Raw genomic sequence first — 55637 nt, 5'->3', positions numbered from 1 at the left:
CTCCCTTGAGCATGCCGTCTTCGAGTTCCTGGGTAAATAGCCCCTTATCGCCAATTTTCGAGAGGGCCACATCCAGCACCTTATCCCCTTGGGTTTCCATGGTTTGGACTTCAAAGGTAATCTCTGGGTAAGCCTTTTGGAGCTCATCCCGTACCCAATAGGTTTGGACTAAAGCAAGTTGGCTTTTGCGGGAGCCAATCCGCACAGTGCGTTTTGAAGGGGTCTCAGCGGTCATATCAATTCGGATTTATAAAAATGATCTTAAAATTTTGACTCAAACTAGGGTATCGCGTTGTCCGTCCCTAATCGCAGAATTTTTTCTGAGAACAGCCGGAAATGTTACAACTGTTCACGAAATCTCCAAAAATCAGAGTCCCAATCCTAGGGCACGAGGCGGACAAATTTCTTTTTCCCCACCCGGAGCACCTTATCTACTAATTGCTCCGGCTTCTCAAAGGCGAGATTCATGTCCGTGATCCGCTCATCATCGAGGCGAACTGCGCCCCCTTTAATTTGGCGACGACCATCCCCACTGCTGGAACACAGGCCAGAAGCCCCCAAAATATAAAACAGAGGCGAGGGGAATTCCACTGCGCCCAGGGAAAATTCGGGAATATTGGCAGCGGCAACATCCTGTACAGCTTTCTCCGCATCTACCGCCGCTTCAGACCCATGGAACTGGGTAACAATGTCCCGGGCCAGGAGTTTTTGTTGGTCACGGGGATTTGTCGGCAAGGTTTGCAGGTCTTGGTTAGTGAGCAGTTCAAAATAGTCCTTCAGCAAGCTATCGGGGGTATTCTGCAACTTTTGGTACATGGTGTGGTGATTGTCCTTGAGGCCCACATAGTTATTGAGACTTTTGGACATTTTTTCTTTGCCATCGGTACCGATCAAGATAGGCAGCAATAGGCCGAATTGGGGCTTTTTCCCAAAGTGTCGCTGGAGATCCCGCCCCACGGCAATATTAAATTTTTGGTCAGTGCCCCCAAGTTCTACATCCGCATCCACGGCCACCGAGTCATAGCCCTGCATTAGGGGATAGAGAAACTCATGGATATAAATCGGGTTTTCGCTTTGGTAACGTTTGGCAAAGCCTTCTTTAGCGAGCATTTGCTGCACCGTCATTGTCGCCAGCAGTGCTTGGATTTTGGCTAAATCTAAATCCTTGAGCCATTCGGAGTTATAGCGAATTTCGAGGCGGCCTGGGGTCTCAAAATCGAGGATTGGTCGCAGTTGCTCTAGATAAGTTTCGGCATTTTGTTGCACGTCGGCGGCACTGAGCTGTTTGCGCACTTCTGATTTGCCGGTGGGGTCGCCAATCTGGGCGGTAAAGTCGCCAATAATCACCACTGCGGTGTGGCCAGCGTCTTGGAATGCACGCAGTTTACGGAACGGAATACTATGGCCGAGGTGGAGATCTGAACCCGTCGGATCAATGCCTAATTTGACCCTCAAGGGGCGATCGCCTGTCTGGAGAACCTGGGCTAAATTTTCTTCAGGATTATCCGGAAAAATTTCGCTAGTGCCACGGGTTAGCCACTCAAGATTCGCAGACATATTCACAGGGGATTTTGTTAACTCAATTGTGGAAATTTAAACCTGCCTATTGTGCCATATTCTGCCGAGATTATTGAATGCAGCCAAGCGATAAGCTGCCTATTCTGGGGTTGCGGTTGTGGCTTCAGGATTTTCGGCCTTTTCCTTCAATTCAAAATAAGCAGCCATCACATCGCGCACCATCGGCCCAGCCACAGAACCACCACCACCACCGGAATGTTCTGCAAAGGCGACGACAACGATCTCTGCCTCGTCATAGGGAGCAAAGGCACCGAACCAAGCATGGTTTTCCCGGGGGGGAGCTTCAGCCGTGCCACTTTTTCCCGCTGCCGTCGGAATCCCAGGAATATTGAGCACTGTACCAGTACCGTTAGTGACCACGGCCCGCAAGCCTTGGCGAATAGTTTCTAGGGTACTGGGGGCCATGTTGAGGGACGTTTTCACCGGAGTATCGGTTTGGACGAGATGGGGTTGCACTAAATAGCCGCCATTCGCTGTCACCGCAAACATCTGGGCCACCTGTAGAGGGGTTGCCAACGTTAAGCCTTGACCGATGGACATATTTACAGTGTCTCCCACATTCCAGGGGCGATCGAGGCGCTCTTGGGTCCAATCATCATCCGGAATTAGACCGCTAGTTTCTTCGTTGAGTTCAATGCCAGTGGGTGAACCAAAGCCAAAGCGGCGCGACCAATCAATTAGGGTTTCACCGCCAACACCCCGCCCCACCTGGCCAAAAAAGGTGTTACTGCTCCAGGCCATTGCTTTCACGTAGCCAGCGGCCCCAAAACCAGCCCGGTTCCACTCATAGAAACGAACCCCGGCAGCGGCGAGGTAAGGACTGGTGCTCAACACTGTGTTGGCTGGATATTTGCCGGATTCCATCCCGGCGGCGGCGGTCACAACTTTAAAAGTCGATGCTGGCGGAAACCCACGAATGGCACGGTTAATAAAGGGATCGCCCTGGGCAGTGACCGCGGCCCATTTTTCGGGGGAAATACGATCGGAGAAGATATTCGGATCAAAGTTAGGGTAACTCGCCATCGCCAAGACATCGCCATTGCGCGGATCGAGAGCAACGATCGCCCCTTTGCGTCGTCCCAAAACCCTCTGGGCAACCTTTTGAAGTTCAGCATCTAGGGTAAGACGCAGATCTTCCCCGGCCTGGGCTGGTTTTTCTCCCAGGATTTTCACAAACCGACCATCGCGGTCCACTTGAATTTCTTGGCCGCCCCATTCCCCACGCAGACGGGATTCTAGGGACGCTTCTAGACCTAATTTACCGATGTAATCCTGGAGGCGATAGCCTTCTGCTTGGCGGGTCTCAAATTCTTCGGGGGTTAATTCTCTCGTGTAACCGAGGACATGGGAGGCCGTATCTCCTTCGGGATAATAACGCACCGGTTCGATAATCACCTCTACTCCGGCAAGGGTCTGGTGATGTTCTTCGATGGCGGTAACTTGGGCAAGGGTCAAATTGCGGGCGATCGCCAAGGGTTCAGTGGCATAAATATCTTGGGATTCTAGGCGCTTTTCAATTTCGGCGGGGGCGATGCCTACCAACTGGGAGAGCAATTGTTTCGTTTTTGGCCAATCGGGTCTCGTGCGGGCTACGGGCCACACATAGACGGCATGGGCAAGTTTTGTGGTGGCCAGCACCTTGCCATGGCGGTCAAACATATTGCCCCGGATCGGTGGTTTGGGGGCAATGCGGACGCTATTATTCCGGGCCGTTTGTCGCAGTTCATCTCCCTTAACGAGTTGCAAAAAAGCCAAACGGGAACCAATGCCGCCCAGGAGTGCCAAGCTAACGGCAAACATAATTCCCCAGGGACGAACACCCCGGCCAACGGTGCGACCCGATTCTTTGCGTGAGGCTTTTGCAAGGGGAGAAATGAGGGTCATGGGTGCCTAGGAAAAAAGGAAAATTGATTCTAATTTTAGCGTGCGCATTTGGCTTTTTAGGTCAAGATGAAACTGAGCAGGACTAAGCCCAGGTTGATCAGATAAAAAGCACCAACAATCTGGGTTTCAGGCCAGCCACTGAGTTCTAGGTGATGATGAATCGGGGCCATTTTGAGGAGTCGTTTCCCTTGACCGGTTTCGTCTTTGGTGGCTTTGTAATAACTGACCTGGGCAATGACAGAGACGGCTTCAATACAAAAAATGCCACTGATAATCAGCAGGCCCCAAATGTTGCCGCTCAAAATTCCCGCTGCGGCCAAACCTCCCCCCAGGGCGAGGGAACCGGTATCCCCCATGAAAACTTTTGCGGGATTGCGGTTGTGGTAAATAAAACCGAGACAAGCCCCACTCAAGCAAGCGCAGAGTAAGCTCAGGCCAGGATGTGCGGGTAAAGCGAGGGCACCCACACCAAGGAAGGCGATCGCCCCTGTGCCCCCGGCCAGCCCATCGACACCATCGGTGAGGTTCGTGGCATTACTTTCGGCGACCATGGCAAAGCCAGCCAAGGCCCAAAAGAAAACACCGAGGGGTAAACTCAGTCCCGCAAAAAAGGTAATTGTCGTCAGTTCCGGGGCGGTGAGGGCAAGCCAAATACAAAACACCACGGCGATCGCAATTTGCAGGATCAGTTTCATCCGGGGAGAAATGCCTTTATTGGACTTGAGACGCAGCACTTGCCAATCGTCTACCCAACCGATGACACCGTAGGCGAGGGTCACGAGGGCCACGGCGATCGCCTCTGGATCGAACCCCGCAAAGATCACCCCAGCAATTAGACCAACAGGCAGAAAAATGAGGCCACCCATGGTGGGAGTTCCCGCTTTTTTGAGGTGAGCCTGGGGGCCTTCTTCGCGAATAATTTGACCCGTTTTCAGCCGCCGCAATAGGGGCACGATCCACACCCCAAAGATCCCAGTCACAATCGCCGAGACCAAAACCGGAATCCACAGGGGCAAAATATTGCTAGGGTTCAGTTGGGGCTGATGGCTAATCAACACAGCGAGGCCCACGAGCAGGGCGCTCAAGAGACCTAACAGTTGGGTGCCAGAGGGTTTCTGAAAAAAGAGGGGCAGTGACGATTTGCTTTCCACGGGGTTATTTGGCGTTGATCAAACTCCCCAAAAAGATAGCATCTCCCTGGCTCTATCTCGCTCTACTTAGGGGACTTTGTTTTGGTCGAGGAGTATGCCACAGTGAAAATTTCATCTAACTGTTATGGGGGCTAATCAAACCATGGCGATCGCCACAGAAAAAATTACCGTCGGTAACCTCACTTGGTTCTACCGCGAGACCGAAAAACAAGACAATGGCCGCCTGCCGATCCTCTTTCTCCATGGACTGCCCGCCCACAGTTACGGTTGGCGCGGTGTGCTGGAACGTTTAGGGGCCGCAAATTTTCACTGTATTGCCCCGGATTGGCCTGGATCTGGTTTTTCGAGCTACCCCAGCAGTCGGGAGTTTTCCTACCGAGCCGAGGCGTTTCAAGGGGCGTTAAAGGACTTCCTTAATGCTTTAAAAATTGAGCGTTGCCACATTGTCACCCAGGGATTTCTCGGCCATGTGGGGGTTTTATTTGCCCTCAACGAACCAGAAATTTGCGATCGCCTGGTAATTCTCAATAGCCCAATCCTGCCGGGGAGTAAACTGCCCTGGGTGATGCAGCAGTGGGGGCTACCTCTCGCTGGGGAGATGCTCACCCAGGATCCACTGTTGGTAGACCGCACCCTCGAAAAAGGCAGTGGCTTCGTGATTGGTGATAGCGACCTCGCCACCTACCGCAAACCCTACAAAACCAGTTCTGCTGTGGGTCGTGCCCTGATGACGACGGTGCGTCGCTTTGAGTTAGCCAAAGTTTTGCCGGACTTGGGCGATCGCCTCAAAAATCGGCCTGCGCCGACCCTATTTCTTTGGGGGACTCAGGATCCTTGGTTAGACAATGGCCAGATTGAAAACTGGGTCAAAACAGAAACCGCCCACCGATGGGAAGCCTTGCCCGAAGCGAAACATTATCCCCAGGAGCATTTTCCGGAGGCGATCGCCCCTGTATTGAGTGAATTTCTTGCTTAGAAAACTAGGGGGGCCATAAAAAAATATGAATGGCACCAGCAGAAAACCTAATCTCAGTCCTAGTTTGTGAGATGATGTTGGCAATTGAAAACCTGATAACGTCATTAAGCTTTAATACATAACCATGATGCTACGTTTGCGGTCAGTTTTGTCCTTGCTGTTGGTGGTCATCACCACTTTTCTCGTCAGTTGCTCTAGCCCTGCGGTCAAAGTACCTGATACCTACACCCCCGACCGGATTTCCCAAATCCAAACCTATATGGTGCCTGTTAGCGAAGCCCGCGAAGGCATGGAGACCCTTGGGGAATTTGTTCAAGCCGATAACTGGGTAGATACACGCACCTATATTCACGGGCCTTTCGGGTTCCTACGTCGTGATCTGACCTATCTTGCGAATACCCTGCTGCCGAATGACCAAAAAGCAGCTAAGGATCTCATCGATGAAATCTTTGCTCATTTAGAACGTCTAGATGTTGCGGCCCAAGCCCGGAACGCAACTGCGACCACAACGGAATATAGAAATGCCCTTGCGGATTTTGATGCTTTCTTACAGTTGATCCCAGGTGATGCTGAAGCAAGCTAATTAAAATTTATTGGTTTAAAAAATTCCTTGTAAAAGTGATGAGGCGGTCAGGCGATCGCCTTTTTTTATTACCTACTTTTTTTCAATAAATTAACCTGTTGTCTCACAAGAACTGGCGGAAACTGTGCCTGAAATATCACCAACATAAATCCCTTTACGAATCACGCCAATCCCATTGGAAATAATTAAACAACGTTGGTATTGAGACTGGGTATCCGCCAGGACAATAGTGCGCAGCGGACTGGTGTTACCTCGGTAATTAAAGTTAATCGCTTGGCTATTGGCATTGTTATATTTGATCACAACATTCTCAAGCACCACATCTTCCGTTACCCGACAGTCAGAGGACACTTTTGCATTTTCACTATTGTTAGTGGGCAAAATTACCCGACAAGTGCGACTTTGGCGAATGGCTTCCTGTTGAGTCCGTTGTAACAAACCCTGCAAAGCCGTAAAGTCTTGTCTTGCGCCTGCCCGTGCCAAAAAACCGAGGAGTGCAGGTGTTGCAATTCCTGCCATAATACCGACTAATAGCAGCACTCCTAACATTTCAAAGAGAGTGAAACCTTGGGTTTTAAGAGAAATTTCAACTTTGGGTAGTCCAAACAGCATGACACATGTAAATTTTATGGAACATCACTCACTGTGGAATTGTTCGACATACAGTATTACTTTCTAGGCTCATATCCAGTGGGTTAGTGCTTGTTGTCGTTCTTTTGGCCTGAACCTGAAAACAATAAGTATCTCCTTTTTTGACTCCATTTTTGCTTACTTTCCCACTTGTGCTTATAAAGTTAGACTGATCAAGAGTTGTCGAACAATTAGATCCCTTACAAGAGTAAATGTCGTAGGCGGTGCCCCCAGCCACTGCATTCCAAAAAACTGTAAAGTCATAATTGTTACCATTAGGGTTCGCAAATGTAACTGATGTGATGCTAGGCATTGATAAACCATTTTGTGTTCCGCAAACTTGGTTACTCGCAGGACTAACGATTGAGTTTTTAGTCGCTTTAACCGCAAAACACCATTGATTACCACCACTAGGATCACTACTCGGTGTAAACAAAAGATTGGTGGGATTGGTGAGATTCGTTGTACTTCCTGATAATGGATCACAACTTAACCCTTGACAGCTAAACACCCGATAACCTGTTGCTCCAGTCACAGCTGGCCAGTTAATCGTTGGCTTAATGTCAGAAGGGGTGTTTGTCCGGCTAATTACAGGTGCCGCTAGACTGGTTTCGAGGGTTGTACAGGTTTGACGACTGGTGGTTTGGGTACCGTCAGTCACGTCAATGGCGTAACAAATGTTAGTTCCTTCAGCAATGCCAGAAACACTATCAGTGAAACTACCGCTACCCGTACTTTGTGTCGGTTTGGTGTCTACCTCTGTGGTGGGTGTACAGTTTTCTCCAGTACAACGTTTCAGAGAAAGATTGTAGGTTGGTGATGCCGTACTTCCCCCTGTAATCGAACTCCAAGCAATATTAGCCGCCGCCGCACTCGGATCGATGGTAACAACGAGGCCACTCAGCAGCAGGGGATCAATTTTTGTTGCACATACTGTTTCTGTTTGGTCTGTTGCGCCGTCCGCATCACTGACTTGAACTGCGTAACAAACATTCCGACCTCTAGCAATGCCACTGACACTATTTGCATGTACCGAAGTAATATCAGAAGTCAGCAAGCTGGGCGTGCAGCTACTGTTGGTTGTATCGCACCGATAGAGATTGTAAGTATAGCCTGGAGTACCGCCTGTCGCATTAGGCCAGGTGATGTCCATCTCGGCACTACTAACATCAAGGGCCACTGTTAGAGAATCCGGCGCGGTAAGGGGCGCATCTTTAACTAGACATTCTGTTGCGCCAATCTTGGTGCCGCCACTGCTGTCTGTCACTTGCACGGCGTAGCAGATTTTACTACCACTGGTAACCGCTGCAATATTATCTCCAGAGAAACTTTTATCTTGGGTCGCTAAATTGAGAGGTGTGGTCGGAGTACAGTCTGGAAGATTAATAATACCAAGTATAGACGGGCTGACACAGCGCAATAGATCGTAAGTATAGGGATAGTCACCACCAGAGGCACTCAACCAAGTTAAATCAACGGTATTATCTGCTTGTTCCGTAATGGTTTTAATCGGTGGTGCAGAGAGGGGTTGCCCCTTGATGATGCATTTCGGGTCACTCTGGGCTTCGCCACCTGCTTGATCTTTGACAACGACGGCATAGCAAATTTTTTGACCATCGCTGATCCCCGTCACAATATCAGGGAAGTAGAAAGTATCTGCAAGTTCTGGATCGCGCACCAATGTTGTGGGGTCACAATCGTCTGCATTTCCTGCAACGTCGCAACGATATAGACCATAGACATAGTTGGGATCACCACCAGAAGCGGCTCGCCATTCAAGGCCCACTTCTCCTTGGGATTCCCAAATATCTTCAATTTGCGGCGGGATCAGTTCGTCAACAATTTCAACACAAACAGGATTACTCGTGCCAATGTCTCCTTCTGCATCCGTGACTTTGACAGCATAACAAACGGTATTTCCCTGGGATAAGCTGGAAATATTATCGGTGTAGGTTGTGGTTGTTAAGCTACTCGCAACAGTATCGGAAGTGGCAATATCAATGGCGCAGGTGTCTGGCCCTTCGCTACAACGATAAAGGGTATAGGAATAGGGTTGTGTCCCTCCGAGGGCTTCACTCCAGTTAACGGTTGCGGTCGTCAAATCACTACTTAAGGTCACTGAAGTAATGGAAGGATTTTTCAGAAAGCCTCCTTCTGGACTGAGACTCCGGGCAAAAGCAGCACTATTAACACTCAAAACTTCAGATGTATTATTGCTACCATCAAAGTCATTCACTTCACCGTAGAGTGCTAGATCGACTTTAAAAACATCATTGCCCGTTGCGGATGTACCTACTTCTAAGCACGCTCGGAAACCAGCATTGCCAATCGCAGTTCCAGAGGCGCAATCAATGGTAAGACTCGTGTTTTCAGAAATAGCATCAACGAGAACTGTCCAGTTACTAGGGTCATCACCTGTTCTATAATCTCGTCGCCGCAGCACCATCGGCCCGACCCAAGGGGAATTCGCATCTTTTTCTGCGATCGAATATTCAATGGTTCGCGAACTAGCATTATCCCCTGTGGTTGGAAAATATTCTAAAACCAGGGTGTCATTGGGGGTGTCGTCATCTGTGGTGGCAACGGAAAGAAAACGCGATCGCCGGACGTCTTCTGTGATGTAATCAATGGCGCGGTTAAGTTGAGAACGGCGCTGGGTCCGGGCTTCGGTGCGATTGCTGGCATTGAGAGTAGCAACCAGGGCAGTGCCAAGACCGGCAGCCACGATCCCACTCAGGGTGATCGCCAGGAGCACTTCTGTAACAGTAAAGCCTCGGCTACCTTGTGAGGTCGATCGTCTATTGAGCAAATTAAAATAATATTTTAGGAGCCAACGTCTCATCGTTTTGCAGGCCTCAAACCGGTAGCAAGATAAAATGCCATAATCACACCTCAATGATACCCAAAAAAGCTATTGCAAAACACATTTAGTTGAGTCTGTTGAACTGTCTCCGGATGGGTAATTGCCACTACGGACTAAGCCCAAACCACGGGAAACAATGACACATTTCTGATTACCTAAATTGCCATTTTTTGTGAGGATCAGCACTAAATCTCCCGTGAGTAGATTGCTGGTCATATCACTGGTTCTGCCTCGGAAATCAAACAGAAAATCAGTCGATTTGACGCTAGCACCGTTATGACGCAGCGTGATCCCCTCTAAACTGCGATCGCCTGTAACAAAACAATCACTGTCAAAAGTCGGGTTGATGGCAGGACTTGACGGCAAAATAAACCGACAATTAATACTCCGACGGATAGCCTGACGCTGTACTTCCTCTAAAGCACCAAAAAGCTCACTCCTTGCGCTGGTTAATTTACTGCGATTAACAAAACCAAACATCACAGGTGCAGATATGGTTGCCAAAATGCCTGCCATAAAGATTGCGACCATCAACTCAATGAGTGTAAATCCGGTGCTTTTTTGTTTAGTTCCGACAAGCGAAGGAAGCATCAGGCACAATCTCCGAATAATATTCTGCAATTTGTCGCCCACTGTCCGGATCAACAACACGATAACCAATTTGCATCGTGTTGTAAGGGGCCTGATTCAAGACATTCAAAGTCCGGGTCATAGTGTAACTCTTGTTAACCAGGGAAACAGAATTAGAGACTTCTCCTGTCTGGTTATTTGCTTGACCCAAATCGTCTTTAATTTCTGTGATCAAAGCCTGAGCATAGCCATCTGTTGTGGCTGCAGCATCACAAACAGGAGAAGCTTGCGAAAAGGATAAAGCGGCCAGATATTTAATTTCATCAAAATCTGACTGGATCGCATTCATCGCTTCGGATGCACGCTGGGCCTGCACTCTCAGGACGACACCAATAAACGTAGCCTGGGCTGTCACAAGCACAAAGATTGTCGAAACGATAATCCCTGCCAGGACTTCAATGAAAGTGAAGCCCTGTTCTTTTTGCTGTGTTACACGACTAGAATATTTGTCTGTCTTCCGTTGAGCGTTAATCATCACTAGTTAGTCGTTCTCTGGGGTAGAGACGTTACCTCCTGTCTTTCCCATTCAACCACACCGCTATTTTGAAACTTCTCTGTGTAGAGAGAAACATTTTCAAAAGTCATCCCGAAGGTATTACCAAGAGCCTGGGGCGCACCAGGGGGAATATTAACCACAGCACCACTAGCATTTGAGCTGGAGGCATCCCAGATTTTGCCCCAGATGACACCAGTCATGCCGTCGCCATTGCCGCCACCATTGATTCCCACCTGGGCGTCAGGGGCATAAACAAAGAATGTTGAACTGGCTGTTCCGTTAATGCGGATATTTTGTGAGGCTGTACCTGTGCCACTATCTGGTTTACCAAAAATTGCAAAGTCGCCAAAATCGCCTTCATGAACGATGCGGCGGGATCCAGAAATTGTTAAATCACCAGACAAGAAGACAATTACGGGCGCATTTGTTGTCTTGATAGTCCAGTCTTTATCTTGACCACCACCTTTCTCGCCATCTTTACCAACATTTAGATTGCCTGCTTTGTAAACATATGCTTGGTAGGCTTGGGCAGGGCCTGCGCCATCAGGGTCAAAGGAAACCGTCTGATCACCGTCGCGGGGTAAGTCTACAGCACTGTTACCTAAATCTGCAGTGATTGTTTGGGGCGCTACAGGCAAATCTGGCAGGTTGGGTCTTCCCAGCCGGGGGATAACATTGGTTAGGGTCGAATTACTTTTGCCTCCCATTGCATCTGTGTGGATATAGCCTTGATAATCTGCTTCGGAAATACCAACAGCACAAGCATTTTCTTTATCTGTGTCAAATTTGCATTGTGCACAGATTACGCTGCTTTTTTCATTGGGGTCAGCACTAACGTTAGGAATTAGAGAAATGTCATTATTGCCTAATTCAATAACGTTTTCCATAAAAAGGCCAGGAAAACTGGTTGGTACTTCATCAAGATAATTGTCAACGTAGATTGACGCTTGTAAGCGCGCCGTCCCCTGGGTTGCATTGCCCTGAGCGTCCTGGAATTCTCCTTCGACAATGAAAGTACCCGTGTTGGTTTGGGGGTTGTAATCATAGGCAAGCAGTTCATAGTTTCCATCGCCAGTACTATTGGCGGTTAAGCCGCTAGGGACGCTAACCTCTACATCACCAGAATTACCACTGCAACCACCATCGAAAACAGAGGTTTTGAGAACACGTTTATCGGCATAGGCTGCGTCTTCCCACTCGTTGATACCGCTACCTAAAAGATTATTGGGATCGTAGTCAAGTTTTAAGAAAAGACTGTTGTTATCAGAACGAAGTACCCCAAGCACTCGATTTAGACCTGCTTCGGCGATCGCGATATTTTCTAGATTGTGTTGTTGCAAAGTCGAGGCGACTTGATCGTCATTGGAACGGAGGATCATCGTTGCGCCAGTGACCACCATGAAAAGACCTAGCCCTAGAGCAACCACGAGACTAAAACCGCTCTCCTGAGTCTGCTTTGTTTTTAGAAGGAACTGGAGTAAGAATGTATACATGGTGGTTTTTAACCTCGCAGTGTTTGTTGAAATTCCGCAATATTCTAAGCAACGACCTGGGCAGCACTGCTTCTACCTCTAATTATTAGGGTGCCCACAACTTGAGGTGTTTGTAACATTTTACAGATTAAATTTTATGTATCAGTTTTCCCAACTGAGACAATTAACCAAAAGTTACGTGGGGACAACGCGTTAAAGATAAGCTGCCTTAAGTTAAATTTAAGTCTAAAGGTAGATGTTATCAGTGATTTTAATCACGAATGACACTTACGTAATTTGGCTTAGATACGCTGGGCGGATACGTAGCGATCGCCCCCAGCAAAGTCATTAATAATCTGAATTTGAGTGTAATGACCATTGTCTGCGAGTAATTGCGCCACCGCTTCCCCCTGGCCGCGCATCATTTCAATGAGCCAAATACCACCAGAAATCAGATAATCCGGCGCTTCATTTACCAAAATTCGCAGGTCGGCTAATCCATCTATGCCCCCGTCAAGGGCGCTATGGGGTTCGTGGCGATAAACCTCTGGCTGTAAATCCGGCAGTAAGGCAGCGGGAATATAGGGGGGATTGGAAACCATACCCGCCACCTTACCCCGCAAATGTTGTAGCGGCTCCCACCAACTGCCTTGATAAAACTGAATTCGATCTTGTAATCCATAGGCGATCGCATTTTTTCGGGCGACTTCAAGGGCGGCGGCACTCTGATCAACGGCATGAATCTTTCCGTCGGGAAAACTGTCGGCCAGACCCAAGGCGATCGCCCCACTGCCCGTTCCTAGATCGACCCAATAACCTGCGTGTAAATCATGATGACTCGCCTGAGCCAGATCGATTAAATATTCCGTTTCGGGTCGAGGGATCAAGACTGCAGGAGAAACAACTAGCTCAAAATTGCGCCAAGGGGTTTTCCCGACGAGATATTGCACCGGGATTTTTTCTTGGCAGCGCCGTTCCCAGAGGCGTGAAAGTTCAACCAAAGACACCTGACTCTGCACAGCTTCCCGAATCCCCAGCCGCAAACTCAACCGATCCACGGTGGTCAGCCCCTGGAGAAACCAATCCACTTCCTCAACAGAAATATCGGTGGCGATCGCCTGGGTTTTGGCCCACTGTCGCCACCGTACTAAATCCTGAGCCGCAATAATCTCACTCAAGAATCAACCGTTCCCAATACCCTATTGTTGTTGCCGTTGCTGCTCAATGACAGCTTGGATCAACTGGGCCGATTCCGTCGAGGGAATTAGGGTCATCGACTCCAAAAATTCCTGCTCCTCTGTGGGTAGATCCTCATCGAGCAGTTTGGCGATAAATACCTCAAGGGGCATTACATTAATACTCAGCTCTTCATCTTCCGGGAAAGCATCTAATTGCTCAAGAATCGGCTGCACTTCAAAGAAAACAGGGATCTCGCCGTTGCCATTGTTGTCATCCCCTGCCAGGGTTGGGAAAGAAACAATATCTTGTCCGTTGGCATCTTTTTCCTGAATCGAGAGGAAAAATAAAGGCACACCGGGGAAGTTTTCCTGTTGCGTCACTTGGGCCGCCGCATTTAACTGCGCCATGGTCGGCAAAAACTTAAAGGTCAAATCTTCTGCTTCATCACTCTGGGCAAACTGGTAGATCTTATCCAAACCGATGGGAAGCACGTTAGCCTCTTGCCACAGGGCCGCTTGAGCTTCTAGTTCAGCGACAATTTGGGGATCGGCATTGGGTTTTGCCCGTTCCGCATCGAGGAGTCTTTTTGATTCTGCTTGGCGGGCCGCCACGAGGTTTTCGGCATCCGAAAGACTCACAAAAACGCCCGTAACCCCCGACTCGCCGCCATTCTGATCGGTGACTGTCGCAAAAATGGGCTGTCCTTCGTCGTTGATCAGCATATACATCGGAATTGGCCGGAGCTTTTCGACGACGGCTGCCTCAGGGAGCGCCAACACACTGCCATTAACACCTAAGATTGTTCCGGCGATTACCGTGCCCATCAGTAGGGCTTTTTGACCCAAACGAACCAGACTTTTCATAAATAAAACCTCAAACAAAATAACTGCAAGATTAGAAAAATTAATCCTAAAAAAATAAGCCGTCAAAATACTTTGGTTTACGTCTTAGAAATCCCCATTAAAAAAGCGGCAATCTACGCCATGATCTAGATAAACTGGGGTCTCCCATGGATGACAGATGTTGCAGTTTATCAATGTATTCTAGAGACGTGGCTCCGTAAATTGGAGTTCCATTTCGTAAATGTTTATACTCAAGTTCCATTGCAGGTAGAAAAGTATCGGCATAGGCTGGCCAACGACTTCGACTCTAACACAAAAAATTCAATTATTCTGGGGCGATCTAGGCTTTTGATTGAAGTGTCTTGGCTGACCTGGGGTGGTCAAATTAATGGCGGCGATCGCCTGTTCAAATTGTGGTAAGAAATTAAAAATCGGGATGACAGGATTCGAACCTGCGGCATCCTACTCCCAAAGCAGGCGCGCTACCAAGCTGCGCTACATCCCGGTGAAATACCTCAGCTAGTATAACTTAGCTGCAGGCGGTTTGCGAAATCATTTTTAGCTTGGATACCAAAACATCCCTTTGATCCCTTCTGGATCAAGGATAAAACCCAACCGCCGGTAAAACTCTACCACCTGGGGATCAGCAAAAAGCGTAATGTTGCTAATGTCTGACTCTCGCAGTTTTTTGATAATGAACTGCATCAGGCCTTTACCTAAACCCTGGCTCTGGAACTGGGGATGAATCACCACATCCCACACCGTCGCATTGAAAGCACAGTCAGAGGTGGCCCGGGCAAACCCAATGAGACGCCGTCGTTTACTATTGCGCACTTCCCAGACGGTGACCACCAGAAAGCTATGTTGGATCGCTTTGCGGACTTTACGAATCGGGCGTCTGGCCCAACCGACTTGATCACAGAGTTCTTCTAGTTCGTAGAGATCTAGGTCGCGATCTAGGCTAAAAAAAATACGCGGTTGGCCAGCAGACTCAAGTTGTGAATCACTGATCTGGACATTTGGAACATCAACGGTGGGATTAAATAGTCGTTTTAGGAAACCCATGCTCATTTTATGGGGGCGATCGCCTCGGATGAAGTCGCAGGACATGACAAATAAATATTCTTGATAATCTTACAAGATCTTTTGCGAAGGCTGACTGTGGGCTGCCGGGGCACTAGGGAGCAGAAAGAGCAAAATTCCTGGAGTACACTGTAGAAAATAAGGGTTATTCAGAGATCACAAACGCATCATCATCTTTATCGTTGAGTATCTTTAGCCCCACTGCCCCCCATTAACTATGGCCGCCACCCTCAAATCTTCTAATTTAGATCTACTGAAACGTTTCAACCGTTCATTTCCCGAATTTTACGAACAATTCGTCAGTAGCGAAGCGCAATTTCAAAATCTCCAGTTAGCCTACCAGCTCTACCGGGCCAAGAAGCCGATTGTTGAGATTAGTCCCGAAGGCAACCGGAGCGTCTTCCAGTTTGCCTACCGAAACCAGTCTTTTCTTTTAAGTGATATTTTCGGGATTCTTTTAGCCTACGGTTTGAAGATCCATAGCCTCAGTCTGTATGGACAAATCCAAGCGCCGATGCTCGTTTTTATTAAGATTAGTCTTGATCGCAATAATCAGCCCCTCGCCCCAAATACCGCCGGAAACGTCTGTCGAGCGGTGCGGGAAGCCCTGGCTGGGCGCTTTGAAGTAGAGGAAATGTTGGCCGTCGAGTTTAATTTTGCAGAGGGGCTCGCCGAGGTGCATACGGAATTTTACATTGACCCTGTTTTCCATCTGCCGACTCTAATCATCGAAGCCAAGGAACAGGAAGGTTTGTTGTATCGGGCCATGTATGCGATTTGGCAGGAAGATTTGTTAGTGATTAATGCGAATTTGGTGTCTTGGCGTGGCAATACAAGGCTGATTTTGTATCTTTTTGGCCCCAATGAAAGTGCGATTCCTGAGTATTTAGGTCAACGGATTGCGAGTAATGTGCGCGATCGCCTGTTGCACCTTTCATGATGTCCCTAGACAGGGCAACATGGGAGAACGCTCTTGGGTAAGATAAAGGATGGTAGAACTGTGAGCCCATTGGTAACAAGATTTTATGGCAACAACGGTAATTCGCGATGTGCTCCATGCCTATGACTTTACCCCCAGCGATCGCCCCGCAGATCCTGCCGGAGAAGAGACCGAATATCCCACTCTTGTTTTTATCCATGGTTGGCTCCTGAGTCGTGCCTATTGGCAGCCCCTCATTGATCTTTTAAAACAAGATTATGCCTGTCTCGCCTACGATCTCCGAGGTTTTGGGGAATCTGCTGCTAAGACCCAAGGCGATCGCTACCCAGACCAAGGCTACACTCTCCAAGATTACGGCACCGATCTTCAACATTTACTCGACACCCTCAACCTCAAAAACGTTTGGCTTGTGGGTCATTCCCTAGGGGGGAGTATCGCCCTGTGGGGGGCCGCCATTTGTCCCGAACGGGTACGGGGAATTATCTGTATCAATGCTGGGGGGGGCATTTATCTCAAAGAAGACTTTGAAAAGTTTCGCAATGCTGGCCAGAACCTCGTCAAAAACCGTTGGCCCTTCCTGAAACATTTACCGTTATTGGACTTATTTTTTGCCCGGTTAATGGTGCATCGTCCCCTCTCAAGACAATGGGGAAAACAGAGAATTCATGACTTTCTTCAGGCCGATGCCACTGCCGCCCTCGGTGCTCTCCTCGAAACAACCACCGAACAAGAAGTGCATTATCTACCGCAGTTGGTGGCGCAATTAGGCCAACCGGTTTATTTTTTGGCAGGACAGCAAGATCCCGTCATGGAACTGAAGTATGTGCGCCATTTAGCCAGCTTTCATCCTAGTTTTGGTTGTATGGGCAATAATGTCCGAGAAATTGATCACTGCGGTCATTTAGCGATGGTTGAACAAGTCGCCTCAGTGGCAGAAAATATCCGCAAAATTTTAAATCAATATCACCCCTAAAAAGACTGTAAAAGTGCAGGGAGATTGTCTACAATGCTTAGTAGAGAAATGTTACTGTGCTCTGCCCAAACCTTGGAGAAGCTTATGCTACACCGCAAGATTAACCAAATCTGCAACGACGAAAAAGAAGTTTGTATATTCTTGCGGGATCAACAGCGCTGGATTGAAAATGCAACCATTACAGCGTTTGAGGGAGAAATTCTCACAATCCGTTATGAAACGGAAGAAGATGATGAAATTTCCTCCTGGGAAGAATTAGTGCGCCTAGAAAGCGTCGGTGCCATTACCCAAAAACTCGCTTCGGTGCCGAAGATGGATGTGGAACTGGCGATCGCCGAAGATTGCCCAGAAGCGGAGCAAATTTTCCCCCATTTCCCCGATTCCAAAAACCAAGACTAAATTTCTTCTGACAGATCTGGAGCCTGGGCGATCGCCTGAAACTCCGGACAATACCCCTCTGGTGTCACCTTAAAGCGATACAGGGGGGATTTTGGTTGTTGGCAGCGCAATCCTTTTTGGAAACGGCAGTTGAGGCAACAATCTAAGTTGTTAAATCGTTGGGCATCGACATTATGGTGCAGCAGTTCCCGCTCGTTAATGCCCCGCAGTACGAGTTCTTCCCCTTGCCAGCGCGCTTCCACCAGGCCCGTATCTGCAAAGGTTTGCCAGCGGGGATCATCGTTGAGGCTATTGGGCAAACTGATGGTGATCCAAGCCCCCACTTCATTGATTTCCCCTTCGTATTCTGTGCTGTGGGGACCTGCTGGTTGGATAAAAGTGGCCCCAATGGGAAGCTCAACTAACTTGCCAGCGGCGGGACAATGGAGTTGGTAGCGGCTTTGGAGTTCTTCGAGGGCGGTGAGATCTTCTAGGTCTTGGGAAGAACCATGGAAAAAGACAACGTGTTGGGGCCGCAAGTTATGGATTAACTGGGTGGTATTGCGACCGTCGCTGTGTTCGGCGAGGAGATAGGTTTCGATTTGGACGTGCTTTTTAGGGGCGATCGCCGCGAGGGGAGGCGCTTCAATGTCTAACCAAACCCCCGGATGTTCCGGTAACAAGAGTAAACAAGAACATTCCTCTGCCTCACAATATTTGGCGAAATCATTGGTGTAATCGGTGATGATCACATGGTTGCCCTGGCGTAGATCTGGATATTCACCTGGAGCGAGGCGGTGCATCCGGGGGTACACCCGGTCATCCCAAAAGAGAGCTTGGTGACGGGCAAAATTTTGCACTGGATTTGGCAGTTCGGGCAAAATCTCTAGATACAAATCACAACCACGGGCCACTTGACCTTCCACCCAAATATCAACTTTTTTGCCGGTAAATTGGTGGTGCGATCGCAGTAGTTTCAAGATTTCTTGGCCGAGGCCGAGGCGCGGTACCGGTAAAATCACCGATTGACCAGCGTCTAGGGCGTCGAGAATCCGTTGGGTGAGATATTTTTCCTGTTGACGGCGGTGGGGATGACGCATGGTGCCATAGCTACCCTCGATGATCAACACATCGGGCTGGAGACCCCGCAGGGCCTCGATGGATAAGCCATTCACCAACTGAAAATGGGAAACGGAAAAATCCCCTGTATAAAATACCGTGTAATCTCGCTCTGGGGTATGGAGTGTAAACAAGGCCGCCGCCGCCCCTGGTAAATGTCCAGCGGGGAAAAGTTGCAGGGTTAAATTTTTTGCAATTTCTACGGGTGATCGCCAGGGCAGCACTTGACCCAACTCAGCGGGAACTTTTGTCCCAGGCCAATTGAGGGGCAACAATGCTTGGGTCGCGGCACTGAGGTAAATGGGGACTGCTGGAAAATGGCGATGTAGAGCGAGAATTCCCTCAGCGTGATCCCGGTGGGCGTGGCTGCAAAAGACAGCATCGGGCATTTTGTCCTGGGCCAGAAAATGCTCAAAATCCTTGACACCACAGTCGAGGAGCAGTTGATAAGGCCCCAATGTCAGAAGCAGACAAACACCTTCTGCTTGTTGGCCAGTGGCGTAAGGCAGGCAGGATAATTGAGGCAAATCAGGCGCGACGGCAGGGGGCATTGGGCACAAAAAATCCTAGAATCCCAAGGAGGCGATCGCCGCAGGAGATCCTAGAGTATCTCAACGAACAATAAAAGACATAGTTAAGGGAACTTGTGGCGAAACTCCCCAAAAAATGTGGGTAGGGGCATTAGTGGGCAGAACCATTGCCGTGGTAATCATCGGAATCATAAAAACCATTTTGGGTACCGAAAAAGAGACAAGCCACGGTAAAGACACCAGTCAAAGCCAATAAAAGTAATTTGATATCCATAGGGTTAGGGTAACTGTACATTCAGTTTCATCATAGCGATTTTTCCAGAGAGCGGAAATTAACTTTTGTGGCGGCAAAATCTGCTATTTTATCGGAAATTTTTGGATTTTACGGAATTTTGACCCATGGCACCAAGGTGTATCCTTCGGGAAATTTACGAGTGAGTTTCGAGGCGATCGCCACAGGCAGAATTTTCGCGGGTACCGTTGGCCCAAACTTGGTAGTCACGCACTAACTGGTCAAGGAGTTGCCCCTTGATGCGTTGGAGAATTTCCCGCAAAAGGCGATCGCCCGTTTTTTTCACCAGTGCTTTGGGGGTAAACCAGAGGGGCGGCGGCAATTCGAGTTTAACCTGGAGATCCGCTTCACCTTCGAGTAACCATTGCTCCTGTTCATCGGCGATGGGTTGTAACCGACCAGTCACATCGAGTTTAAAGCCCTTCATAAAGGGTTCTAGACCCCGCAACTGGTAGTCCAAACTTTTGATATGGACTTGGTAGTGGCGATCGCACCAAATTTTTAAGGTCACAATGGGCTGAAATTTGTACAGATCTAAAAAACCAATGGGCCGCATTTTGAGTTGGTATTGATCCGGGGCAATTTTTTCGGTGCGTTCTGGATCGGCGATCGCCCCCACCAGACAATCAATGTCTTGGAGATACTCTTGAATCGGACGGGGTGCCTCTGGTACGGAGAGAGCAACAACTTCGAGAGCTTGGAAGCGGATGGCCATAGTAAAGTTTTGTTCCTAAAATTTTGTAGTCAACATCGAATCAATAGAAACCCTGGTCTTGCCCCCAAAAAGCACCCCAGAAAATTTCAAAAAACGCTCAAAATTGCCTAGAGACGCCGGTTTTTTAGGGATATGTAACGCAACGTAAACTTATATCACCTTTTCGCCAAGGGACTTCTAGCCCTGCGGTAAACTAACCCATAATCCAGAATGCTGACATAATCAAACCACATTCTTGTAGGAGTTAACACTCAATGTCTCATAGCGTTAAAATTTACGACACTTGCATTGGCTGCACCCAGTGCGTCCGTGCCTGTCCCCTTGATGTCCTAGAGATGGTTCCTTGGGATGGCTGCAAAGCGGGTCAGATCGCATCTTCTCCTAGAACGGAAGATTGCGTTGGTTGTAAGCGGTGTGAAACTGCTTGCCCCACCGACTTTCTCAGTATCCGGGTTTACCTCGGTGCCGAGACAACTCGTAGTATGGGTCTGGCCTACTAAACTCGCCCATTTAACACAAGCCTTTTTGTATTGGGTTATATTAAAACACTATCCCATTAACGTTTTCAACCATTCTGGTCATTTCCGGAGAGGCACTTTAGTCCTCTCTTTTTTTATTGTCCGCTACATTATATTTGTTTCGCCATTAGAGTGCGGCGATCTCGTGGGTGGCGATCGCCATGGGTCAGACTTTTTCAAGATTAAGTTCTATTTTTAAAAACAATCAAGAGTAAATTAACCAATCCAGTTAATTTCTGTGGGATCAGTCTCCTTGGCCGTGTTTAGGGTCTCTTTAGAGAGTGGGGGTTGAGTCGCTTTCGCGTTGGGCTGCTGGGCGAGAGATGTTTTGGGATGATGGGTGGTCTGCCAAAATCGGCGATCGCCAACATGTTGATTTAGGATACGACGCAGGAAAAAATTCAAGGTTTTCTGGGGAATATAACCTTTCAACACTGCTAAACTGCCGAATAACATATGGTTTAGCCGTTGCTCATCAAGAATTAGAGCGAGCTGCTCAGTGGTCAGTAAATCCGCTTCAAGTAAATAATCACCAAGCCGTTTGCTATCAATTAAGATCAACTCTTGCTTAGCATACTTTGCAAAAAAATCAGCTGTGGGTTGACGAATCCAGCCCCGCAAAGTCAAAATTTCACCAAATTTTAAATCACTATAAATTTGCTGATCAAAAAGAGCCGTTTGTAATTGGGCTTCGGAAATTAAGCCTGCATCTTCAAGGACTTCGCCAATCAACTGAATTTTCGGACCATTGTTGGTAGATGCTGCATTCATAAGCGCTATTTCAACCTATTGTGACGATGCAAGAACAATACTTTACAGACCCAGTGATACCCATTGCCGTTAAAAGATTGCTCTTTTATTTTTTATTTTTCCCATAGAAATATAACTAGGTATTTATTTTTTTGATTGGGATACTACAGTACCTATTTTACTCAATCTTAATGCAATCATAAGTGATGAATGTTAATTTCGACTCCTACTTTCGCCATAGACAAGATGATCAATTTTTTATCTGCGACAGTCGTCGCAATTTTGATCTGGGGTTAATCATTCTCTGCTCAGAGACAGAAGCGCTGGAATAACTATAAATACTTAATGATTTTTTGAGTCTTGCTTCATTAAAAATCAAAATTCTGACATTGCCATGGGCGAAAAGGCTGAACATCAAAAGGCGATCGCCTCCGCCCTGTAGAAAAAAAGAGAAGTGATCTCAAGCTGGATATTGAATTGGCAGAGCAAATCCCTAGGGGATAATCAAGACCGGACAAGGAGAAAGATTCGTAACTTTGCTCGTGACACTTTCGGCAACTCCTTCTTGGGTTAAGCCCATGCCTCGACAGCCCATCACAATTAGATCAGCTTCAATTTCATCGGCCACATCACAAATGGTGAAAGATGGCATCCCTTCCCGTTCAATGATCTCCGCTTCGATCCCCGCTTGGGCAAAGAGATCATGGGCTCCCTGGAGGAGCTTGGCCACCGCTTCTTCGGAATTCATCACCCCCTGGCGTTCCTCTGGCTCTGTCGGTTCGACCACGGAAAGCAAGACTAAACGACTTTGGAAAGATTTCACAAGCTGAATCACGGTCTCCGCTGCTTCACGGGCTTCACGACTTTTATCAACGGGAAAAAGAATGGTTTTAAACATGGTAGCTCTACCTCCTAGACACAGGCTCCGGTAAAATCTGCATGGAGATATTTTTCTGGATTTGGAACTTCTAGTTCAATTTTCTCGGAAAAATGGTCTTCTTCTGATGACAAGATGACAGAACTTTATAAAAAGCAAGCATTTGGAGGATCCTAATTGTGGCTAAGAAATCAGTTGCAAATTTAACAGAGGCAGATTTAAACGGAAAGCGCGTGTTTGTCCGGGTTGATTTTAATGTACCCCTCAATGAGAGTGGTGTAATCACTGACGATACCCGGATTCGGGCAGCACTCCCCACCATCAAATATTTGACTGAGAAAGGTGCCAAGGTAATTCTTGGGAGCCACATGGGTCGTCCGAAGGGTCAGGTGGTTGATTCGATGCGCTTAACGCCTGTGGCCGCTCGTTTGTCTGAATTGTTGGGCCAATCTGTCACCAAGTGTGATGATTGCGTTGGAGATGATGTGAACCAGGCGATCGCCAACCTCGGCAATGGCCAAGTGGCGTTACTAGAAAACCTCCGCTTTAACCCCGGTGAAGAAAAGAATGATCCCGAATTTGCCAAGCAACTCGCGGCCAATGCAGACATTTATGTCAACGATGCATTCGGGACGGCTCACCGTGCCCATGGTTCCACCGAAGGCGTAACCCACCATGTTGGTACTTCCGTTGCGGGTCTTTTGATCGAAAAAGAACTCCAGTTCCTCAAGGGCGCCATCGAAGCCCCCAAACGTCCCCTCGTGGCGATTGTTGGGGGTTCTAAGGTATCCAGCAAAATTGGCGTCATTGAAACCCTCCTCGAAAAGTGCGACAAGCTTTTGATCGGCGGCGGGATGATCTTTACGTTCTATAAAGCTCAAGGGAAATCCGTCGGTGGTTCCCTCGTCGAAGATGACAAGATCGATTTGGCAAAGAGCTTAATGGAAAAGGCCCAGGGGAAAATTTTGTTGCCCACTGACGTGGTTGTCGCAGACAAGTTTGCCCCCGATGCTGAAGCTAAAACTGTCAGCGTTGACGCAATTCCCGATGGCTGGATGGGTCTCGACATTGGTGCCGATTCTGTGAAGGTCTTCCAAGAGGCTCTCGATGGCTGTGGCACAGCGATCTGGAATGGCCCGATGGGGGTATTCGAGTTCGATAAATTTGCCGTGGGTACCGAGGCGATCGCCAAGACCCTTGCTGGTGCGACTGAAACTGGTACGGTCACGATTATTGGGGGGGGAGACTCCGTTGCGGCCGTCGAAAAAGTTGGTGTTGCAGACAAAATGAGTCACATTTCCACGGGTGGTGGTGCCAGCCTCGAACTGCTCGAAGGAAAAGAGCTTCCCGGTATTGTTGCCCTCGATGATGCCTAAACTTTTAACCGTTCTTTTGCTCTAACAAATACCCCCCTAGCTCAATTCAGGGGGGCTTTTTTACAGAGAATTTTCCGAAAATATTAAGCCTGTGGGACATCCTCCAGGGCAAATTGCACCAGGCGATCCACCAATTGAGGGAAGGGAACGCCGCTCTGTTGCCACAATTGCGGGTACATACTCAGGGCTGTAAACCCAGGCAGGGTATTAATTTCGTTAATTAACACCGTCTGGGTCGCTTCTACATAGAAAAAATCCACCCGGGCAATGCCACGGCAATCAAGAGCTTGGAAGGCTTTAATGGCGAGTTCTTGAATTTGTTGGGCGATCGCCCCTGGGATCTCAGCAGGAATGTGCATACTAGATTTCCCATCGGTGTACTTCGTTTCGTAGTCGTAGAAATCACTGTCAAAGCGAATTTCCCCCACCACCGAAGCCTTGGGCTGATCATTCCCCAAAACGGCACATTCTACCTCGCGGGCCGTTACCCCAGCTTCAACAATAAGCCGACGGTCATATTCTGCTGCGAGATCCAGCGCTTTTTCTAGTTCGTCACGGGTGCGCACTTTACTAATCCCCACGGAAGACCCCAGATTTGCGGGTTTGACAAACATCGGGTAATTGAGCTGGGCTTCAATTTTGTCGCAGACCTTTGGGAAAACACAGGGGCCAGACCAGACTTCAGAACGCAACACGCCCACATAATCCACCTGGGCTAAACCTGCTTGGGCAAAGACCATTTTCATCGCCAGCTTATCCATACCTGCCGCCGAACCGAGCACTTTACTCCCCACAAAGGGCTTTTCCATGAGGGTCAGCAGGCCTTGGAGGGTGCCATCTTCCCCATTGGGCCCGTGGACAATGGGAAACCACACATCAATGCTGGGGGCTGCCTGGGGAAATTGCCAGCGACTGGCCGGATTAACGGTTTCTACGGGGAGGGCTTTGCCGGCAGCGAGCACCTGTTGGGAAATCTCTGGGTCATGCCAAATGCCATTGCGGTCGATGTAAAACGGGAGGAGTTCGTATTTGTCGGGGTTATCTTCCTGGGTAAAGGCTTTGGCGATCGCCGCCGCTGAAACGATGGAAACATCATGCTCCCCAGATTTCCCGCCAAACAATAAACCAACCCGTTGCCGTGCCATCACGTTCTCCACCATAGATATCGGGATCATTATAGGGGCAAGGGGACGCCGCGAATGGCAAAATCGAGCAGTTCCATCGGATGCCACAGGGGAATCGTTTGCCCTTGCTGCTGGAGCTGGTTTTGGATTTGCAGACTACAGCCTGGATTCGCCGAGGCGATCGCCTTCGCGCCAGTATTTAGTAAATTTCTGGCTTTCCGTTCCCCAAGTTCGGCGGCAATTTCCGGTTGAAGGAGGTTAAATACCCCGGCACTGCCGCAACAAAGATTATGTTCAGCGGGTTCCCGGAGCTGCACATTGGGAATTTGTCGGAGTAGATCGCGCGGTTGGGCGGCAATTTTTTGGCCATGGAGCAGGTGGCAAGCATCCTGATAAACCAGGGGAAATGTTTCAGATGTTAAAGGATTTAAAGGGGTCGTTAAACCCACCGTCGCGAGAAATTCCTGAGCATCGCGCACTTTAGCGGCAAAATCCTGGGCTTTTTGGGCATATTCTGGGTCATTTTGCAAAATTCGTCCGTATTCCTTGAGAGTGTGGCCACAACCGGCGGCATTGATAATGATGTAATCGAGGTCTTGATCGGCAAAACTATCGATCATCTGCCGCGCGAGTTCTTGGGCTTGTGCCGTTTGTCCTTGGTGGGCCGGAAGCGCCGCACAACACCCCTGACCCTGGGGAATCACCACTTCACAGCCATTGGCCGTTAAGACTCGCGCCGTTGCTTCATTCACCGGAGAAAAGAACAACCGTTGGACACAGCCCAGCACCATGCCAACGCGGTACCGTTTTTCCCCCTGGGCTGGAATTAGGGTGGGTAATACTTTTTTGCTGGCCTGGAGATTAACTTTAGGCAGAATCAACTCCATCGCCGCCAGTCGAGGTATGAGTTTGAGAATCCCCAGTTTACGGACGAGCCATTGCAAACCCGAATTCTGGTAAAACCACAACAATGGCAGCAGCAGTTTTAGGCGTAAAGGGTAGGGGAACAGATTAAAAATCAGCCACCGAAACAGGCGATCGCCGAGGCTTCTGGTGTAGTTGCGCTCAATTTGCGCCCGCATCGAGGCCAGCAGTTCGTCATAACGGACTCCCGACGGACAAGCCGAAGTACAGGCCAAACACCCTAGGCAACTGTCGAAATGTTGTACCGTCGCGCTGTTAATTTCCGCCTCCCCTTTGGCGATCGCATCCATCAGGTAAATACGGCCCCGGGGAGAATCCATCTCCGAGCCGAGCACCCGATAGCTCGGACAGGTATCCAAACAAAAGCCACAATGCACGCAACTGTCGATCACTCCCTGTTCTGGGGGAAGCTGCGGGTCAAAACCACCTAATTTTGTGTCAGAAAGGGTCATTGCTCGTCCAAAAACTGCCTCAGATCACTATAAAAGTTTGCGGCTCCGAGAAAAAACCTCCCAGGATAGGGAGGCGGAAAATCAACATAATTCGTAACGTCTAAAGGCTTAATGGGTAATCCTTTAAGATGAAAACTTAACGGTTTCGGGGGAAAACGTAGCCAACCCCTAGGGTAAGGCCCACATCTGCATCATCAGAAAAACCGACATTAAGCCCCACATTTCCGACAAAATCCCGTGAGAAACGGTAGTCAAAGCCGCCAGTGGCCAAGAAATCTGTATCGCCAGAATCTGTGACGATGCCGCCGCCAACATAGGGATTGACGCGTCCCCGACCAGCAAAGTCATAGGTGATTGGTAGCGTAACAGAAGTATCATCCCCGAAATTGACGCCGGGGCGGAAGGATAAATTGTTCAGAATCGCGATTTTACTAATGACCGTGACCCCATCATCGGCAACACTACGATCGGGATCTGTTAAACCGACATTACCAGCAACGCCAATGTAACTGTATTGATTTGTGGGAGTGATTTGGGCCTGGGCTGCACTGGCAGTGAGCATAACGCTACCGAGGCTAAGTAAAGCAATTATTTTTTTCATGGTTGAGCACTCCTCAAAACGCTTGAAACTTGCCTGAAAAAATCTCGCTTAGGAGACAGAAATCAAGGGTTTGCCAAGTTTCTTTACATCTCCATTGTAGGATTTCCATTCAGGAATTGGGTTTCTAGTGGAGAAGGACTGCTCTATTCGGGGGTAACGCTGTCCCGTTGCCAGGCACCATAGCGTCCGGCGTAGAAGGAAAGAATCGCTTCAATTTGTTGGCGATCGCCTTGGGGAAGATCCATCGGATAGCGTAGATGCATTTCCCCAATTTGACTATGGAAATAATTAAATTTTGGCGATCGCCGCAACTCTAATTTCACCTGTACTTGGGGCACCTGTTGCAGATGGGCCGCCACCTCCCGATAAATGGCCAGGGGTAAATCCTCCCGCCGCAAACGTTCTGTGATCAGTTCTGTTACAGTGCCCGGAGTTGTCACAATCGCTATCCTTTTTCGCGTCAATCTTTAGGAGCATTGTACCGTTTTGCCTGCTCCCCTTGGGGGGTAATATCTCGATGGTGGTTGGCTTGTTTTCTGAACAAGCTTAACTTTCTTCTAAGGTCGGCACAGTGCGTTCGCCAGGATTACTCGCCACCGAAGTTTCATTGAGTTTGACCGGCACAGGAATACCGTACTGCTCTAGGGTGACAACGGGAACACCGCGATTAAAGGCGATCGCTTTTACAAGTACCTGACCATTGGCTACATAGTCTCCTACCTTCACATAGCGGCTAAAACGCTCATCGGGAGATTCCACCATGACATAATCAATCCCCCCTATTTGGACAACCCCAGTAACCTTGGTATTACGGGCTGCTGTAGGCTCTGGTAGGGCAGGGAGAACCGGCGTAAAGTCCAGAGGTGGCGGTGGGGCTTGTCCAGGGATGCCAGCGCCATTGGCTGTACCAGAGGTACCCGGTTGTGTACCAGAAACAGGTGGTGGTGGGGCGATCGCCACAGCCCCAGGAGCTGTACCCGCCGGTGTCGGAGCTGGGGGAGGTGCTAAAGTCACTTGGGGCGCAAGGGAAAGATCCGCAAAGGGATCGGGGCGGCCTTCTGTGGTAGCCCGACGGCGAGCATCAGGGTCAGTGGATGGGATCAACACAGAAGACAATGTTTCTGTTGTCGGGGGGGCAAACAATTCAGCGTCTGGCTCCGGAGCGGGAGTCGGTGCTGTGGTTTGGGGGGTTTCCGGGGTCGGTTCATCACCGCCACCACCGGGCAATAGAGAGCAACTCCCGAGCGTTAAACCCACGGCAACAAGGGGCAACAACAGAAATACTTGACGCATGGCGGAAACCTCGACACAAAATGCTGGGGTAGGGGGTGGATGAAAATGAAGTTTTAAAAAGTTGCTTCCAGTGTAGAGGAAAGTGCCAGATTGATTCTCAATTAATTGGTGAAATTTAACGGTTACTTGATTAATTGCGCCAAAACTTTTCCCGTAAACCCCTCGAAATGCAGATGAGGAATTATATAAATGCTTGTTTTACACCACAGTCATCCTTGGGATGTTTCCCCTGGGGTGGCCCGGGAGATTCAAATGTCTCTAAGGCAATGGATCATACTTCAAGATGACTTACCAACGAACGTCAAAACCATTGCGGGGGTGGATGTGGGCTTTGAGGCGCGCTTCTCAATCACACGGGCGGCGGTGGTGGTTTTGTCCTTTCCCGATCTAGAGATCCTCGAAACGGCGATCGCCCGCTGCCCCACTTCTTTTCCCTATGTACCGGGATTGTTATCTTTTCGGGAAGTGCCCGCTATTGTGGAGGCATTAGAAAAAATTACGCATTTACCAGATTTATTGTTCTGTGACGGTCAAGGTTACGCCCATCCGCGCCGTTTAGGGCTAGCCTCTCACTTGGGGGTCTTGTTAGATTTACCGACGATTGGGGTGGCAAAATCCCGCTACATCGGTACCCACCAAGAGGTGCCCCTCGAAAAAGGGCAGTGGGTGCCTTTACAGGATCACGGTGAAACCATTGGTGCAGTGCTCCGGAGTCGGACGAAGGTGCGTCCCCTCTACATTTCTGTGGGTCATCGGATCAGTTTAGCCACGGCCCTTGATTTCGTCCTCGCCTGTACGCCGAAATACCGTCTGCCAGAACCAACGCGCTTGGCGGATAAATTGGCTTCTCGAAAACCTAATTTCCCATAAAAAAACCGCCTTGGGGCGGCATCGATTTGTTTAAAAAACTGAATGGACGATTTAGGCGATCGCACAGGCCCGACGGTAGCACCACCGCAGCAAAGTGATCCCCAAAACAAATTTCGCGGCCTCTAAGACCCAATACAAACTGTGCCACACGGACATTTGCAAAGGCATCGTTGCCGTGCCATTGAAGCCGGACATTTCTAAGCCAAAGCCAGCCAATTGAGGCGTAATCAAATAGGTATAAAGCAAAGCAATATTTAACAAAATACTGGCAATGACGAGGGCATTTAAGGCTTGGCGATCGCCAAAGAGATGTTCAAATTTAAACCCAAAAAAGATCGTTAGAATTCCGGCAGCGCAGACCACCTCTAAACGATTAAACACCTCAAACAAAACATAGCCAGTGCTAATAAAACCGCTGTCGGCCATCATTCCAGTCATGGACAACACAGGAATGATCACAAAATCGAGGAGGAAAGAGGCACTCAACCAAAACCCCAAGATCGTCATGACAATAGCCGATAAGTTGAGGGAAAACGGTTGCTTTTTGAGGGCATAGTTGAACATAGTTTCTTCTCCCGAAACTGGGCCTTACTTTTTTAGCTTAAAAGCTCAGGGAACCCCATCGGTAGCATTGCCCCAAAACGACATAATCTAGTAATACTCTTTCATAAATCGCAATACTCTCAGCTGCTTTTAGATCGATTCACCAGCGTGGTAAGAACTACGCACCAGAGGCCCTGAACGCACATGGGAAAAGCCCATTTCCTTGGCGATCGCCCCTAGGTGTTCAAATTCTGCCGGTGTCCAATATTTTTGTACAGGTAAGTGGGCTAGGGACGGGCGCATATATTGGCCTAGGGTAAGGCGATCACACCCCACAGCCCGTAAATCTCGCAACGCTTCAATAATTTCTGCTTCCGTTTCCCCGTGACCGAGCATTAAACCCGATTTCGTTGGGATCTCAGGATTGTACGCTTTCACCAATTCCAAAACCCGGAGCGATCGCCCATATTTTGCCCCCCGCCGCACAGGGCCCTGGAGCCTTGCCACCGTTTCAATGTTGTGGTTGTAACAAGCCGGTTGCGCTGCCACCACCGTTTTTACCCGTTCTGTCTGGGCTGTTTCTGCCCCTTGCCCACTCCAAAAATCTGGGGTCAGCACTTCAATTTGTGTCCCTGGGTTTTCAGCCCGGATCGCGGCCATTACCGCCACAAACCAGCCAGCTCCCCCATCGGCAAGGTCATCCCGCGCCACCGAAGTCAACACCACATAACTCAGTCCCAACAGTCGCACCGACTCCGCCACTTTTTGGGGTTCCTCCGGGTCAAGGGGGAGGGGGATTTGGCCTTTATCCACCTGACAGAAAGCACAGGCCCTAGTACACACTTGCCCCATCAATAGAAATGTTGCGGTTTTATTGGCGTAACACTCACCCCGATTTGGGCACTTTCCTTCCTCACAGATAGTGTGAATGCCCCGTTGCTTAACGATTCGCTGGACTGTCGAGATCTCACTGGCTTTACCGAGGGGAGCTTTGACCCAACTGGGCATGGGCAAAATCGGGGCGCTGGAGGAGTGAGACGCAGAAGAAGCCATAATTTTTATAAAAACGCTGTTGAGGAAAGTTCTGGGATTTTTAGAATTAGTTTACTGAAAATCTAGTTAACCCAACATCCCCAGGTACGGGGCTAACCCAGTGATCAAAGTCACGGTGGCTTCAGGTCGATGAGTATGTCAAACTGAGGAAAACTCAATCGCTTAACTTCTAGATGATCGTAAATCTTGGTTGAAGCTTTTAAAATTTTTACCAAGCTCACGCCATCATAGAGACGACCCAGCCAGCTATTTTATGTTGTGAAGGAGTATGTTGTGACCCACAAAATCCTAGTGATTGACGACAGCAAGGTGATCCGTATGCGGGTCAAGGATATGCTGCCAGAGGGGAATTTTGAAGTCATTGAGGCCAAGAATGGACTTGAGGGCTTCAATCTCATCAATACGGAACATCCCAATCTGATCATGTTGGATTTTCTGCTGCCGAAGATGAGCGGCTGGGAAGTATACCAAGAAATTCAAAAACGCCCGGAACTAAAGGCAATCCCCCTAGTGCTGATGTCTGGCCGCAAGGAAGAAGTCACCGAAAAGCTCCCGGAACCCTTTGAACTGTTTTCATTCATCGAAAAGCCCTTTGACCAAAAGCAACTGATCAACGCGATCAAAGATGCGATGGCGAAGGCGAAAAAACAGGCCCAAATAATCCCAGAAGTTTCTCCTTCTTCCCTCAGCGCGAGCACAACGGGAAATCCAATGGCGGCAGAAATCGTGGCGTTACAGGCGAAGGTAAATGCTCTCCAAGGGGAAATCGATCTGCTCAGAAAACAAATGGGGCAGTTGGTCAATTTCGTGAAACAGAAGTTGAAGTAGAATCGCTAAACTTGACCAATATTCGTATTTGTTGAACTGCCGACTAGATAATCATTGGCGAAAACATCAAGGGACAATAATTTCGATGGGTGCACAGCTTTCTTCTTTAGTTAAGGTGTTGGTGATTTCGGCGGTGGGGGCAGCGTTAATCAAGTATGGTTTGCCCTATGGTTTCAACCTAGCGGCGATCGCCCCATCTAATGGCGGTGCTTTGGCGGCAATTTTACTCCCAGCGATAGTGATGGCCGGGCTCTTGTGGTGGCGGAGTACGTCCCAGACTTCCTAAAAGGGCAAGGGTTAGTCAAAACTAAGACATAATCAAAACAACAGCACTAACTTGAGGCGTGTGAGTAACGTGGATTTTCGGAAATGGAGCGGCTTCATTGTTCTTCTGAGTTCCCTGTATATTCTCTGGCAAATTAAAGCGTTTTTACTGTTGTTGCTCACGGCGGTGATCCTGGCTAATGCCCTCAATGTGCTGGTAATTAAGCTGCAAACCTGGGGCGATCGCCTTGCGGCCCGTTTCAACCAACCGTTACTGCGAATGGGGCGTTCCTTCGCCGTATTTACCGCCCTGTTTATGGTGGTATTGATCCTCTGGCTCGCCTTCACCATCGTCATTCCGCCTTTTATTGGCCAGTTCCAAATTTTGTTTAGCAAGCTCAATACAGGCTTTTATGAAATCGATGAATGGTTAGATTCCCAAATTTTCAAAATTGAAGAAAACTTTGGTCTGCCGATCAGTGAACAACTGCCGAATCTCGATGAGGTGATCCCCCAAATCCCGACCCTGCTCAATGAGCTGCTCAATCGCGGCTGGAGTTTATTTTCCGACTCCCTCAAGGTACTTTTAAATGTCTTGCTGCTGACGGTTTTAACCTTGATGTTTCTGGCAGATCCCCAACCCTATCGCCAGGGATTTATCCGTTTGTTTCCTTCTTTTTATCGCCGTCGGGCAGACGAAATCCTCACCCTCTGCGACGCCGATCTCAAAGGCTGGGTCGCAGGCATTATGTTCAATATGTTTTGTATTGGCATCCTGAGCTATGTGGGTCTTTCGATTTTGGGGCTGTCATTGGCCTTACCCCAGGCGATTTTAGCTGGTTTACTGACCTTTATTCCGAATATTGGCCCGGCTTTGAGCGTGATTCCTCCCATCCTCATTGCTCTGTTAGAAGCCCCGTGGAAAATCTGGGCAGTTTTAATCTTATACTTCGTAATTCAGCAGGTAGAGGGAAATGTTTTAACCCCTTGGGTAATGGCCCGGCAAGTCTCCCTACTCCCTGCTGTAACGCTTTTGGCCCAGGTTTTGTTTGCGGTGACATTGCAGTTGGGGTTTTTGGGGCTGTTCTTGGCGTTACCCCTAGCAGTTATCGGTCAAGTGATCGTCCGAGAGGTATTGATCAAAGATATTTTAGACCCTTGGCAGGCGAGGGAAGAAGGCCAAGTGCTGGCGATGGTCTCCGGAATTGTGGGTATTGAAACTAGCCAATCCGTGGCAGCAGAACCGGAAGCAAAACCGCCTGAATTGCCGACGGATCATCCGCCGGAGTCCCCCAGTTAAGGGAAACTTTGTGTACCCTTGTTAGGAGTGATTTTATTCTGGTTGAGGAATTAATGTATGGGTGCGTCCCGGAGTGATTGGCGATCGCCAGTGGTCTTAGGTCTAGTTGTCAGCTGTGCCGTGAGCCTTAGTGGTTGTGGTGGGCCACCGCCCCAAGCCCAAACTCCCCAGGGAGTACCAGTAAAATTTGAAACCTTAGATTCAGATCTGCTCGCCACCACCACTGAATACGTGGGGGTTTTAGAAGCGGATAATCTCGTGACCCTCAAGCCAGAAGTAGACGGCATTATTCAAGCCATTCAAATCCAAGAGGGGGATACTGTCACGGCAGGAACGCCCATTTTGACCCTCAAGTCAGAACGCAGTCAGGCTTCTTTGCAACAGGCGATCGCCGGAGTAGAAGCAGCCCGGGCCGCCCAAGCCAATGCCGAAGCCCAACTCAGTGCTGTCAATGCAGAAAAACTAGAGACCCAAGCCGACTTAAAACTCCGAGAACAGGATCTCCAACGGATTAAAAGCCTAGTGGATACCGGGGCTTTACCCCAGCGGGATCTCGACCAGAGCCAACGGGATCTAGAGGTGGCCAAGGCGCGGCTAAATACCATCAATCAACGGATCAAGGCTGCCCAAGCAAGTGTAAATCAAGCCAAAGCCACCCTCCGCCAATCAAGCAATACGGTGGCGATCGCCAATGAAGATCTCCGGGAAACCCAAGTGACAGCCCCCGTTGCGGGCACCATCGGTGACTTAACCGTGCAACAAGGAGACTACCTCGAACAGGGAGCCACCATTGCCACCATTGCCCAAAATACACGCCTGAGTCTTAACTTTTTTGTGCCCATCGAGCAGGCTCCCGATCTGCGTCTCTCCCTCCCCGTCGAGCTGATCGACTATCGCACCCTCGAAACCGTGGGTCGGGGTCAAGTAAGTTTTATTTCCCCGGAAGTAGACTTTACCTCCCAAACCATCTTGGCGAAGGCCAGCTTCGATAACCCTGACAATCGCCTTTTCACGGGGCAACTGGTCAAGGCCAAACTGATTCTGAGTCAGCAAACCGGGGTTTCGGTGCCTGTCACGGCTGTATCCCGCATTGGCGCAGAAACTTTTGTCTTTGTCACTGCCCCCAATCCCGACGCCCAAGGGGAAAACGATCCCCCCCTGATTGCCGTCCAAAAATCCGTCACGTTAGGCGCCATTGAAGGCGATCGCTACCAAGTATTAGAAGGATTAACCACCGGGGAACAGGTGATTACCACGGGCATTCTCAATTTGACTGACGGCACCCCTGTCTTCCCCCAAACCGAAGAAGTCTTCCAGTAAAGCGTGGGGATTTAGTTAATGCCGATCACATATTTGCGCCATTCGTGGTTGAGATCATCCCGGGTGTATTTCAAAAGCTCGAAATAAAGACTACTGTGGGGTTTGCGCGGCTGGATCAGTAACTCCATTTCTGCTTCTTTGGGGGTGCGATTGCCCTTACGAACATTACAACGCATGCAGGCGGTAACGAGGTTTTCCCAACTGTCTACGCCACCCCGCGATCGCGGAATAATGTGGTCGAGGGTCAGTTGCTCGCCGCGCTTACGGCAATATTGGCAAGTGTGGCGATCGCGTTCCAGAATATTTTTGCGAGTGAGGGGAATCTCGCGGTAGGGCACTTTAATGTAGTGGCGCAGGCGAATGACGGTGGGGAGAGGAAAATTCTGGTAAATGACGCGGCCATTGTGTTCTAGGCTTTCGGCCTTGTCTTTGAGCAACAGCACCACTGCCCGACGCCAACTGGTAATGTTGAGCGGCTCATAAGAGGCATTTAGCACCAATACCTTGGCCATATTCTCCCCGTAATCTTTGTAAAAAAAGACGCTAGACTCAATATTTCCGCCTATGCTAGCACAGCTCTCAAAGACAGGGGGCGTTGTCGCCACTGGGGCCATTACGCCACAATTTGTGTATATCCTTGATGATTTAAACTTTTTTCAATGAAAATTGCGATTACTGGTGCAACAGGTCTTGTGGGGCAACGTTTGGTTGAGCGTTTGTACCCTGCCCATGAGCTTTTAGTCTTGACCCGCAGTGAGGCCAAAGCCCAAGGTATTTTTCCGGCTTCTGTCTATCCAAAGCTCAAGATTGTGGCCTATACCCCCACGGAGTCAGGCCCCTGGCAGGACTGTATCTCTGGCTATGATGCAGTGGTGAATCTGGCTGGGGCTCCCATTGCGGAACAACGGTGGACACCAAGCTATAAGCAGGAAATTCGCCACAGTCGCCAGGGAGGGACAGAAAAAATCGTCGAGGCGATCGCCAAAGCCAATCAAAAACCCCAAGTACTCATTAATCCCTCTGCCGTCGGCTATTACGGCACCAGTGAAACCGCCATCTACACTGAAACGAGCCCCCCCGGTAACGACTTCCTCGCAGACGTTTGTCAAGCATGGGAAACGGCGGCCCTAGAAGCCCAAAACCACGGCACTCGTACCGTCATTCTCCGGTTTGGGATTGTCCTCGCCAAAGAAGGAGGAGCCCTCGCCAAGATGATTCTTGCTTTCAATACCTTTGTCGGCGGCCCCCTCGGCACAGGCAAGCAGTGGGTTTCTTGGATTCACCGCGATGATCTCGTTAGCTTGATTGAAATGGCCCTTACCCAAGCCGATTGGCAAGGCACCTACAACGGCACTGCCCCCAATCCAGTCACCATGGAAACCCTCGCCCAAACCCTAGGATCTGTAATGAAACGTCCTGCTTGGCTCCCAGTACCGGGTTTTGTTTTAGAATTACTCCTCAGCGATGGTGCGAAAGTCGTATTAGAAGGGCAAAAAGTGCTACCCAAACGAACCGAAGAGGCTGGCTTCCAGTTTAAATTTCCGGATCTCAAAGCTGCCCTGGTTGATTTATTGGCACATTAATCTTTCAACAGGCTGGCAATCCATACTTTTTTTGTTCGGCACCCTATCATTTTTGATAAAGATTTATCGTATTTTTTTACAAACCATGTCTGAAATTATTACCTCCGCCGTGAGCGATCGCATTTGTAACCACATGAACAAAGACCATGGCGACGCGGTTCTTTTGTACGCGAAACATTTTGGCCAGTGCCATCGCGCAGAAGCCGCAAAAATGTTGTCCCTGGATGAAACGGGGATGGCCCTTGAAGTGACTGATACCAGCGGCACAGAAGCGGTACGCATCCCTTTTCCAAAAACTTTAGCCAATGCTAAGGAGGCCCACACTGTGTTAGTGGAAATGATGCAAGCAGCCCAAGGCAATCCCACCTAAACAAACTCCCGGCAACTTAAACCATAATTTGTCTAAAGCCGTCTATCCTAAGCGTTCTGTGGGGATGGGCGGCTTTTTGGTGGTCTGACATATCTCAAAATTTTATAAAAATTTAAGAATCATGTCCTTTACAGTATGCATTCCGTTTAATTGGCTACTCTAAAGTCAGCTCAACGCGCCATATCCTAAAGAAAACGAGTGCTTGTGCCTAAGGATCCCCTGACTTATGAAAGCGACCCCTAGATTTTTTCCTTCACTGTGTATCACCGTTACGATGAGCTTTTTGGCACCAATGGTGGTTTGCGGTTTACTTTTGACCCTCTGTGCGGCGGTGGGGATTTTCCCTGGGGTACCTGGGGTAACTGTTGAATTGTTAACGGATGCCTTTGGGAATGTGCTAAAAGTTTTTGGCAATGGGCGCATTTGGGAAGGGGTCTTAGTCATTGCGATCGCCTGTGGTTTTGTCGGCGGTATGTTTGAAACCTTTAACTTTTACTATTACCAAAACATGAATTAAGGAACTAAAGTCCTGGGGGCGACCGTCTGAGAACATAACGGAAAATTGTGATTGGTTACTATAGAAAAAGACAAGCCTTCGGTTTGTTAGCCAATCTACCTTCCCTATTCAAAACAGCCACAGGAACACAAGCATCATGTTGCATCGTCGAAAAAACCGCTGGATGTATGGCCTATTAGCCTGCATTGTCGCGATCAGCGTCAACCTTGCGACACCCACCGTTAGCCAGGCGGGTTTTTTTGAAAATCTTTTGCGGGGCGTTCTAATTTGGGGGGTGCAGAGTTATCAAATTTCCAATCTCTCGGATGCCCAGGAACAGGACTTTGGTCAACAAATTCACAATGAACTGACTCGTTCCGGCCAGGTTAAACTCTATCAAAATCAGCGGGTTGTGAGCTACATCAACGAAATTGGCCAACGTTTAGCGCGTCAAAGCACACGCCCAAATTTAAATTACAAATTCTTTGTTGTCGAAGATGACAGCGTGAATGCCTTTGCCACCATGGGGGGGTACAACTACATCAACACAGGGCTAATTAAAACCGCCGCTAATGAGGCAGAACTTGCTAGTGTGATTGGTCATGAAATTGGTCATATTGCGGCGAAACATTCCCTAGAACAGATGAGAATGCAGGCCCGGAACCAGGGTATTTTGGCGGCGACGGGCTTGGATAGTAGTCAGATTGTCCAGTTGGGGGTGGCGATCGCCGTTGATTATCCCAACAGTCGCAGTGACGAAACGGAAGCGGATGATCTTGGGTTTAATATGTTGACCCGGGTCGGCTATGCCCCAGAGGCGATGGCTTCATTTATGAAAAAGTTGATGGCAGCCAACAGTGGTGGTGGTCGTCCCCCAGAATTTTTGAGTACCCACCCAGCCACCAATGATCGAATTGTGCGACTCCAAAATAAAGCAGCCCGTTATTCGGGGAATCCCCAAGGTTCGCTCTATGCGGAGGGGTTAAATCAGCAACGTTATCGGAGTCGTCTGTCGCCCCTGCTCTAAATGGTTGGTTTTTAACTCAGTTTTTAGGCGATCGCTTTCCTTGGCGATCGCCTTTTTGGGGTATATCTGTGAGCAAAAAAAATCCCCCATGGTGCTGGGGGAAGGGAATTTTGTTCGATATATGCGGGCGAGTTAGTTAACGGCCGCCCTGTTTTTGTTTGAGGATATCGAACATGGCATCCTGAATTTGTTCCTGGAGAGTCGGATTATTAGGCAGCTGATTACTAATGCGATTAAAGGTGCTGCGGGGCATAATGTCGTCAATGAGGTTGGGCAAGACATTGTTGCAGTAGTTACGCACTTTCCCAATGGCGGCGCGGTTATTGAGACGGTTAATACTCTGAGGCTGATCGCAGCGAATTTCCCAGTCCGGTTTGCGGCCAATGAGATTTTCGACTTCCAGCAAAAGATTATCCATGCTGTTATTGCCGTAGATCGCCAGATAGGCTTCGGCATAGCGATTAATGTCTGCGGTGCTCGGTTGTTGGGCGATCGCCTGATTTTGCCAGCCAAGAATTTCCGGTTTGAGGGTTAATTGGGGCGCTAGCCCCAAGCCCAGGGCGCTGAGGGTAAGGCAACTGCCCAGCAAATAATCTTGGAAGCGACGGGGTAAAAGCATAATGACCGATGGGGAATAAAAATCAGCGATGGCAAATTTTAAACGTATTTAATATTAAAGAATAGGTTTTAGGGAGGGAAGTTCCAGGGGGCAACTTTTTTCTGCCATGGTTGCAAGGGTTTAGCGGAAATGCTGACAGAGTTCGAGAATTTTAGTCGGGAGAATTTCCTCGGCGATCGCCCCTTGTTTCAGTCCGGCTTCGAGTTCGAGCAAAATCGGTAGGGTTTTGAGGAGTTGCTGACCCCGCAACCGGGAAATTTCCTTTTTCAGAAAATATAATCGTTTGGGATTCTTGAGATCGGCCAGTTTGGCGATCGCCTGATCGTCCCGTTCCCCAGCCTCGATCATTACCTTAATAATTGTCCACATCCGGAATTGCCCGATCAACGTCGCCACAATCCGCAGGGCAGGCTCATTTTGCGCCAACAGTTCCCCCACCAATTGAATCGCTAAACCACCATTGCCTTCCCGGATCGCCTCACAGAGTTGCAAACTATTTTGGTTCGTTGCTGCCACCAGTTGCTGAATTTCTACTTGTGTTAACGGTTGTGTCCGGCTCCCCTGATAAATCTTGAGCTTTTCTAACTCATTCCAGAGCCGTCGCGTATCATTGCCCACCGCTTCACCGAGCAATTCCGTTGCTGGTCGATCTAAATTCACCCCCAATTCCCGCGCCGTATTTCTGACCCGATCCGCAAGGGCTTCCGTCTGCCACGGGGGAATCGGCGAAAACTCCCGTACTTTCGCGTGTTCCTGGATAAATTTTGTCGATTTTAGCCGCTTATCTGGTTTTTTTCGACTGGTGATGAGGAGATGTGAACTATCCGGAACCACAGGTAATGTCCGGTGCAATTCCTGCAAAAGACTATCCGAGCAAGATTGGCACAACGTCGCTTCATTCAGCCAAACTAACCGTCCTCCCATACCAAAGGGCGGCGTCATTACCTCGTTCAGCGCATCAATAATACTTTCCTCTTTACTGCCGTCGTAGGTCTGAAAATTAAACGACAGCCATGCTGGATCTAAAACCGATTGCTTAATCTGATCCACCGCTTGGGCGATCGCAAAATCATCCTCTCCCCAGAAAAAATACACCGCCATCGCAATCCGCTAAAATCACAAACAAATCAAGGTAAAGTAAATAGAGCATCCCTCGCAACGTAACCATTATGCCCAGAACACAGCGCAACGATAATTTCATCGACAAAAGCTTTACGGTGATGGCCGATATCATCCTCAAAATTCTGCCCACCAATAACCGTTCCAAAGAAGCCTTTGCCTATTATCGCGATGGGATGTCGGCCCAAGCCGATGGGGAATATTCCGAAGCCCTCGAAAACTACGAAGAAGCCCTGAGGCTTGAAGATGACCCCAATGATCGTAGCTATATCCTCTACAATATGGGCCTGATCTATGCCAGCAACGGCGATCACAACAGAGCCCTAGAACTCTACCACGAAGCCATTGATCTCAATCCCCGGATGCCCCAGGCCCTAAATAATATTGCGGTGGTCTATCACTACCAAGGCGAAAAAGCAAAGCAATCTGGCAATGAAGACGAATCAGAAGCGCTCTTTGATAAAGCTGCAGAATATTGGAAGCAGGCGATCCGCATCGCGCCGAACAACTACATCGAAGCGCAAAACTGGCTGAAAACCACCGGCCGCTCGGAAATGGACGTCTTTTTCTAACTGAGTTAGTGATCGAAACTTTAAAGTAAGCATTTACATTGAGAATTTAAACATGATTGATCTTGAACAGGTCCGCAAGGTTGCCCATTTAGCACGTTTGGAATTAACGCCGGAAGAGGAACAGCGCTTACCCTCCCAACTCAGCGCGATTTTAGACTATGTCGAACAACTCAGCGAACTGGATACGGACAATGTAGAGCCGACCACTAGGGCGATTGATGTGAGTAATATTACCCGCGCCGATCAACAAAAAACTTACGGCGATCGCCAACTTTTACTCGATAATGCCCCAGACCGCGAAGATGATTATTTCCGAGTCCCCAAGATCCTCGGCGAAAGTGAATAAGTAAAATTATTCAGTTTAATTTGCTGTTATAAATCCTCGTAAGGGGATTTTTTTGTGTCTCTCTAGTACAAATCTCAAGGTTTTCGAGGACTTCCAAAAAATTTGTACAATACAATACGGTTTCTTTAAAAAATATTAAGGTTTTATCCATGGGCCAGACCACAGAAGCGCAAACCCTAAAGTACGGTGAGCGGGAAATTGAAAATGGCGAACTCATTACTTTCCCGAACCCCCGTCCCGGACGTCGCTATACCATTAACATCACCCTGCCAGAATACACTTGTAAATGTCCTTTTTCTGGCTATCCGGATTTTGCAACGATTTACATTACCTATGTACCGGATCAGAAAGTGGTGGAGCTAAAAGCGATCAAGCTTTACATCAACAGTTACCGCGATCGCTATATTTCCCACGAAGAAGCAGTTAATCAAATTCTCGATGACCTGGTCGCGGCCTGTGATCCCCTCGAAATGACGATCAAAGGAGACTACCAGCCCCGTGGTAATGTGCATACTGTCATTGAAGTTACCCACACCAAAGAACAAGCATGATGATTTTCGCTTGGCAGTTCCAATCCCCTGGCCCCATTTTGTTTGAGGTGGGTAATTTTGCAATCCGTTGGTATGGTCTTTTAATCGCGATCGCCGTGTTGATCGGTGTGAATCTCTCTCAATTTTTGGCAAAGCGACGGGGGGTTAAACCGGAGTTGCTAGCCGATTACGTCATTTGGGGAATTATTGGGGCGATTCCCTGCGCGCGACTGTATTATGTGCTATTTCAATGGCGCAGCTACGCCGATCGCCCCCAGGATATTATTGCAATCTGGCAAGGGGGCATTGCGATCCACGGGGCGATCCTTGGCGGTGTGATTGCGGCCTTAATTTTTTGTCGCTTGAATCGCCTTTCTTTTTGGCAACTGGGGGATTTGATTGCGCCTGCTCTGATTTTGGGGCAAGCCATTGGTCGCTGGGGAAATTTTTTCAATTCGGAAGCCTTTGGGGCACCAACCGATTTGCCTTGGAAGCTTTATATTCCCCTCCAAAATCGCCCTTTAAACCTTGTGGAATATGAATATTTTCACCCGACTTTCCTCTATGAATCTGTCTGGAATCTTGGGGTTTTTGCGTTACTCCTCTACTTGTTTTTCTGGGGTTTGCGCCATGGCGATCGCCTCAAAACAGGCACAATTTTCCTGACCTACTGGATCGCCTACAGTGCTGGCCGCGTCTGGATCGAAGGCTTGCGCACTGACAGTTTGATGCTTGGTGGGATTCGCGTCGCCCAATTGGTCAGTTTGACAGGAATGGCCCTCGGTATTTTGGGATTAGTCTGGTTATATGTTCTAAAACGACGCTTACCCGATGTGCGATCGCCGCGGGAATTGCGAGAGGCAGAAGCTATTCCAGAAAACTCCGAGACTTAAACCGTTACCCTTGCTCCTCTAGTGACAACAACATTATCCATGGGCCAAACCATCCTCGTTACGGGCGCTGTCCGCTCTGGCAAAAGTGAATGGGCCGAACACCTTGCACTCCAGTCCCAACGCCCCGTCACCTACATTGCGACGGCCACTGAAAATCCTGACGATCCCGAATGGATGGCCCGGATCCAACACCACCGCGATCGCCGCCCGAAAAATTGGGGATTTATGGGTGAGTCAGTCCATCTAACCGAAGCGATGCGACATATCCCCGAAGACCACTGCATCCTTGTAGATTCCCTCGGTCTGTGGGTGGCCAATCATTTAGAAACAGAGCCTGCTCCTTGGCACCAGCTCACCACAGCATTTTTGGAGGCGATTAAAAATTCCCCACGGATGCTAATTCTTGTCGCCGAAGAAACGGGTTGGGGCCTCGTCCCCACTTACCCATTAGGACGCTTATTTCGCGATCGCCTGGGCCGTTTGATCCGCGAAGTGGGCCTCGTTTCCGATCAAGTCTATTTATTGGTGGGTGGTCATGCCTTGGATATCAAAACACTAGGACATCCCTTGCCTCCGGTAAAAACGCCCCTCAGCTGAGGTTGATTGTATCTTTTTGTAACAAAAACTCTGCTAGATATTAAGAAAAGTGTTTACACTCAGGTTATGAAATCCTTCAGAAGGCTATATGCCTATGGAGTATGTGTTATTTTAAGAAACGTTAACCATCTGAAATAGCCTATATTTCACAAGGTTGACCCGCTTACATGATTCTCGGAAACTCCCCTGACCATAGGATTTATACCTATTGGCTTTTGCTCATTTGACAGGGAGAATCCATAACAAGGAAACTAGCGTAAGCCATTTAATATCCAACCCTTGTTCATTCATATAGACAAGAGGAATTAAAAACTATGACTATTGCAGTCGGACGCGCGCCCCAGGAACGAGGCTGGTTTGATGTCCTCGATGACTGGTTGAAGCGAGATCGATTTGTCTTCGTCGGTTGGTCCGGTATCCTCCTGTTCCCCTGCGCCTTCATGGCTCTCGGTGGCTGGTTGACTGGTACCACCTTCGTTACTTCTTGGTACACCCACGGATTAGCATCTTCTTATCTCGAAGGGTGTAACTTCCTGACTGTTGCTGTATCCAGCCCTGCTGACAGCCTCGGTCACTCCCTCCTTTTCCTCTGGGGCCCCGAAGCCAACTGGAACTTTGCCCGTTGGTGCCAACTCGGTGGACTCTGGAGCTTTGTTGCCCTCCATGGTGCTTTTGGTCTGATCGGCTTCATGCTGCGTCAGTTTGAAATTGCCCGTCTGGTGGGTATCCGCCCCTACAATGCGATCGCCTTCTCTGGCCCCATCGCGGTATTCGTCAGTGTATTCCTGATGTACCCCTTGGGTCAGTCTAGCTGGTTCTTTGCCCCCAGCTTTGGTGTCGCTGGTATCTTCCGTTTCATTCTGTTCTTACAAGGTTTCCACAACTGGACCCTGAACCCCTTCCACATGATGGGTGTTGCAGGGATTCTCGGTGGTGCGCTGCTCTGTGCGATCCACGGGGCAACGGTAGAGAATACCCTGTTTGAAGACAGTGACCAAGCGAACACCTTCCGAGCGTTTGAGCCGACCCAGGCAGAAGAAACCTACTCGATGGTGACCGCAAACCGTTTCTGGTCTCAGATTTTCGGGATTGCGTTTTCCAACAAGCGTTGGTTGCACTTCTTCATGCTGTTTGTGCCTGTAACTGGCTTGTGGATGAGTTCTGTGGGGATTGTGGGTTTAGCATTGAACCTACGGGCCTATGACTTTGTATCCCAGGAAATCCGCGCGGCGGAAGACCCCGAATTTGAAACGTTCTACACGAAGAATATTCTGTTGAACGAAGGTATGCGTGCATGGATGGCACCGCAAGACCAAATTCACGAACAATTTGTATTCCCTGAGGAGGTATTACCCCGTGGTAACGCTCTCTAATGCGCCCATTTCCGGTGGTCGTGATATCGAATCGACCGGCTTTGCGTGGTGGGCTGGTAATGCCCGCCTGATCAATCTCTCCGGTAAGCTCTTGGGTGCCCACGTTGCCCATGCTGGCCTTATCGTATTCTGGACTGGTGCGATGACTTTGTTTGAAGTCGCTCACTTTGTCGCAGAGAAGCCCATGCACGAGCAGGGTTTCATCCTGATGCCTCACCTCGCAACCCTTGGTTGGGGTGTCGGCCCTGGTGGTGAAGTTATTGATACTTTCCCCTACTTTGTCGTTGGTGTATTACACCTGATCTCTTCTGCGGTTCTCGGTCTGGGTGGTATCTACCATGCTGTCCGTGGCCCTGAAACCCTCGAAGAATATTCCAGCTTCTTTGGCTATGACTGGAAAGACAAGAACCAAATGACCAACATCATTGGTTATCACCTCATCCTCCTGGGTTGTGGTGCGTTGCTACTTGTCTTTAAAGCGATGTTCTTTGGTGGTGTGTACGACACCTGGGCCCCTGGTGGTGGCGACGTGCGTATCATCAGTAATCCAACTTTGAACCCGGCAGTAATCTTTGGTTATCTGTTCAAGGCTCCCTTCGGTGGCGAAGGCTGGATGATCGGTGTCAACAACATGGAAGATATTATCGGTGGCCACATCTATGTGGGTCTGATTTGTATCTTTGGTGGTATCTGGCACATTCTCACCAAACCTTTCGGTTGGGCCCGTCGTGCGCTCGTTTGGTCTGGTGAAGCTTATCTTTCCTACAGTCTCGGTGCGCTGTCTTTGATGGCCTTCATCGCGACTTGCTTTGTGTGGTTCAACAATACTGCTTACCCCAGTGAATTTTATGGCCCGACTAACGCTGAAGCGTCCCAGTCCCAGGCTTTGATCTTCTTGGCTCGTGACCAATCTATGGGTGCGAACGTTGGTTCTGCCCAAGGTCCCACTGGTCTTGGTAAGTACCTGATGCGTTCTCCTACCGGTGAAATCATTCTCGGTGGTGAAACCATGCGCTTCTGGGATTTCCGTGGTCCTTGGCTGGAGCCCCTCCGTGGCCCCAATGGTCTTGACCTCGATAAAATCCGCAATGACATTCAGCCTTGGCAGCTTCGTCGTGCGGCTGAATACATGACCCACGCCCCTAATGCTTCCATTAACTCTGTTGGTGGGATTATTACGGAGCCTAACTCCTTCAACTTTGTGAACCTTCGTCAGTGGTTGGCTGGTTCTCACTTTGTTCTTTCCTTCTTCTTCCTCGTTGGTCACCTGTGGCATGCTGGTCGTGCACGGGCGGCTGAGGCTGGTTTCGAGAAAGGGATTGACCGTGAGACTGAGCCTGTACTGAACATGAACGAACTCGACTAAGAATCTGTTGAGGCGTCAGTTTAGTTACTGAGTTTCATGAATAAAAACTCCTGCCCTAGGGTAGGAGTTTTTTGCTTGGGGCATACCAGCTTTAGAAGAATCAATACGAGCGGAACATGGCTTGGGTGCCTTGTTCGAGGGCATCAGCTAACTGGGCGGTGTCTTTAAATTTTTGGGTTGCTAAAGTTACACCGGGTAATTCCAAGTCTGAGAGACTTTCATTGACTAGGCGGAGGTCTTTGATGATGTGCTTGACCATAAAGCCCGGTCGAAAATCCCTGGCGGTAATTTTGTGACCGAGGTTGGCGATCGCCCAGGAACCAGCCGCCCCAGTCTGACAAACTTCGATCATTAAATCTGGGTCAAGGCCTTGGGATTGAGCCAACTGAATCGCTTCACAGAGGGCCACCATGTGGATTGCACAGAGGACTTGGTTGCACATTTTCACGGCTTGACCACTGCCTGTATCTCCACAGTAATAAATATTTTTTCCCATGGCTTCGAGGTAAGGTTTGGCTTCGTCAAAATCCGGGCGATCGCCCCCGACCATAATCGTCAAGGTGCCATTTTCTGCGCCAACATCCCCGCCACTGATGGGGGCATCGAGGAACCGGAGATTTTTTGTTTTGAGGGTTTTGGCAATTTCCCGGGCCGCCGGTTTTCCAATGGTGCTGAAATCAATGATTAGGGCATTGGGTTTTGCGTCGTGGATTACCCCTTCTTCTCCTAGGAGAACCGATTTCACGTCGGGGACATCGCTCACACAACTAAAAATGTAATCTGCATCATCTACCGCAGTGGCGATCGCCGGCGCAACAGACAAACCTGCGGCGGTGACCCTAGCCAAGTGGGGACTGGCAGCGGAACGGTTCCACACAGTGACTTGATAACCTTTTTTCTGGAGGTTGAGGCTCATCGGTGCCCCCATGACCCCCATACCGAGAAATGCAATTTTTTTCGTCATCGTTTAAGTATCAATGATGATCAAGATCGCCTCTAGGTTACTCCGGGAACAACTGAATTTCCGGAGACTCTAGATCATCTGTGCCTTGTTTTAAGGGGATCTGTCTCTGGGGAAATATCCGACTCTGGCACAGTGGGGCGTGGCTCAACCTCTGGCTCAGGAGCACTTTCAGCGGTTGCTGGGGGAGACGATGTTTCTGGTTCTACTTCTGATTCCGGTGCGGTTGGTTGCGGGTCTTCAACTTCTGGAGTGTTTGTGGTGGGAGCGACTTCTTCATCAATCTCTGGCGGAAGATCGGGTTGCTTAACTTCCAAAGATGACTCAGATTGATTCGGGCTTGCCTCCTCAACGGTCGCAGCGGGTTCTTCTTCGGTTGGCATTGCCTCAGGGAGATCAGGAGAAGGGCTGGATTCTGCTTCTGGTACTACCTCTTCTTCTAAGGTTGGCAAGGTTTCTTCTGGGGCAGGAGCCGCTTCTGTTTCTGCTGGTGGCGTCGCTTCATCAACTTCCGGAACAACGGTTGGTGCTGGCTCTAATGTTTCTTCTGGGGCAGCCGTTTCGACTTCGGGCGCAAGAGGTTTGGTGGTGACGAGGCGTTTCGCGGTTCTGAGGGAGAGTTTGTTTTGGACGAGCTTGGCGAGGGTATCGTTGAGCTTCGGATCGTAGTTGATGACGCGGACAGGGCTATTGTAGGTATTTTCTAACAGTTCCCCTTGGTCATCGATAAATTCTAGCTTGAGCCAGTTTTCGCCTTTCTTGAAGCCTTCGAGGTAAATGGGATGCCAGTCATCGAGAATAAAGCTCTCACCATTGATGGTGATCCGGATACGCCAGTCATTCACATCATCACTATTGTCGGCCTGGGCAATGAAGTGCAGTGGGGCATTGGTCAGATAAAAATCCAACATGATCGGCTCAGCACCATAGGTTCCCTGGGGGCGGCTATAGGTGAGGAGGGGCTGTTGGAAATCAGGAATATTGTTATTACTTTTGGTGAAGATATTAAAAGTAGTTTCGGCATAGGCACCTTCGTTTTTAAAGCTTTCGTGCCAAGGACGGGAAGCAAAGGCGCGGATCAGGTGGCTACCGGGACTGAGGTTTTCGAGGGTGACGGGTTTGCTGGTGTCGTAGACGGCAATGTAGGGCTGGTCATCGACAAAGAGGTGAATGTGCGGCCCCATGCCTAGTTCTTCGTCCTTGAAAATGGGTAGGTCATTGACCTGGAGTTGGACGTCGATAGTGGTGCTGTTAAAGGTTTCGTCGGGACGGGGACTGAGAATTTTGACCTGGGGTTGGTACTGGTCTAATTCTTGGCGCAGTTCGGTAATTAGGCTGGGCGTCGCCACTTCTGTGAGGGCTTGGGTGGTGACGGGCGTCGGTTCGCGATTGAGATCACTGGCAAGGCGGGCATCGAGGCGATCGCCACAACTCCACAGGCCCAATGCCAAAACAACGAGGAGAATAATCCGCTTAAACATTTCCCACAGTCCTTGATAAGCCACGCTTTTTATCTTCTCACTGACCTGACAAACCGCCAACATCCAATCAGAAGAATAGCTTTACCAGCGAATTTTATAGAGGTGAAACAGTTCGCCCGATTGTTCTTTGACGATTTTGGCCCCGGATTTTTTGATCAGGCCTTGCCAGTCGCTTAGGTCTTCGAGGAATACTTCCGCGCCCAGGTAGGTTTCCAGGATTGACCAGTCTTCAGCCATATCTTGGCTTGGGTCAATCACATCAAAGACAAAAAAGCCACCTGGTTTGAGGACACGCCGGACTTGCTCTAACACGGTCTCCCAATATTCCAGGGGATAGTAACAGCTAAATCCGGTGGCGATCGCCAAATCGAAAAAACTGTCCTGATAGCTTTCGAGGTGATGGGCGGGTTTGTTCGAGATACCTTTAAACAGTTTGGAATTGAGCTGGGGGGCGCGGGATTGGAGGATTTCTGTGGCAACTTTACTGATGTCTTGGCCATAAAAATAGGCATTCCAGTCGCGCCAAGGATAGATCAAAAAGCTGATTCCGCAACCGAGATCGAGGCAAGCTTGGTTTTTTTTCGGTTGGGCCAGTTCCCAAAATTTCGAGGTAACGCGGTTCTGGAGCTTGCCGGATTGCCAGTCAAGGAAAATGGGCAGGGCTTGTACTTCGTCGGGGAGATCGGGTTTTTGGTTTTGATATTCTGCGTCGAAACGTTTGGCGATCGCCTCCGTGAGGGTAAACCAATTTAATTCGCGGTTGTCGGTGGGTAACTGGGAAAACATGGGCCGCCCCGAAGTTTAGAAAATTCAAACCATTCCATTGTACAAGTCGCAATCTACAGGGAATCCGTCATCGCAAGTTGGGGGATAAAGTCAGTTTCAACAAGGCAGAGATTAAGGCTGAGTTGTAGTTGCTGGCAGAGGGTATTGATCATGTTTTGGATGTCATCGGCCACAAACGTAAGACCGGGGATTAGAGGCTCGCCAAAAACTTTTTCATATAGTTTTGGATCGGGATTTAGACGAATCGAGCCGTGCTGCAAAATTGCCCCTTGGCGACGTAATTGTGCTGATCCAATCAGTTTATAACCAGATTCCGTTACCAAATCTGCCTTGGTATGGGTGCGAAAACAGCTATCAAAATACCCATAATTCCGTTGCTGGTGGCCATAGCTTAAAGGAATTCCCAATTCCCCAAACCCAGCAATGAGAAATTGGCAGAGGGTTTCGTAGTTTGTTTGGCGATCGCCTTTTAACCCAGACGTAATAATCGCGTAGGTGAGATCTCCCTGATGAAGCACCGCCCGACCGCCACTGGGCCGCCGCACTAGATCAATTTTTTTGCCTTTGTAGGTCAAATTTTCCCAAAAATCGGGATATTTGCGCTGATGGTAGCCGAGAGAAATCGCCACAGGCTGCCAGGTGTAAAACCGCAGCACTGAGGGGATTTTGCCCTGGAGATGCTGATCCAAAAGCCAGGCATCGATCGCCATTTGGGTTTCCCCAGACGCTTCGATGGGCGGAATATAGTGCCAGACTCCAGCCATTACAAAAGATTTTTCGGGAGATAGCCGAGGATTTTTTTAATATCCTGGGTGCGGTGCTTATCCACAATCAAAGTCACATCCCCCTGGCGCACCACCACCACGTCTGCAACTCCTAGGGTTACTACCGTTTCGTCGGGGTTGTCACTGTAGACAATCGCCCGTTCTGTCTCGAAGGCATGGTGATTCCCCACACAAACATTCGTCACCGCATCGGGGGGTAACAATCTTTCGAGCGATCGCCAATCCCCCAGATCATCCCAACCGAATTCTGCGGGCAACACATAGGCATGGGCCGTTTTTTCCATCAGGGCATAGTCGATGCTAATTTTCGGCAAGCTATTGTAGGCGTCGATGCCTTGATTTTGAAGCGGTTCTAGGATCTCCGGGGCGTAGCTAGCGAGTTCCTGGAGTACCGTGCGGATCGAAAAGAGAAAAATCCCGCTATTCCAGCTAAATTTGCCCGTTTCCAAAAAAGATTTCGCCACAGCCGTACCGGGTTTTTCGTAGAACTGATTCACCTTGAAAATGCCCGTTTCAACCGCTTCCCCCTGCTCGATATAACCATAACCCGTGGCGGGATAGTCCGGTTTGATACCGATGGTGGCGATCGCCAATTTATCTTTGACAAAATTCGCCGCTTGGTCGAGGGTTGCCCGGAATTTATCTGGGTCGCCAATCCAATGATCCGCCGGGAAAAAAGCAACGACCGTATCCTCTGGGTAGTATTGCGCCAACTCTAAACAAGTCCAGGCGATCGCCGCGGCCGTATCCCGTCGTTCTGGTTCTACCAAAATATTACGCTGGGGCAGTTGGGGCAGTTGTTCCCGCACCAGATCCGCAATTTGCGCCGCCGTAATCACCCAGAGATCTGTCCAATTGTCCTGGGAAACTAAACGATTTGCCGTCGCTTGGAGCAAACTCACCCCAGACCCATCGAGGCTGAGGAACTGTTTCGGGCGGTCTTGACGACTGAGGGGCCAAAAACGTTCGCCCTTGCCACCAGCCAAAATTACGGGGATGAAAGTCATAGGTTGGGAGTGCTTAATTACGGTAGGCCTTCGCCGAAGCGCGAATCCAGGTTACAGCAGCAATGGTAAAGGGGATCAAGAAAAATAAAAAGCCAAACCAGAGGGAATTTGCCCGCACAAAGGGCTGGCTGATCATTAGGGCAATAATGAGGCCACAGTAAACCAGCCCCGCCACGGGCAAGCCCAAAACCAGCAAAATAAATTTTGTATCCCGATCCATCCTGCAAAATTCCCTTGGTAAATACCGTTGCCGTTGATTCTAGCTATGGATCCGGGGTTCCGGGTGGAGGGTCGAGAGAATTTCACTTTCGGCGATCGCCAATTCCTCAAGCCGCTGATTGACTAAATCTTGCTCGTAATAAGTTGTTGCCAATACCCAGTAAGCCCCATAATGCCGCGCTTCCGAGGCCATCAATCCCCGATAAAATTTTGCCAAATCCGGCTCCGGGCAATGTTCCCCCAACAGGCCCAGACGTTCGTGGGAGCGGGCTTCGATTAACGCTGAAATTAACAACGAATCCAACAGCCGTTCCGGTTCCTGGGGTCGGATCAATTTGCGCAACTGGCCGCCATAGGGGGGCGCATTCAACGGCGCGAGGGGAATATTTTTCCGTTCTAGCCACTGGTTCACCAGCTCGAAATGCTCTAATTCTTCCTTGGCGATCGCCGTTAATGCTTTCACCAGTTCCACCGCCGACGGATACCGGAACATCATATTGAGGGCGACCCCTGCCGCTTTCCGTTCACAGTGGGAGTGATCCAGCAAAATCGTATCCAAATTAGCGAGGGCGAGTTCGATCCATTCCGGGCGGGTCGGCTCCTGGAGAAACTTGATCCGGGGTAAAGTCGCAGCAGTCATAGATTTGGGGAGATGGCGGACAACTCAACAGTATATAGTTTCCCCAAGCCCGATGCAGAATAGCTGCTATCGAGAGCAAGTTTCCTGCGAGAACGGCCACAACTCTTTATAATTTTTGGAGCAAAATTTACCGTAGCAAAGGCGATCGCCCATGAATTTTAATGTCAGAAAAAACAAATTGACCTGGTACATCACCGCCCAGATTGGGGTTTTGATGTTTCCCTTTGGCCTCTGTCTCCTGGGGGAATCGATTACCCGTCGCATTAATGGGGAACCCTGGTTTTGGTGGGGGACGGTGAGCCTAATTGTCGTCAATGCTGGCCTAGGGCTGATGATCGAAAGTGGCCTGATTGGTGGCTTTCCCCGCAATAACAGCGACGACAAAGCAGAATCTTAGACTTTTTTACCATGACTTTTATTCCCCCAAAGAAGCATACTGCGGCAATTAACGGCCTCCCCTTGAGCTATTACGAATGGCATCCCGGCGGTGAACCCGTTGTGCTCCTCCATGGCCTTGCGGATCATGGTTTGGTGTGGGCCAGCTTGGGGGAAAGTCTAGGGGAAAAATACCATGTGGTTGCCCTGGATCTGCGGGGTCATGGGGACAGTGGCAAACCGGAAACGGGTTATACTTTCGCCGATTACAACGCTGATCTGGACGGCATTTGTCAGCATTTCGGCTGGTCGCAGGTGAATCTCCTCGGCCACAGTTGGGGGGCAAAAATTGCTGCTGTTTGGGCAACCCAAAATCCTGAGAAAGTGAAAAGTTTGATTCTCGCTGATCCGTTTTTTATGGGACAACTGCCCCTCTGGTGGCGCTACACCTTCCCCATTGGCTACCAGGTGCTGCCCTTTTTAAAACTGTTGGGCCAATTCGAGAGCTATCACCAGGCCGAGGCGATCGCCAAAAAACTGAAGCAATATCGCGGCTGGAACGAGTGGCAACAGGCGATTTGTCGGGAAAGCTTTCTGGAAAATCCCGACGGCACCTGGACAAGCAAATTCGTGAAACGCGCCTGTGACGAAATTTTCCTCGATATTCTCCGGGTCAATGGCCTCACACAACCCCTAGGGATGCCGAGCCTGTTTGTGCAGCCAGAGGGAGGGTTAAATCGCCTCGAATTCCAGCTCAAGCCCTACCGTCAATATTTAACGAATCTCCAATGGCAAAAAGTCCCTGGCAACCACTGGGCCCACATGGTCGAACCGGAAGCCTTTAATCAGGCGATCGCCAATTTTCTCTCTAGAAGTTTATAGATATCTCACACCAGACCATCGTGATCTTTTCGGCGATGAAAATATGATGTGTCATTAATTTTGGGAGTAAATATCCAATCCAAAAGGCGATCGCCCCTAATCGTAGCAGGGGTTCACCAGCGTCAACCCCGACTAACAGGAGCAACTAACTTTCCTTGTATGCCTCCATCCCCTCACAGGAGCAGACCAAATTTCTGTCCCCATAGGCATTATCAATCCGGCCCACCGTCGCCCAGAACTTATGCTGTTTCAACCAAGAGGCAGGATAGGCCGCCACCTCACGGGAATAGGGATGACTCCATTCGCCACAAATAACCGACTCTGCCGTATGGGGCGCATTTTTCACCGGATTATCTTCCTTAGAAATTTTGCCCGCTTCAATCAGGCGAATTTCCTCCCGAATCGCAATCATCGCCTCACAGAAACGGTCTAACTCCTCTAAAGATTCACTTTCAGTGGGTTCGATCATCATCGTCCCCGCCACAGGCCAAGAGATTGTCGGCGCATGGAAACCATAATCCATCAAACGTTTTGCCACATCCTCCACCGTAATGTCTGCCGATTTTCGCAGATCCCGCAGGTCGATAATGCATTCATGGGCAACGCAACCATTGGTTCCTTTAAACAACACCGGATAATGGTCATCCAAGCGTTTGGCGATGTAGTTGGCACTGAGAATCGCCGCTTTTGTCGCTTTCGTTAAACCGGCTGTTCCCATCATGGCGATGTACATCCAAGAGATCGGCAGAATACTCGCACTCCCAAAAGGAGCTGCCGAAATTAAGCCAATATTGTCGGTATTCCCGTCTAAATTGGTCTTGGGCAGATAGGGGACGAGATGGGCGGCGACACCAATCGGGCCAACCCCAGGCCCCCCGCCACCGTGGGGAATACAGAAGGTTTTATGTAAATTCAGGTGACAAACATCCGCACCGAAATCTCCGGGCCGACAAATGCCCACCATCGCATTCATGTTTGCGCCATCGAGGTACACCTGGCCGCCGTTGTCATGGATCACTTGGCAGATGTCTTTGATTCCCACCTCAAAAACCCCGTGGGTCGAGGGATAGGTGACCATTAACGCGGCGAGATTCTCTTTGTATTTTTCGGCTTTAGCTTTGAGATCCTCTAGTTCAATATCCCCTTGGCTACTGCAACATTTAATCGGGATCACCTTAAAACCACACATCACTGCACTGGCCGGGTTTGTGCCGTGGGCGGATTCGGGAATCAGACAAATATTCCGCTGGCGATCGCCGTTTTTGATGTGGTACTGACGGATCACCTGTAACCCTGCATATTCCCCTTGGGAGCCAGCATTGGGTTGGAGGGAAACCCCCGCAAATCCAGTGATTTCAGCCAGCCAATGCGCCAACTGGTCGCACATTTGCTGGTAGCCCTTGGTTTGGCTGCGGGGCGCAAAGGGATGCATTTTGCCAAAACTTGCCCAGGTGACCGGCATCATTTCCGCCGTCGCGTTGAGTTTCATCGTGCAGGAACCCAACGGAATCATCGAGGTGGTCAGCGATAAATCTTTGCTCTGGAGGTGGTGAATGTAGCGTAGCAACTCCGTTTCGGAACGATAGCGATTGAATACGGGATCCGTTAAAAAGTCACTGGTACGGCGGAGCGTTTCAGGGAAGTTCGGCGTAAAATTCCGGGCAAGCTGGGTGTAGGTAAAGGGAATTTCGGCATCGCCAAAAATTGCCCAAATGGTTTCAATCTCGCTGGCGACCGTGGTTTCATCGCAACTGATGCCGATATTACCGTCCGCAAAGTAGCGGAAATTATAGCCCTGTGCCTCGGCGCGTTGACGAATGGCTTGCGCTTGCTCTGCCGTGGTTTGAACTTTAAGCGTGTCAAAAATTGGTTCTTGATTGGACGCAAAACCGAGTTTATCTAACCCCGTCGCCAAGATTTGCGTGTGTTGCTGCACTTGGGTGGTGATCGCCTTTAGCCCTTCAGCCCCGTGGTAGACCCCATACATCGAAGCCATCACCGCCAGCAGCACCTGCGCCGTACAAATATTACTGGTCGCCTTGTCTCGCCGGATGTGCTGTTCACGGGTTTGCAATGCTAGCCGTAAAGCGGGTTGACCCTGACTATCCTTTGAGACGCCGACGATGCGCCCCGGAATTTGCCGTTGATATTTTTCTTTCGTCGCAAAATAAGCCGCGTGAGGCCCACCATAACCGAGGGGAACCCCAAACCGTTGACTCGTTCCCACCGCAATATCTGCGCCCATTTCTCCCGGTGGCGTGAGGACACATAAACTCAATAAATCCGCTGCCACCGTGGCGATCGCCTTTTGGTCGTGAGCTTGTTGGATAAAGTCACGATAATCAAAAATTGCCCCATTCGTCGCCGGATATTGCAGCAACACCCCAAACACAGCATCAGTCATCTCAAAGGTGCGATGATCACCAACGATCACCTGAATGTCTAGGGGAATCGCCCGTGTCCGCACCACCTCAATCGTTTGCGGATGGCACAATTCCGACACAAAAAACGTATTCACCTGCTTCTTTTTACAGAGTCCATAGCTCATCGCCATCGCCTCCGCCGCCGCTGTCCCCTCATCCAACAACGACGCATTGGCAATCTCCAGCCCCGTCAACTCGATCACCATCGTCTGGAAATTTAACAACGCCTCTAGACGACCTTGGGCAATTTCCGCTTGATAGGGCGTGTAAGCCGTGTACCAACCCGGATTTTCTAAAATGTTGCGCTGAATCACGGGCGGGGTCACACAGTCGTAATAGCCCATGCCGATGAAATTTTTGTAAACCTGATTTTGGTTGGCGATCGCCGCCAGGGTGTGTAAAGCCTCTTGTTCCCCCTTCGCGGCGGGTAAATTCATTGCTAATTTTTGGCGAATCTTGGCGGGAACCGCTTGATCAATCAAGGTCTCCAACGCGTCATACCCTAAAAATGCCAGCATTTTTGCCATTGCCCCATCACTAAGACCAATGTGACGGCGAGCAAAAGAATGATCCTCAGGAGCATGAGAACGCGGCGGCAACTGTTGCAAATTAACCATGAAATCACCAGAAAAAAGCAGGCTTAAGCACTTATCATAATAGGGAAAAATCACCCCCCACGGGCTGCTGATGTGGTTCTCCAACCTAAGATTTCCCATCACAACATCCCCCAACCCCAGCGTAAGGTCGCCCACCCCATGTCCCTAATGTCTCTCCGGGCGG

General features: G+C 49.4%; 60 protein-coding genes and 1 tRNA gene (1 of these 61 only partly in view). 25 read left to right on the top strand and 36 right to left on the bottom strand.

Features of this window, described 5'->3' with window-relative positions; all coding sequences use genetic code 11:
- The 4 genes from hemC to mraY all read right to left on the bottom strand — a co-directional run.
- On the bottom strand, positions 1 to 235 hold the beginning of the coding sequence (hemC, locus tag FEK30_RS12335; RefSeq protein ID WP_138073348.1) for a hydroxymethylbilane synthase. Its footprint begins 731 nt before the window's first position; only the first 235 of its 966 coding nucleotides appear in the window; its start codon is at positions 233 to 235; its stop codon lies beyond the left edge, outside the window.
- A 146-nt stretch (positions 236 to 381) separates the two neighbouring features.
- Positions 382 to 1563, bottom strand: coding sequence for a tyrosine--tRNA ligase (gene tyrS, locus FEK30_RS12330; RefSeq protein ID WP_315862693.1), 1182 nt, complete (start codon positions 1561 to 1563; stop codon positions 382 to 384).
- A gap of 93 nt (positions 1564 to 1656) precedes the next feature.
- Positions 1657 to 3462 (bottom strand): penicillin-binding protein 2, encoded by a 1806-nt coding sequence (gene mrdA / locus FEK30_RS12325; protein WP_138073347.1) that lies wholly within the window; start codon positions 3460 to 3462, stop codon positions 1657 to 1659.
- Between the two features lie 56 nt (positions 3463 to 3518).
- On the bottom strand, positions 3519 to 4613 hold the full coding sequence (gene mraY, locus FEK30_RS12320) for a phospho-N-acetylmuramoyl-pentapeptide-transferase (protein ID WP_138073346.1): 1095 nt from the start codon (positions 4611 to 4613) through the stop codon (positions 3519 to 3521).
- 124 nt (positions 4614 to 4737) lie between these two features.
- Between mraY and FEK30_RS12315 the strand changes: the two genes are divergently transcribed.
- Both FEK30_RS12315 and psbQ read left to right on the top strand, forming a co-directional pair.
- Positions 4738 to 5589 (top strand): alpha/beta fold hydrolase, encoded by an 852-nt coding sequence (locus FEK30_RS12315; RefSeq protein ID WP_255447882.1) that lies wholly within the window; start codon positions 4738 to 4740, stop codon positions 5587 to 5589.
- Positions 5590 to 5713: 124 nt separating this feature from the next.
- Positions 5714 to 6172 (top strand): photosystem II protein PsbQ, encoded by a 459-nt coding sequence (psbQ, locus tag FEK30_RS12310; protein ID WP_223209910.1) that lies wholly within the window; start codon positions 5714 to 5716, stop codon positions 6170 to 6172.
- Positions 6173 to 6262: 90 nt separating this feature from the next.
- Here psbQ and FEK30_RS12305 read toward each other — a convergent pair whose 3' ends face one another.
- From FEK30_RS12305 to FEK30_RS12265, 9 genes are all read right to left on the bottom strand, one after another.
- A complete protein-coding gene (locus tag FEK30_RS12305) occupies positions 6263 to 6784 on the bottom strand; it encodes a GspH/FimT family pseudopilin (RefSeq protein ID WP_138073345.1) in 522 nt (173 codons plus the stop codon).
- A gap of 28 nt (positions 6785 to 6812) precedes the next feature.
- Entirely contained in the window at positions 6813 to 9644 is a 2832-nt protein-coding gene (locus tag FEK30_RS12300) for a prepilin-type N-terminal cleavage/methylation domain-containing protein (protein WP_138073344.1), read from the bottom strand.
- Between the two features lie 69 nt (positions 9645 to 9713).
- Positions 9714 to 10256: a pilus assembly FimT family protein gene (locus FEK30_RS12295; RefSeq protein ID WP_138073343.1), complete on the bottom strand. Its 543-nt coding sequence runs from the start codon at positions 10254 to 10256 to the stop codon at positions 9714 to 9716.
- A complete protein-coding gene (locus FEK30_RS12290; RefSeq protein WP_030007008.1) occupies positions 10231 to 10770 on the bottom strand; it encodes a hypothetical protein in 540 nt (179 codons plus the stop codon). The genes FEK30_RS12295 and FEK30_RS12290 overlap by 26 nt, the downstream gene beginning before the upstream one ends.
- 2 nt (positions 10771 to 10772) lie before the next feature.
- Positions 10773 to 12284, bottom strand: coding sequence for a hypothetical protein (locus tag FEK30_RS12285; protein WP_138073342.1), 1512 nt, complete (start codon positions 12282 to 12284; stop codon positions 10773 to 10775).
- Between the two features lie 281 nt (positions 12285 to 12565).
- The gene (gene prmC / locus FEK30_RS12280; RefSeq protein ID WP_138073341.1) at positions 12566 to 13441 is read right to left on the bottom strand and encodes a peptide chain release factor N(5)-glutamine methyltransferase; all 876 of its coding nucleotides are present in this window, start codon (positions 13439 to 13441) and stop codon (positions 12566 to 12568) included.
- Positions 13442 to 13462: 21 nt separating this feature from the next.
- Entirely contained in the window at positions 13463 to 14305 is an 843-nt protein-coding gene (locus tag FEK30_RS12275; RefSeq protein WP_255447881.1) for a Tic22 family protein, read from the bottom strand.
- Positions 14306 to 14715: 410 nt separating this feature from the next.
- Positions 14716 to 14789 (bottom strand) — tRNA-Pro (locus tag FEK30_RS12270).
- A gap of 53 nt (positions 14790 to 14842) precedes the next feature.
- The gene (locus FEK30_RS12265) at positions 14843 to 15349 is read right to left on the bottom strand and encodes a GNAT family N-acetyltransferase (RefSeq protein ID WP_030007011.1); all 507 of its coding nucleotides are present in this window, start codon (positions 15347 to 15349) and stop codon (positions 14843 to 14845) included.
- A gap of 235 nt (positions 15350 to 15584) precedes the next feature.
- Between FEK30_RS12265 and FEK30_RS12260 the strand changes: the two genes are divergently transcribed.
- From FEK30_RS12260 to FEK30_RS12250, 3 genes are all read left to right on the top strand, one after another.
- Positions 15585 to 16307: a hypothetical protein gene (locus FEK30_RS12260; RefSeq protein ID WP_138073339.1), complete on the top strand. Its 723-nt coding sequence runs from the start codon at positions 15585 to 15587 to the stop codon at positions 16305 to 16307.
- 85 nt (positions 16308 to 16392) lie between these two features.
- On the top strand, positions 16393 to 17280 hold the full coding sequence (locus FEK30_RS12255) for an alpha/beta fold hydrolase (RefSeq protein ID WP_138073338.1): 888 nt from the start codon (positions 16393 to 16395) through the stop codon (positions 17278 to 17280).
- Positions 17281 to 17364: 84 nt separating this feature from the next.
- Positions 17365 to 17679, top strand: a complete 315-nt coding sequence (locus tag FEK30_RS12250; RefSeq protein WP_012307207.1) for a DUF6679 family protein — start codon at positions 17365 to 17367, stop codon at positions 17677 to 17679.
- Here FEK30_RS12250 and FEK30_RS12245 read toward each other — a convergent pair.
- The 3 genes from FEK30_RS12245 to FEK30_RS12240 all read right to left on the bottom strand — a co-directional run bounded on the left by FEK30_RS12245 (position 17676) and on the right by FEK30_RS12240 (position 20314).
- Positions 17676 to 19328: an MBL fold metallo-hydrolase gene (locus FEK30_RS12245; RefSeq protein WP_138073337.1), complete on the bottom strand. Its 1653-nt coding sequence runs from the start codon at positions 19326 to 19328 to the stop codon at positions 17676 to 17678. The two genes, FEK30_RS12250 and FEK30_RS12245, sit on opposite strands and share 4 nt — an antisense overlap.
- Positions 19329 to 19458: 130 nt before the next feature.
- Complete coding sequence (locus FEK30_RS17150) at positions 19459 to 19581, bottom strand: DUF8629 family protein (protein WP_041443506.1); 123 nt, start codon at positions 19579 to 19581, stop codon at positions 19459 to 19461.
- 154 nt (positions 19582 to 19735) lie between these two features.
- Entirely contained in the window at positions 19736 to 20314 is a 579-nt protein-coding gene (locus FEK30_RS12240) for a DUF1997 domain-containing protein (protein ID WP_138073336.1), read from the bottom strand.
- A gap of 254 nt (positions 20315 to 20568) precedes the next feature.
- Here FEK30_RS12240 and psaC point away from each other — a divergent pair, with 254 nt between their 5' ends.
- Positions 20569 to 20814 (top strand): photosystem I iron-sulfur center protein PsaC, encoded by a 246-nt coding sequence (psaC, locus tag FEK30_RS12235; protein ID WP_012307203.1) that lies wholly within the window; start codon positions 20569 to 20571, stop codon positions 20812 to 20814.
- 234 nt (positions 20815 to 21048) lie between these two features.
- Here psaC and FEK30_RS12230 read toward each other — a convergent pair whose 3' ends face one another.
- Positions 21049 to 21603 (bottom strand): hypothetical protein, encoded by a 555-nt coding sequence (locus FEK30_RS12230; RefSeq protein WP_012307202.1) that lies wholly within the window; start codon positions 21601 to 21603, stop codon positions 21049 to 21051.
- A gap of 472 nt (positions 21604 to 22075) precedes the next feature.
- Entirely contained in the window at positions 22076 to 22480 is a 405-nt protein-coding gene (locus FEK30_RS12225; RefSeq protein ID WP_012307201.1) for a universal stress protein, read from the bottom strand.
- A 158-nt stretch (positions 22481 to 22638) separates the two neighbouring features.
- Here FEK30_RS12225 and FEK30_RS12220 point away from each other — a divergent pair, with 158 nt between their 5' ends.
- Complete coding sequence (locus FEK30_RS12220) at positions 22639 to 23835, top strand: phosphoglycerate kinase (protein WP_138073335.1); 1197 nt, start codon at positions 22639 to 22641, stop codon at positions 23833 to 23835.
- Positions 23836 to 23918: 83 nt separating this feature from the next.
- On the opposite strand, the gene FEK30_RS12215 is transcribed toward FEK30_RS12220, so the two are convergent.
- From FEK30_RS12215 to FEK30_RS12195, 5 genes are all read right to left on the bottom strand, one after another.
- Complete coding sequence (locus tag FEK30_RS12215; RefSeq protein ID WP_138073812.1) at positions 23919 to 24980, bottom strand: D-alanine--D-alanine ligase family protein; 1062 nt, start codon at positions 24978 to 24980, stop codon at positions 23919 to 23921.
- Between the two features lie 29 nt (positions 24981 to 25009).
- The gene (locus FEK30_RS12210; protein WP_138073334.1) at positions 25010 to 26335 is read right to left on the bottom strand and encodes a (Fe-S)-binding protein; all 1326 of its coding nucleotides are present in this window, start codon (positions 26333 to 26335) and stop codon (positions 25010 to 25012) included.
- Positions 26336 to 26471: 136 nt separating this feature from the next.
- Positions 26472 to 26936 (bottom strand): hypothetical protein, encoded by a 465-nt coding sequence (locus FEK30_RS12205; RefSeq protein WP_138073333.1) that lies wholly within the window; start codon positions 26934 to 26936, stop codon positions 26472 to 26474.
- 143 nt (positions 26937 to 27079) lie between these two features.
- Positions 27080 to 27376 carry a hypothetical protein gene (locus FEK30_RS12200; RefSeq protein WP_255447880.1) on the bottom strand — a complete coding sequence of 99 codons (297 nt, stop codon included), beginning with the start codon at positions 27374 to 27376 and terminating at the stop codon, positions 27080 to 27082.
- 106 nt (positions 27377 to 27482) lie between these two features.
- Positions 27483 to 28229: a hypothetical protein gene (locus FEK30_RS12195; RefSeq protein WP_138073332.1), complete on the bottom strand. Its 747-nt coding sequence runs from the start codon at positions 28227 to 28229 to the stop codon at positions 27483 to 27485.
- Between the two features lie 189 nt (positions 28230 to 28418).
- Between FEK30_RS12195 and nfi the strand changes: the two genes are divergently transcribed.
- Positions 28419 to 29099, top strand: coding sequence for a deoxyribonuclease V (nfi, locus tag FEK30_RS12190; RefSeq protein ID WP_138073331.1), 681 nt, complete (start codon positions 28419 to 28421; stop codon positions 29097 to 29099).
- Positions 29100 to 29150: 51 nt separating this feature from the next.
- On the opposite strand, the gene FEK30_RS12185 is transcribed toward nfi, so the two are convergent.
- Positions 29151 to 29663, bottom strand: coding sequence for a hypothetical protein (locus FEK30_RS12185; RefSeq protein WP_030007023.1), 513 nt, complete (start codon positions 29661 to 29663; stop codon positions 29151 to 29153).
- A gap of 129 nt (positions 29664 to 29792) precedes the next feature.
- A complete protein-coding gene (lipA, locus tag FEK30_RS12180; protein WP_138073330.1) occupies positions 29793 to 30695 on the bottom strand; it encodes a lipoyl synthase in 903 nt (300 codons plus the stop codon).
- Positions 30696 to 31013: 318 nt separating this feature from the next.
- Here lipA and FEK30_RS12175 point away from each other — a divergent pair, with 318 nt between their 5' ends.
- The 4 genes from FEK30_RS12175 (at position 31014) to FEK30_RS12160 (ending at position 34407) form a co-directional block, all read left to right on the top strand.
- Complete coding sequence (locus tag FEK30_RS12175; RefSeq protein ID WP_045441939.1) at positions 31014 to 31523, top strand: response regulator; 510 nt, start codon at positions 31014 to 31016, stop codon at positions 31521 to 31523.
- Between the two features lie 85 nt (positions 31524 to 31608).
- Positions 31609 to 31809 carry a hypothetical protein gene (locus tag FEK30_RS12170; RefSeq protein ID WP_138073329.1) on the top strand — a complete coding sequence of 67 codons (201 nt, stop codon included), beginning with the start codon at positions 31609 to 31611 and terminating at the stop codon, positions 31807 to 31809.
- 60 nt (positions 31810 to 31869) lie between these two features.
- The gene (locus FEK30_RS12165; protein WP_223209912.1) at positions 31870 to 33087 is read left to right on the top strand and encodes an AI-2E family transporter; all 1218 of its coding nucleotides are present in this window, start codon (positions 31870 to 31872) and stop codon (positions 33085 to 33087) included.
- 57 nt (positions 33088 to 33144) lie between these two features.
- Positions 33145 to 34407: an efflux RND transporter periplasmic adaptor subunit gene (locus FEK30_RS12160; RefSeq protein WP_012307188.1), complete on the top strand. Its 1263-nt coding sequence runs from the start codon at positions 33145 to 33147 to the stop codon at positions 34405 to 34407.
- Between the two features lie 11 nt (positions 34408 to 34418).
- Here FEK30_RS12160 and FEK30_RS12155 read toward each other — a convergent pair whose 3' ends face one another.
- Positions 34419 to 34919, bottom strand: a complete 501-nt coding sequence (locus FEK30_RS12155) for an HNH endonuclease (protein ID WP_012307187.1) — start codon at positions 34917 to 34919, stop codon at positions 34419 to 34421.
- A gap of 147 nt (positions 34920 to 35066) precedes the next feature.
- Here FEK30_RS12155 and thyD point away from each other — a divergent pair, with 147 nt between their 5' ends.
- The 4 genes from thyD to FEK30_RS12135 all read left to right on the top strand — a co-directional run bounded on the left by thyD (position 35067) and on the right by FEK30_RS12135 (position 37883).
- The gene (thyD, locus tag FEK30_RS12150) at positions 35067 to 35990 is read left to right on the top strand and encodes a thylakoid membrane protein ThyD (RefSeq protein ID WP_138073328.1); all 924 of its coding nucleotides are present in this window, start codon (positions 35067 to 35069) and stop codon (positions 35988 to 35990) included.
- An 85-nt stretch (positions 35991 to 36075) separates the two neighbouring features.
- Positions 36076 to 36360, top strand: coding sequence for a DUF2470 domain-containing protein (locus FEK30_RS12145; protein ID WP_138073327.1), 285 nt, complete (start codon positions 36076 to 36078; stop codon positions 36358 to 36360).
- 274 nt (positions 36361 to 36634) lie between these two features.
- A complete protein-coding gene (locus FEK30_RS12140) occupies positions 36635 to 36877 on the top strand; it encodes a hypothetical protein (RefSeq protein WP_255447879.1) in 243 nt (80 codons plus the stop codon).
- 136 nt (positions 36878 to 37013) lie between these two features.
- Positions 37014 to 37883: a M48 family metallopeptidase gene (locus FEK30_RS12135; protein WP_030007031.1), complete on the top strand. Its 870-nt coding sequence runs from the start codon at positions 37014 to 37016 to the stop codon at positions 37881 to 37883.
- 136 nt (positions 37884 to 38019) lie between these two features.
- Here the strand turns inward: FEK30_RS12135 and FEK30_RS12130 are convergent, their stop codons facing one another.
- Positions 38020 to 38502 carry a DUF4168 domain-containing protein gene (locus tag FEK30_RS12130; RefSeq protein ID WP_012307182.1) on the bottom strand — a complete coding sequence of 161 codons (483 nt, stop codon included), beginning with the start codon at positions 38500 to 38502 and terminating at the stop codon, positions 38020 to 38022.
- A gap of 120 nt (positions 38503 to 38622) precedes the next feature.
- Positions 38623 to 39603, bottom strand: coding sequence for a DNA polymerase III subunit delta (gene holA, locus FEK30_RS12125; protein WP_138073325.1), 981 nt, complete (start codon positions 39601 to 39603; stop codon positions 38623 to 38625).
- A gap of 68 nt (positions 39604 to 39671) precedes the next feature.
- On the opposite strand from holA, the gene FEK30_RS12120 reads away from it, so the two are divergent.
- The 7 genes from FEK30_RS12120 (at position 39672) to psbC (ending at position 45298) form a co-directional block, all read left to right on the top strand.
- Complete coding sequence (locus FEK30_RS12120) at positions 39672 to 40193, top strand: photosystem I assembly protein Ycf3 (protein ID WP_099238558.1); 522 nt, start codon at positions 39672 to 39674, stop codon at positions 40191 to 40193.
- A gap of 52 nt (positions 40194 to 40245) precedes the next feature.
- A complete protein-coding gene (gatC, locus tag FEK30_RS12115; RefSeq protein WP_099238560.1) occupies positions 40246 to 40539 on the top strand; it encodes an Asp-tRNA(Asn)/Glu-tRNA(Gln) amidotransferase subunit GatC in 294 nt (97 codons plus the stop codon).
- Between the two features lie 149 nt (positions 40540 to 40688).
- Entirely contained in the window at positions 40689 to 41090 is a 402-nt protein-coding gene (queF, locus tag FEK30_RS12110; protein ID WP_062434213.1) for a preQ(1) synthase, read from the top strand.
- Positions 41090 to 41962 carry a prolipoprotein diacylglyceryl transferase gene (lgt, locus tag FEK30_RS12105; protein ID WP_062436594.1) on the top strand — a complete coding sequence of 291 codons (873 nt, stop codon included), beginning with the start codon at positions 41090 to 41092 and terminating at the stop codon, positions 41960 to 41962. The genes queF and lgt overlap by 1 nt, the downstream gene beginning before the upstream one ends.
- Before the next feature lie 39 nt (positions 41963 to 42001).
- Positions 42002 to 42559, top strand: coding sequence for a bifunctional adenosylcobinamide kinase/adenosylcobinamide-phosphate guanylyltransferase (gene cobU / locus FEK30_RS12100; protein WP_138073810.1), 558 nt, complete (start codon positions 42002 to 42004; stop codon positions 42557 to 42559).
- Between the two features lie 314 nt (positions 42560 to 42873).
- On the top strand, positions 42874 to 43932 hold the full coding sequence (gene psbD / locus FEK30_RS12095; protein WP_012307174.1) for a photosystem II D2 protein (photosystem q(a) protein): 1059 nt from the start codon (positions 42874 to 42876) through the stop codon (positions 43930 to 43932).
- On the top strand, positions 43916 to 45298 hold the full coding sequence (gene psbC / locus FEK30_RS12090; protein ID WP_030008145.1) for a photosystem II reaction center protein CP43: 1383 nt from the start codon (positions 43916 to 43918) through the stop codon (positions 45296 to 45298). The genes psbD and psbC overlap by 17 nt, the downstream gene beginning before the upstream one ends.
- Before the next feature lie 100 nt (positions 45299 to 45398).
- On the opposite strand, the gene FEK30_RS12085 is transcribed toward psbC, so the two are convergent.
- The 7 genes from FEK30_RS12085 to FEK30_RS12055 all read right to left on the bottom strand — a co-directional run bounded on the left by FEK30_RS12085 (position 45399) and on the right by FEK30_RS12055 (position 51177).
- A complete protein-coding gene (locus FEK30_RS12085; RefSeq protein WP_138073324.1) occupies positions 45399 to 46262 on the bottom strand; it encodes an NAD(P)-dependent oxidoreductase in 864 nt (287 codons plus the stop codon).
- 74 nt (positions 46263 to 46336) lie between these two features.
- The gene (locus FEK30_RS12080; RefSeq protein ID WP_138073323.1) at positions 46337 to 47764 is read right to left on the bottom strand and encodes a hypothetical protein; all 1428 of its coding nucleotides are present in this window, start codon (positions 47762 to 47764) and stop codon (positions 46337 to 46339) included.
- A 57-nt stretch (positions 47765 to 47821) separates the two neighbouring features.
- Positions 47822 to 48526, bottom strand: coding sequence for a class I SAM-dependent methyltransferase (locus FEK30_RS12075; RefSeq protein WP_138073322.1), 705 nt, complete (start codon positions 48524 to 48526; stop codon positions 47822 to 47824).
- 53 nt (positions 48527 to 48579) lie between these two features.
- The gene (locus tag FEK30_RS12070) at positions 48580 to 49290 is read right to left on the bottom strand and encodes a lipoate--protein ligase family protein (RefSeq protein ID WP_255447878.1); all 711 of its coding nucleotides are present in this window, start codon (positions 49288 to 49290) and stop codon (positions 48580 to 48582) included.
- Positions 49290 to 50318 (bottom strand): mannose-1-phosphate guanylyltransferase, encoded by a 1029-nt coding sequence (locus tag FEK30_RS12065; RefSeq protein ID WP_138073321.1) that lies wholly within the window; start codon positions 50316 to 50318, stop codon positions 49290 to 49292. Before FEK30_RS12065 ends, FEK30_RS12070 begins: the two co-directional genes overlap by 1 nt.
- A gap of 13 nt (positions 50319 to 50331) precedes the next feature.
- Positions 50332 to 50538 (bottom strand): hypothetical protein, encoded by a 207-nt coding sequence (locus FEK30_RS12060; protein ID WP_012307167.1) that lies wholly within the window; start codon positions 50536 to 50538, stop codon positions 50332 to 50334.
- Between the two features lie 39 nt (positions 50539 to 50577).
- Positions 50578 to 51177 (bottom strand): MiaE family protein, encoded by a 600-nt coding sequence (locus FEK30_RS12055; protein WP_138073320.1) that lies wholly within the window; start codon positions 51175 to 51177, stop codon positions 50578 to 50580.
- Between the two features lie 151 nt (positions 51178 to 51328).
- Here FEK30_RS12055 and FEK30_RS12050 point away from each other — a divergent pair, with 151 nt between their 5' ends.
- A complete protein-coding gene (locus tag FEK30_RS12050) occupies positions 51329 to 51574 on the top strand; it encodes a hypothetical protein (protein WP_012307165.1) in 246 nt (81 codons plus the stop codon).
- 11 nt (positions 51575 to 51585) lie between these two features.
- Positions 51586 to 52434 (top strand): alpha/beta fold hydrolase, encoded by an 849-nt coding sequence (locus FEK30_RS12045; RefSeq protein WP_138073319.1) that lies wholly within the window; start codon positions 51586 to 51588, stop codon positions 52432 to 52434.
- Between the two features lie 145 nt (positions 52435 to 52579).
- On the opposite strand, the gene gcvP is transcribed toward FEK30_RS12045, so the two are convergent.
- Positions 52580 to 55474 carry an aminomethyl-transferring glycine dehydrogenase gene (gene gcvP, locus FEK30_RS12040; RefSeq protein ID WP_168191148.1) on the bottom strand — a complete coding sequence of 965 codons (2895 nt, stop codon included), beginning with the start codon at positions 55472 to 55474 and terminating at the stop codon, positions 52580 to 52582.
- Between the last annotated feature and the right edge of the window lie 163 nt (positions 55475 to 55637).

It is taken from the genome of Picosynechococcus sp. PCC 11901 (genome assembly GCF_005577135.1).
Classification (GTDB): domain Bacteria; phylum Cyanobacteriota; class Cyanobacteriia; order Cyanobacteriales; family MRBY01; genus MRBY01.
The sequence above is the reverse complement of the archived record's forward strand: the minus strand, read 5'-3'. Positions and strand labels throughout refer to the sequence as shown.

Excerpts from the sequence above, each read along its gene's own strand:
- mrdA (WP_138073347.1), bottom strand. The coding sequence starts at position 3,462 with ATGACCCTCATTTCTCCCCTTGCAAAAGCCTCACGCAAAGAATCGGGT.
- FEK30_RS12315 (WP_255447882.1), top strand. The coding sequence starts at position 4,738 with ATGGGGGCTAATCAAACCATGGCGATCGCCACAGAAAAAATTACCGTC.
- psbQ (WP_223209910.1), top strand. The coding sequence starts at position 5,714 with ATGATGCTACGTTTGCGGTCAGTTTTGTCCTTGCTGTTGGTGGTCATC.
- FEK30_RS12305 (WP_138073345.1), bottom strand. The coding sequence starts at position 6,784 with ATGCTGTTTGGACTACCCAAAGTTGAAATTTCTCTTAAAACCCAAGGT.
- FEK30_RS12300 (WP_138073344.1), bottom strand. The coding sequence starts at position 9,644 with ATGAGACGTTGGCTCCTAAAATATTATTTTAATTTGCTCAATAGACGA.
- FEK30_RS12295 (WP_138073343.1), bottom strand. The coding sequence starts at position 10,256 with ATGCTTCCTTCGCTTGTCGGAACTAAACAAAAAAGCACCGGATTTACA.
- FEK30_RS12290 (WP_030007008.1), bottom strand. The coding sequence starts at position 10,770 with ATGATTAACGCTCAACGGAAGACAGACAAATATTCTAGTCGTGTAACA.
- FEK30_RS12285 (WP_138073342.1), bottom strand. The coding sequence starts at position 12,284 with ATGTATACATTCTTACTCCAGTTCCTTCTAAAAACAAAGCAGACTCAG.
- FEK30_RS12275 (WP_255447881.1), bottom strand. The coding sequence starts at position 14,305 with ATGAAAAGTCTGGTTCGTTTGGGTCAAAAAGCCCTACTGATGGGCACG.
- FEK30_RS12265 (WP_030007011.1), bottom strand. The coding sequence starts at position 15,349 with ATGGGTTTCCTAAAACGACTATTTAATCCCACCGTTGATGTTCCAAAT.
- FEK30_RS12260 (WP_138073339.1), top strand. The coding sequence starts at position 15,585 with ATGGCCGCCACCCTCAAATCTTCTAATTTAGATCTACTGAAACGTTTC.
- FEK30_RS12255 (WP_138073338.1), top strand. The coding sequence starts at position 16,393 with ATGGCAACAACGGTAATTCGCGATGTGCTCCATGCCTATGACTTTACC.
- FEK30_RS12250 (WP_012307207.1), top strand. The coding sequence starts at position 17,365 with ATGCTACACCGCAAGATTAACCAAATCTGCAACGACGAAAAAGAAGTT.
- FEK30_RS12245 (WP_138073337.1), bottom strand. The coding sequence starts at position 19,328 with ATGCCCCCTGCCGTCGCGCCTGATTTGCCTCAATTATCCTGCCTGCCT.
- FEK30_RS17150 (WP_041443506.1), bottom strand. The coding sequence starts at position 19,581 with ATGGATATCAAATTACTTTTATTGGCTTTGACTGGTGTCTTTACCGTG.
- FEK30_RS12240 (WP_138073336.1), bottom strand. The coding sequence starts at position 20,314 with ATGGCCATCCGCTTCCAAGCTCTCGAAGTTGTTGCTCTCTCCGTACCA.
- psaC (WP_012307203.1), top strand. The coding sequence starts at position 20,569 with ATGTCTCATAGCGTTAAAATTTACGACACTTGCATTGGCTGCACCCAG.
- FEK30_RS12230 (WP_012307202.1), bottom strand. The coding sequence starts at position 21,603 with ATGAATGCAGCATCTACCAACAATGGTCCGAAAATTCAGTTGATTGGC.
- FEK30_RS12225 (WP_012307201.1), bottom strand. The coding sequence starts at position 22,480 with ATGTTTAAAACCATTCTTTTTCCCGTTGATAAAAGTCGTGAAGCCCGT.
- FEK30_RS12215 (WP_138073812.1), bottom strand. The coding sequence starts at position 24,980 with ATGGCACGGCAACGGGTTGGTTTATTGTTTGGCGGGAAATCTGGGGAG.
- FEK30_RS12210 (WP_138073334.1), bottom strand. The coding sequence starts at position 26,335 with ATGACCCTTTCTGACACAAAATTAGGTGGTTTTGACCCGCAGCTTCCC.
- FEK30_RS12205 (WP_138073333.1), bottom strand. The coding sequence starts at position 26,936 with ATGAAAAAAATAATTGCTTTACTTAGCCTCGGTAGCGTTATGCTCACT.
- FEK30_RS12195 (WP_138073332.1), bottom strand. The coding sequence starts at position 28,229 with ATGCGTCAAGTATTTCTGTTGTTGCCCCTTGTTGCCGTGGGTTTAACG.
- nfi (WP_138073331.1), top strand. The coding sequence starts at position 28,419 with ATGCTTGTTTTACACCACAGTCATCCTTGGGATGTTTCCCCTGGGGTG.
- FEK30_RS12185 (WP_030007023.1), bottom strand. The coding sequence starts at position 29,663 with ATGTTCAACTATGCCCTCAAAAAGCAACCGTTTTCCCTCAACTTATCG.
- lipA (WP_138073330.1), bottom strand. The coding sequence starts at position 30,695 with ATGGCTTCTTCTGCGTCTCACTCCTCCAGCGCCCCGATTTTGCCCATG.
- FEK30_RS12175 (WP_045441939.1), top strand. The coding sequence starts at position 31,014 with ATGCGGGTCAAGGATATGCTGCCAGAGGGGAATTTTGAAGTCATTGAG.
- FEK30_RS12170 (WP_138073329.1), top strand. The coding sequence starts at position 31,609 with ATGGGTGCACAGCTTTCTTCTTTAGTTAAGGTGTTGGTGATTTCGGCG.
- FEK30_RS12160 (WP_012307188.1), top strand. The coding sequence starts at position 33,145 with ATGGGTGCGTCCCGGAGTGATTGGCGATCGCCAGTGGTCTTAGGTCTA.
- FEK30_RS12155 (WP_012307187.1), bottom strand. The coding sequence starts at position 34,919 with ATGGCCAAGGTATTGGTGCTAAATGCCTCTTATGAGCCGCTCAACATT.
- thyD (WP_138073328.1), top strand. The coding sequence starts at position 35,067 with ATGAAAATTGCGATTACTGGTGCAACAGGTCTTGTGGGGCAACGTTTG.
- FEK30_RS12145 (WP_138073327.1), top strand. The coding sequence starts at position 36,076 with ATGTCTGAAATTATTACCTCCGCCGTGAGCGATCGCATTTGTAACCAC.
- FEK30_RS12140 (WP_255447879.1), top strand. The coding sequence starts at position 36,635 with ATGAGCTTTTTGGCACCAATGGTGGTTTGCGGTTTACTTTTGACCCTC.
- FEK30_RS12135 (WP_030007031.1), top strand. The coding sequence starts at position 37,014 with ATGTTGCATCGTCGAAAAAACCGCTGGATGTATGGCCTATTAGCCTGC.
- FEK30_RS12130 (WP_012307182.1), bottom strand. The coding sequence starts at position 38,502 with ATGCTTTTACCCCGTCGCTTCCAAGATTATTTGCTGGGCAGTTGCCTT.
- holA (WP_138073325.1), bottom strand. The coding sequence starts at position 39,603 with ATGGCGGTGTATTTTTTCTGGGGAGAGGATGATTTTGCGATCGCCCAA.
- FEK30_RS12120 (WP_099238558.1), top strand. The coding sequence starts at position 39,672 with ATGCCCAGAACACAGCGCAACGATAATTTCATCGACAAAAGCTTTACG.
- gatC (WP_099238560.1), top strand. The coding sequence starts at position 40,246 with ATGATTGATCTTGAACAGGTCCGCAAGGTTGCCCATTTAGCACGTTTG.
- queF (WP_062434213.1), top strand. The coding sequence starts at position 40,689 with ATGGGCCAGACCACAGAAGCGCAAACCCTAAAGTACGGTGAGCGGGAA.
- lgt (WP_062436594.1), top strand. The coding sequence starts at position 41,090 with ATGATTTTCGCTTGGCAGTTCCAATCCCCTGGCCCCATTTTGTTTGAG.
- cobU (WP_138073810.1), top strand. The coding sequence starts at position 42,002 with ATGGGCCAAACCATCCTCGTTACGGGCGCTGTCCGCTCTGGCAAAAGT.
- psbD (WP_012307174.1), top strand. The coding sequence starts at position 42,874 with ATGACTATTGCAGTCGGACGCGCGCCCCAGGAACGAGGCTGGTTTGAT.
- FEK30_RS12085 (WP_138073324.1), bottom strand. The coding sequence starts at position 46,262 with ATGACGAAAAAAATTGCATTTCTCGGTATGGGGGTCATGGGGGCACCG.
- FEK30_RS12075 (WP_138073322.1), bottom strand. The coding sequence starts at position 48,526 with ATGTTTTCCCAGTTACCCACCGACAACCGCGAATTAAATTGGTTTACC.
- FEK30_RS12070 (WP_255447878.1), bottom strand. The coding sequence starts at position 49,290 with ATGGCTGGAGTCTGGCACTATATTCCGCCCATCGAAGCGTCTGGGGAA.
- FEK30_RS12065 (WP_138073321.1), bottom strand. The coding sequence starts at position 50,318 with ATGACTTTCATCCCCGTAATTTTGGCTGGTGGCAAGGGCGAACGTTTT.
- FEK30_RS12060 (WP_012307167.1), bottom strand. The coding sequence starts at position 50,538 with ATGGATCGGGATACAAAATTTATTTTGCTGGTTTTGGGCTTGCCCGTG.
- FEK30_RS12055 (WP_138073320.1), bottom strand. The coding sequence starts at position 51,177 with ATGACTGCTGCGACTTTACCCCGGATCAAGTTTCTCCAGGAGCCGACC.
- FEK30_RS12050 (WP_012307165.1), top strand. The coding sequence starts at position 51,329 with ATGAATTTTAATGTCAGAAAAAACAAATTGACCTGGTACATCACCGCC.
- FEK30_RS12045 (WP_138073319.1), top strand. The coding sequence starts at position 51,586 with ATGACTTTTATTCCCCCAAAGAAGCATACTGCGGCAATTAACGGCCTC.
- gcvP (WP_168191148.1), bottom strand. The coding sequence starts at position 55,474 with ATGGTTAATTTGCAACAGTTGCCGCCGCGTTCTCATGCTCCTGAGGAT.